The organism is Flavobacterium sp. ACN6 (assembly GCF_002304005.1).
In the GTDB taxonomy this organism is placed as follows: Bacteria; Bacteroidota; Bacteroidia; order Flavobacteriales; family Flavobacteriaceae; genus Flavobacterium.
The window spans coordinates 1-57,671 of record NZ_MRCQ01000009.1 but is presented as its reverse complement, the minus strand read 5'-3'; the positions used below and the strand labels follow the sequence as shown (position 1 = coordinate 57,671).

The following is a 57,671-nucleotide window of genomic DNA, read 5'->3' as shown; positions in this document are numbered from 1 at the left end:
GAACTGCAACAGGATTTAGAACTTTCTCACTTGAAACAATTATCTTATTGTCTTTAATTATCGCTTTCGCTGCATGGAAAACTTTGTCTGAACCAGCGATTTCAAATCCTTTAAGTTCATTGTTATTTAGCGTTGATAATCCGCTTCCTGTATTATCGAAAGTAAGGATAATTTGGTTTCCTTTTATCTCCTGCGATTTGTAAGTTGGACCGCTGTGAACTTGCTTTTTTCCGTAAAGATCATTCATTGCAATTGCCGCTAAACGCAGTCCAATATCTTGTTTGTTAGTTGGGTGAATGTCTTTTGCGTTTCCGATATCGGTTGTAACTGCCATTCCTGTATTTGGAAGTTTAAGCGTTTCAGATTGTGCTTCGCGAAGTTCTGCCCATCGGCTTCCTTTTTGACTGTTGCCTCCAAATTCATCAAAAGTTGATAATTGAACAAAATAAAATGGAAAATTACCTTGTTTGAATTTGGTTCTCCAATCGTTAATCATTAACGGGAAAGACTTTTTGTATTCTTTTGCTCTCCAAACATTGGCTTCACCTTGATACCATAAAACACCTTGCATAGCATACGGAACTAACGGATTTACCATTGCGTTGTATAATAAGGATGGATAACTATTTGGTGAAATGGCAATTTTTACCTGAATGACATTGAATTTCCAAAGTCCGTCAAGCGGAAAATTTGAGCCTTTAAAATCAATTTTTAAATCGGTTGGGTCGCCGTAGATACCGCCGCCACCGCTATAATCTGTAATTCGAACAGCGATTACATTGGTTCCTTCTTTTAAAACATTGGCAGGGATTTTATAAACCCTTAGTTTGTCCCAAAGATTATTAGTTCCTACTTCAACTCCGTTTACATAGGTTTTATCTTCGTCATCTACTTTTGCTAAATGTAATATTGCTTCTTTTTTTGCTTGTTCTGCCGTTAAAACAATTGTTTTTCGCATCCAGACAATTCCATCAATGTTTCCAATCTGCTGATTTTCCCAAAGTGAAGGCACTTTTATTTCCGGCCAATTTTTATCCTGAAAATTTGGGTCTTTAAATTGAGTTTCATTTTCCATGGAAACATCAAAACCTTGTACTTTTTTCAGATTGTCTAAAACCGATTTTTTATAAATTTCAAAAACCGAATCAATATCTACAACTGGAACATCGGCAATCATTGCTTTAAATTCTGGACTGTTTTGAAATGCTTCACGGCTTGTCCAGGTTTCTACATTGGTACCGCCCCAAGAAGTATTAATGATTCCAATTGGAATTTTTAATTCTGAATATAGTTTTTTGGCGAAATAATAACCTACTGCCGTAAAATTACCAACGGTTTCTTTGCTTGAAACTTCCCATTTTCCTTGTTTCAAATCGTCTTTTGGAGTACCGCTTAAATCTTGAGCAACACCAAAATGACGAATCATTGGATAATTAGAATCGGCAATTTCTTTTTCGGCATTCATGGTTTTTATAACCTGAAATTCCATATTCGATTGTCCGCTGCAAATCCAGACTTCGCCAACCAAAACATTTTTGATTGTAATTTTATTTTTTCCAATAATGATTAATTCAAATGGGCCTCCGGCTTTTTCAGCACTTAGATTTACCGTCCATTTTCCGTTTTTATCGGCTTGTGTTTTCTTAATTTGTTTGTTGAAATGAATTTCTATACTTTCATTGGCATCGGCAAACCCCCAAATCGGAATTTCTTTGTTGCGCTGAAGTACCATTCCGTCCGAGAATATTAAAGGCATTCTCACATTAGCATTAGATATATAACTAAAAATCAACAAAATAAAAACAACAACTTTTTTCATTTTTTCTAATTTAATTGTTTTTAAACCCTATAAGTGATATAAGTTACTTTAAGTTTTTATTAACGATGTGCTTAAATTTACTTATATCACTTATATGGTTTTTAACCTCATTTTTATTGTAATCCTTCTTTTAAAGCGTTTAAAGCTTGAGTATCAAAAACAGAATTATCGCTTCTTTTGAAAATTCCGAAACCATTATTTCCTATGCTTCCTTCATCCCAATAGAATGGTAATAATCCATTTGCTTTTGCAGTTTTTACAACCGTTTTTAAATAATAGGCTCTTGAATTTAAATGTAAAGTCAAAGCATCTCCTGTTAATGTCGTTCTGCGGATTGCTCCAAATTCTCCCAACAAAACTGGAATTCCTTTATCAACAAATTGGGTTTTCATCAATTTAAAATTCTTTTCTAAATCAGCTTCTTCTCCCCAAGTGGCATTTCGTTCTGTATCGGTTGTAGAGTGGAAACCATTACCCCAATAGTAGAACATTTTGCCCCAAGTTTCATCTTTGGTCAATCCAGCAAAATTCCAAGGTGAATAATAATGTACTTCAACCATCATTCTGCCTGTAACTTTATCTACTGGCAATGTAGTCATTAATTTGTTTGTTTTTTCGATATCTGTTGTCGGGCCTTGAACCACTAAAACACGAGAAGCATTTTTACCTCCAGTTGAACGAACAGCATCAATAAAAGTTTGGTGATATGACGTTAAAACCGCCATTTGCGCTGCATCTTCTACTGCTGGTTCGTTGGCACTTGCAAAAAGTAAATGTTCGTCAAATCCGCGTAAATGCGTTGCAATCTGCTCCCAAAAAGCTTTTTGTTTCGCGTTGTTTTCTACCTTTTTAGCTTCGGTTATATTATTCTCCAGCCAGCCGCCGTCCCAGTGTATATTAACCACAACATACATATCATTGTCTACACAATATTGAACTACTTCTTTAACTCTGTTCAGCCATTCGGTTTTGATTTTTGCCGTTGCAGCATTTTCTAGATTCTGATTCCAAGAACACGGAATACGGATCGCATTAAATCCATTTGCTTTTACAGCGTCAATCAAAGCTTTAGTCACTTTTGGATTTCCCCAAGCTGTTTCGCCTCCAGTCGCTTCAAGCGTATTTCCGATATTCCATCCTAGTTTAATTTTTGATGCTAATTCAACTGCTGAACTTGCCATTCCAGAGGCATCTGCCGCAATTGGATTTGTATTATAACTTGGATATAAACCTGCCGCAACTCCAGCTGCCTGAGAAACTGTAATTTCTGAAGCATTACCTTCAGTAGAAGTTAATTTCAATACTGCATTTCGTACTGCTGTATCTACATTTTCTGAAGCTGTAATTTTGACAATTGTACTTCCAGAAGTTCCAACTGCCTGACTTAATTTGATCCAGCTTGCCTGATTACTTAAAGTCCAGTTTGTAGCGTTGGAAGTAATAGTTATCTCAACCGTAGTTTCTTTGCTTTCTAAATCAATTTTATTTGTGCTCGCACCAAGTGTCTTTATGGACACTGGAGGTGTATCTTCTTTGTCTGAACTGCAGGCTAAAACTCCTAGAAATGCAAAACATAAGGCAAAACTTAATAGGTAATCTTTAATTGTTTTTTTCATTTTATTTGGTTTGGTGGTTAATATCAACGCCAGCTTAAAAGGGCTGGCGTTGATTATAGTTAGATTTTATGAAAAGAAAACAGCTGTTATTTAACTGTTACCTGAATTTCTTTTTTAATATCTCTAGAAGAAGTTCCTAACTTAATAGTATATTTTCCAGGTTCAACTGTCCATTTTTTGGCTGCAACATCGTAGTAAGCCAATTCTTTTACTGGTACTTTAATAGTCACTTTTTCTGAACCACCCGCTTTTACATCAGCTTTTTTGAATCCTTTTAATTCCTGAGCTGCACGTGTAATTTTAGAATCAGATTTAGAAGTATATAATTGTACTACTTCTTTTCCGTCTACTTTTCCAGTATTTTTAACGTCAACTGTAACTTCAATTACATCGTTTTGAGCATACGCTTCTTTATTTGCTTTAGCATTATCAAGCGCAAAAGTTGTGTATGATAATCCGTAACCGAAAGGATATAATGGCGCAACATTTTTAGTATCAAACCAACGGTATCCGATCAAAATTCCTTCAGCATAATTTACCGTTTTGTCTCCAGGGAAACTGTTTGTTGCATGTGCAGGAGAATCTTTTAGTTGTTTAGGCATTGTCCAAGGTAATTTACCTGACGGATTTACTTTTCCTAAAATAACATCTGCCAAAGCATTTCCACCTTCAGAACCGTTGAACCAGCTCCAAACTAACGCAGAAGATTTCTGGCTTACTTCATTAATATCAAATGGAGCTCCTGCAATCATTACTACAATAGTTTTAGGATTTGCTGCAGTAACTTTTCTGATTAATTCTTCTTGTCCAAAAGGCAAGTGTAAATCTCTACGGTCTGAAGCTTCTGTTTCGTAATCACGGTTTGAACCCGCAAAAATAATCGCAACATCTGAATTTTTAGCCGCTTCTACTGCTTCTTGAACTTTAGCGTCATCCAATTTATCAATTGTAACAGGTCCTGTAGAAGTAATATTTCCTAAGTTTCCTTTATTTTTTTCGTCGTAACGCTCTAAATAACCTTCTGCGTAATTGATTTTAATTGAAGAAGGTAATCTGTTTTTAAGACCTTCTAAAGGGGTAACTTCTCTTTTTGTTTTCACTCCAGCTCCAAATCCGCCAAGAGCGTTTTTCTTTGTAGCATTGTTTCCTATAACTGCAATCGATTTTACACCGTCCAATTTTAATGGTAAAGCATTGTTATCATTTTTCAACAATACAATCGCTTCTGCTGCAATTTTGTAAGCGTCTTGGTAATGCGCTTCTGTTGCGATGCTTCCTTTTGCACGCTCGCCTCCGCCCATTGCTTTAACTTGGAACAAAACTCTTAAAATACGTTTTACATGCAAATCAATTTCTTTTTCTGAAACTTCACCAGATTTAACCGCAGCGATTAATTTATCGGCTAAGAAAAATTCGTTGAACGGTTTTGGTGTTCCCATTTCAATATCTAAACCATTTTTCAATGCTTTTGCTGTAGAATGCACTGCGGCCCAGTCTGAAACTACTACACCTTTAAATCCCCATTCGTCGCGAAGGATTTTATTCAGCATATAATCGTTTTCACATAAGTATTCGCCTCTAAATTTATTATAAGCTCCCATAATACTGTACGCTTTTGCTTCTTTTACCGAAGCTTCAAAAGCGGGAAGATAAATTTCACGAAGTGTACGCTCGTCAATTTGTACATCGACAAAATCACGATTGGTTTCCTGATTGTTTGCTGCATAATGTTTTACGCAAGCCATTACATCTTTTTCTTGTAAGCCAACAATCAAAGGCACCGAAAGTTTTTTATTTAAGAACGGATCTTCAGACATGTATTCGTAAGTTCTTCCTCCAAGCGGTGTTCTTACCATATTGATGGCTGGCGAAAGTAACATGTCTTTGTCTCTTGCGCGTAATTCTTCTCCTAAACTAGCCCCAAAAGTATGTGCCATCTCTGCATTCCATGTTGCCGCTAAAGCACCTCCTGCTGGATAATAGGTTGCAAAGTCATTTGTTAAACCTGCCGGAGCCCAATTGTCGCGTGAAATTTCTTCACGAACTCCCAATGGACCGTCGGCCATTTTTAATTCTGGAATTCCTAAACGTTTTACGCCTGCGTTCGCAAACATACTGTTACCGTGCAGCATTCCAATTTTTTCTTCCAATGTCATCTGCGAAATCAATTTGTCGATTTCAGCATCATGATCTGTGCTTATTTCTTTTCCTACGTATTCTTCGGTCTGTGCCGAATCCGAATTTGAAGCTTCAGTCTTCGCATCATTTTTACAAGAAGTAAACAATGCAAAAACAACTGCTGCCGAAAGGAATATCATTTTGTTTTTCATAGATAGTTAGGTGTTTAGATTTAAAGATTCTCAGCCTCACAAATGATCTTTAAATACCGTTAATATTATTTTTTATGTTTGTGTTTTTTTGTTTATTGTTTAATCAGATTAAGAAAAAAAACATCATTTTCATTGATTTTAAATTCTCTGCTGAAAGTTCCTTTTCCGTCAATCGTAATTTTTTCTGTTGCAATTGGTGCGCCGTTGTTTTTTTCTTTTAACGAATTAACCTGCTGACGTGTTAACTGACTTGGTTTATTCATTGCCAAATAATCTGCATAAACGTCGTTTGATTTATATCCTACTTTGTAAATTTCCAGCAGATATTTTCCTTTCTGCATTCCATCAACTTCAACTTTTACTTTTACTTTTTCTTTTGATGGAAGATCCTGAACATAGTATGTTTGGTTCCAAACTTTATCGCCCGGATGCGTATTGGTAAAATCCCATAGCAAAACTTGTACATCGCCTTTGGCATTTTTGGAAGTCCACGAAGCTTTATCTGAATTTTGAAGTTCTGTTTCCCCTAATTTATTCATTAAATAATAAGAGAAATAGGCCGGCTTTTTAATTCCTTGTGTATTTAACAATCCGAAACCTCCGTGAAAAGGTGTAAATCTTGGTCCTGGTTCTTCAAAAATATCAGTAAAAACCCAATATGACATGGAGTTTGCATCATTGCCGACTTGCTTCAATTTCTGCAGTATATAAGCTGCCGAATGATAACTGTCGTGAATTGGATCGGCTGGCGTATAAGATGAACTCCATTCTGTATAATGCAATTCTAAATTAGGTTTAGCCGAATTAGTGATTTGCTTACGCGAATTGCTGACATCTCCGTTGACACTATTTATGTCTGGGCTCAAAACTGTTCCAGAAGTTCCGAATTCGTCTAAATATCCTTGGTTTACACCATAAGTATGAGTCGAAATAAAATCTAAAGGCACATTATTTTTAACACAAAAATCAATTGTTTCGGGAACCCATCCTGCACCTGCTGTTGCTGGTCCGCCGACTTTATATGCAGGATTTACAGCTTTTACACCACGCGCTGCATAATCGTATAATTTAAAATATTCTGCTTGAGTTCCTGTCCAAAAACCTGGTGATAAGTTGGGTTCGTTCCACACTTCAAAATACCATGTTTTTACTTCTTCATCTCCGTAACGTTCCTTAAAATGTGTGGTTAGATTTTTAATTAAATCTTCCCATTTTTTATAATCTTTTGGAGGTGTTACATTTCCTTTCCACCAAAAAATAGTTTCTTTTCCACTTGCTAAAGCATTAGGCATAAAACCTAATTCTACAAACGGTTTCATTTTCAGGCTCACAATATAATCAAACAAAACGTCTACATATTGGTAATTGTATTCCGGATTCCCCTTGTTATCTTCACGATAAACGGCCATATCATCTGACAATAAACCATGAAAACGGATGTATTTAAAATCGCATTCTTTTTTAACCAATGCCAATTGCTGCTGCCAGTCGGCTCTCAAACCTTCGTTTGCTCTTCCGGCACCAATGCATTCTTTAAACATGGTATTTAATTTTCCTGCTTCTTTTTTATAATCAACTTTTATGATTCTGTTTTCAGCGGTTTGTCCAAACAAATTTCCATTGGTTAACAGTAATGAAAGAAATAGTATTATGGAATATTTTTTCATTTGATAATAAGTATTTATTTGATTATTGGAACTTAGACGCACTGCAGTGCGTCTCTACAATATACGTAATCATTGCGTTACGAAACCCGACAGGTTTAAAAACCTGTCGGGTTTAACATCTAACGTCTCACATTTAACTTCTAACTCAAATTACAATTTTTTAAATCTTACTGCTCCACCACCAGCTCCGCCTAATTTTAGGTTTAGAACATCTGAAGCTTTTACTGTTTTCTTAGAAATTGCAACTGCTTCTGGATTGTGCGTTTGATCTGTTCCTTCGGCATCAACATAAATTTGTGCTTCGTAAGTTGCATTTGGATCTAAGAATGATAATGAAATCGCTGCATTTCTTGGTTTTTCATTCGTAAGAGTTCCCAAATACCAGTCTGCGCTGTTTCTGTCTTTTCTTGCCGTTGTGATATATTCGCCAATTTTTCCTTCTAAGATTTTAGTGTCTTCCCAATCGGTCGGCACATCTTTTAAGAATTGTAAAGCTGGTTTTCCTTCGTAATTTTCTGGAAGATCGGCCAACATTTGAATTGGAGAATAAATTGTTACATACAATGCCAATTGCTGTCCCACTGTTCCTTGAATTCTTTTTCCTGGATAACCTTGTTTTACCTCAACATCAAAAATTCCAGGTGTAAAATCCATTGGTCCAGAAAGTAATCTTGTAAATGGAATAATACTTAAATGGTTTGGCGGATTTCCTTCGCTCCATGCGTTATATTCTTGTCCACGCGCTGCTTCTCTTGAAACCATGTTTGGGAAAGTTCTTCTTTCTCCTGTATCTTTGATTGATTCGTGGTATAAAACTGCTAGATCATATTGTGCTGCTTTTTCTAAAATGTATCTGAAATAATTCACTCCAAATTGTCCAAAGTGCATTTGCTTCATATTCAATTTAGAACCCACGTGACCAATTTTTACCGTATGAATTCCTAGTTTCTTGTATAAAGCAAAACCTTCATCAACTTCTTTTAAGTAGTTAATTAAGTTCGAACCTGTTTCGTGGTATCCTATTAATTCAATGTTCTTTTTCTTTCCGTATTCCACTACTTTTTCAAGGTCGAAATTGTCCGCACTTTTCGTGAAGCTGAACATGTGCATACGGTTTTCATACCAGCCCGGCGTCCAACCTTTGTTCCATCCTTCGATCAATAAATGATTGAACCCTTCTTTTGCTGTAAAATCAATATATGCTTCTGCATTTTTGGTTGTAGCTCCTTGTTTGTCACTTTCCCAGAAAGTATATTTTCCGATGTGCATTCCCCACCAAATTCCTAAATATTTATAAGGTTTGAAATAACTTGCTGTATTTTTTAATTTGTTTGGTTCGTTTAGGTTTAGAACCAAATAAGAAGTAATCAATTCTCCTGGATTTTCTCCAATTTGAAGTGTTCTCCAAGATGAAGTAAACGTATCTTTTACGCGAACTTTTACTCCGTCAGGCCACGGCACTAAATCCGATTTTAATTCGGTTCCTTTTGTGTTTACCAAAGTCATACTTGCAAAATCAATTAGATTTGCTTCGTGAAAACTTAATGCCAATCCGCTTTTACTTTCAATTGTTAATGGAGTTAAAACGGTGTCCAAAGTACTTACCGGCGCATCTTTGAAAAGATATTCGTCGCGGTTTTCTCTGTTTGCTGGAATCCACCATGCTTTTCCGTCTTCTTTTAATTTAAAAGTTGTTTTTTCATCCGTGATAAAAATACTGTCTTTTACATTTTGCTTTGGATACACATATCTAAAAGCAACTCCGTCATCGAAAGCACGAAATTGAATTTGTAATTTTCTTTTGTTTCCTGTTTTTTGTTGTAAATCAACTACAAGCTGATTGTAATTGTTTCTGATGTTTTTCTTTTCTCCCCAAACTTGTTCCCAAGTTTCGTCAAAAGTTGAAGTTTTGGCACCTTTAATTTCAAAATTTGAGCTTAAATCTTCATTTCCTTTTAGCAAAAATCCCATATCTGACGGAGAAATCACTTCGGTTTTTCCGTGAGAAACGGCATATTTTGGAGCATTTTTTACGAGCTCAAATTTGATTTTGTTTTTTCCGTTTGGCGATGCCAGTTCGTAAGCGTTTTTGTTTTTCTGACTGTAGCCAATTGCTACTGAAAACAAAACGGCTGGGAGAATTAGATAGTTTTTCATGTTTTTTGAATTATTTTTTTTGCCGCAGATTTAAAGATTAGAGAGGATTTTTATTTTTTTCTCTCGCTGATTGAGCAGATTGAGCTGATTTTAAATATCACAAAAATCTGCCTGATCTGCTAAATCTGCGAGAGTAATAATCTTTTTTAATCCTTTAATCTGTGACTATATTTTTTAAACACATAGAATCATAGCTTATTAGAAACTTAAAAAAAGGCGTTTCACTTATGTCAGTTCACATAGTTTTTCTATGTGTGAGAAACTAGTTTCTTTTTATTTTCTTTGATCAGAAACAAAAAACTATGTTTCTATGTGTTTATTTTTTCTCGCAGATTGAGGAGATTTTTAATTTTTAATTATCAATTTTTAATTACTTAACCCACTCTGTTTTAAAAGTGGTTTTTCCGTTTAACGGATTGGCTGCTACGTCAAAATTGTTTCCGTTTTTGTTCACTTTTATTTCTTGTACGGCATTGCCTTCTGGTAAAAATACTTTGGCTGTCGCCGAAGTAGTTTTGTCGCTTGCATAAACTTTTAATGTCAGTTTGCTCCAATCCATATCTTTTGTAGACTGCGCTAAACCAATGTGTGGAATTGCAGTTCCGTCTTTAACCAAAACGATAATTGGAATTTCACCAGCTTTGATTTTATGCCATCCAGATTGGTAAACTTTTTTAGTTTGATAATCAATCCAAGTTCCTTCAGGAAGGTAAACATCTCTTTCTTCAACTTCTTCAAAAAGCGGTGCCACCAACATACTTGAGCCAAATAAATACTGATTATCTACTAACCAAGCTCCCGGATCGTTTGGATATTCTACAAATAAAGCACGCATCATTGGAAGTCCTTTTTGAGAACTTTCTTTTGCCTGAGCGTAGATGTATGGCATTAATTCGTAACGCATATTATCTGCTTTTCTAAATCCTTCCAAGAAATCTTTGCTGTACAACCAAGGTTCGCGAGGCGGTTCTCCGTGGCTTCTTACGTGCGAAGTCAACATTCCGAATGGTGTCCATCTTCTGTAAATATTCTCTGGAGATTTAGTTGCGAAACCTCCAACATCATGACTCCAGAAACTGAATCCGCTAAGACCTAAAGAAAGTCCACCGCGTAATTCTGCAGACATTGCTCCGTTTGTGGTTTCAGAATCTCCTCCCCAATGTAAAGGATAACGCTGACTTCCTGCCCAAGTACTTCTTGCCCAGATTAAAGTATATCCTTTTTCTTTCTGAGTGATTTCTGCAACTGCTTTATTGTATCGTAATGGGTATAAATTGTGTTCGTAAAAACCTGTTCTTCCAGAATGGTAAATTCCGTCTGGCGGTGCCGCTTCTCCAAAATCTACTTTGAAAACCGCAACTCCTTCATCAAATAATTTTTTCAATTTTCCTTGATACCAAGTTACCGTTTCTGGATTTGAGAAATCTAAAACCGCATCTTCATACGGAAGGTTTCCTTTTCTGTCTCTTACTGCTAAGTTTTTATCCATAATTTCAGGAAACAAAGTGTTTTTTGGCGTGAAATAAGGCAATTGCCATAAACAAACCTGGAAACCATCTTTCTTTAAATCGGACATCATTTTTGTAGCGTCTGGGAAACGAGATTTTGCAAACTCGTAGTTGTTTCTCCAATCTACATCAAACCAACCCGTATCAAAGTGAATAACATCTGTTGGAATTTTATATTTACGCAAATCTTTTGCTACTTCGCGTCCTTCTTTTTCAGAGAAATAGGTAATACGGCTCATCCAGAATCCGAAAGACCAAAGTGGCGGCATTGCAGCTTTTCCAGTTAAATTGGTGTACTGATCTAAAACGTCTTTTGGTTCTCCGATGAAGAAAAACAAATCGGCTTCGTCATCGCCAATATACATTTCGTTTGCACTTGAGAAATATTTTCCGAAGTCAACCGTAATTGGTGTTGAATGATGCATGAAAACTCCGTAACCGCGGCTGCTCATATAAAACGGAATCGGTTTGTACATGGTTTCATTTTGGATTCCGTTGGCGTCATCTGCCCATAAAACTACTTTTTGACCACGTTTGTTTAATTGTGTGAATGATTCTCCGCAACCAAATATTTTTTCGTCTGGCTCTAAACTAAAAGCCGCACCCATACTTCTTGAATAATCGCTGTTTCTGCGAACATAAGAAAACGGAAGTGTTGGTGTATATGTGTTTTTAAAATCAGTATCGTGAAGTGTACTTGTCAACAATTTTCCTTTTTCATCGTAGATTTTTACGTGCCAAGGTTTTGTCAAGATTTCAACTTTTCCGTGTTTACTTGTATAACTGTGACCGCCTTCAATTTTAGAATATTTCCATAATTCAGGATGATTTGGCGCAACACCGTCAATCAGCATTAAAGATTCTTTTTGCGGATGAAACTGTGGTCCAGATGTTGTTTTAATACGAACTGTTCGATCTGAAACAAATTGAATTTCAAATGGTAAAACAGGAGATTCTTCGTATTCTGTTGTTGGAAATTCGTTTGCTTTTTCCACATCAGGTTTCATCATCATATTGTTGAAAGCCTGACGCGTTTTATAATTGTATCTCAAATATTTTATAGTTCCTTTTCCCGTTGCAGGATCAAAAGATGCCAATTCGTCTGCGAAATAAAAAGTATTCAGGTAATTCTGAAAATCTTTACTGATGTCTATTGGTGCATTTAGTACGTCTGCATTTTGGATTTGAGCCGATGCTTTTGGCGTCAAAACAAATCCAATCATAAAAGCTGAAAACAATGTGGTTAGTGATGTGTTTTTCATTAGTTTAGTTTTTGCATTTCGTTCCTGCAAGGTTTTCAAAACCTTGTAGGTTTACTATTTTTTATTCTATACTTTACTATTTATACCTACAAGGTTTTGAAAACCTTGCAGGAACGTAACTTATTATTCTGTTGTAATTACGATTGTGGCTTGTTTTAGTCCATTCGCTTTAGCAGTTAATTCTAATCTTTCGGCTGCATTACCCGATTGAACGATTACTAAACATTTTCCTGCCAAAGCGGTATGTTTAGTTCCTTTATAAGGTTCGTGACTTACGGGATCACCGCTGCAAACACCAACAATTTTTCCGTTTCCTTTTAATGAAAAATTGATTTCGTTATTGGCATTCGGAACCAAAGTGCCTTTACCATCTAAAATATCAACTGTTATAAATGACAAATCATTTTTATCTGCTTTGATTGTGCTTCTGTCAGCAGTCAATTTTAACTGCGAAGGTTTTCCAGCCGTTTTAATTTCTTTTTCTAAAACCACTTTTCCGTCTTTACGAGAAATGGCTTTTAAAGTTCCTGCTTCAAAAGGAATTCTCCACATTACATGAAGATCGTCTCCTTTTTTGCTTCTTTTTCCAACTGATTTTCCGTTTACAAAAAGTTCCACCTCATCGGCTTTATTGTAATATGCCCATACGTCAACAGTTTGTCCCGCTTTCCAATTCCAATGAGGAAAAATGTGCAGCACCGTTTTATCAGTCCATTCACTTTGGTACATATAATACACATCTTTTGGGAAACCTGCTAAATCTGCAATTCCAAAATAAGAACTAATTGACGGCCATTCATACGGAGTTGGTTCGCCGATATAATCGAAACCTGTCCAGATGTACATTCCAGAAAGGAAATCGTGTTTTTTAATTACTTTCCATGTTGCTTCGTGAGTAGAGCCCCAAGGTGTCTGAACCTGATCGTAAGCAGAAACTGTGTTACCTGGATTTCCTTCTGTAAATTTAAGGTCCCATCTTACCGGCCATTTTTTGATAGTATCTGAAACGGCGTCATAATATCCTCTTGTCTGCAAACCAGAAGTCGTTTCTGTTGCAATGAAAGGTGTATTTGGAAAGTTTTTTAGGTGATGTTCGTACGTTTGATGTGCATAATTGTACCCAATCAAGTCTAAAACACCTGATCCAGCAAGCGGATTAATCGAAACATTGTTTTTCTCAAACTGTAACGTCACTTCATCAATATTCATATTCACAGGCGGATTCATCGCAGCGGTCAACGGACGTGTTTTATCGTACTGACGTGTAATTGCTGCTAATTCTTTGGCAATTACAACACCCGTTTCGTTCCATTGTTCTGGAATTTCATTTCCAATGCTCCAAACAAAAATACTTGGATGATTTCGGTCACGCAGCAATTGATCAATTAGATCTTTTTTGTGCCATTTGTCCCAATCGTTTCCGTAATCGTATTTGGTTTTGGTTTGTTTCCACATGTCGAAAGCTTCATCCATAACAATGAAACCCATTTTATCGCAAAGATCTAAAAGTTCTGGAGCAGGCGGATTATGAGAAGTTCTGATTCCGTTTACACCCATTTCTTTCATGATTTCCAATTGACGTTCGATAGCACGCGTATTGATTGCAGCCCCCAGCGGACCTAAATCATGATGTAAACAAACTCCTTTTATTTTTACCTGTTTTCCATTCAAAATAAAACCTTTATTCAAATCAAATTTAAAATCTCTGATTCCGAAATTGGTCTTGTATTGATCAACGATTTTATCGTCAAGCGAAATTTCAGTAACTGCGGTATACAATTCTGGTTTTTCAACCGACCATAAAACAGGATTTTCCACTTCTGCAGATTGTTTTAAGGTTTGATTGGCATTGGCACCGATTGTTATATCTTGAGTAACCGATGTTACTTTGGTATCTTCTTTAAAAATAGTAGTGGTTACGGTCGCTTTTTTTGCTGCTGTGTTTTGATTTTGAATGGTAGTTTCAAATTCTACTGAAGCTTTTTGAGCCGTAACTTTTGGTGTTGTCACATAAGTTCCCCATTGTGCAACATGCAGTTTATCTGTGGTTTCGATCCAGACATTTCTAAAAATTCCTGAACCTGAATACCAGCGTGAATTGGGTTGTTTTGAATTGTCAACCTTAACAATTATTTCGTTGTTTTTATCTCCATAATTTAAATAAGGAGAAATTTCATACTGAAAACCAATATATCCGTTTGGACGTTTTCCTAAAAAATGTCCGTTTACCCAGACTTCGCTGTCTTTGTAAACACCGTCAAAAGTGATAGATGTTACTTTTGTGCTGTCTTCTGCAGCGACTTTGAATGTTTTTTTGTACCAGCCTAAACCTCCGTTTAAAGCGCCGCCTCCATAACCTGCAGGACTTTTTTCATCAAAATTGCCTTCGATGCTCCAATCATGAGGAACGTCTAGTTTTCGCCATTTTGTAGTACTTCCGATGGTATCTTTATCCACAATACTATCGTTAAGGTGAAAACTCCAATCTGTATTAAAAGAAACTTTTCTGTTTATAAATGCATCGCCTTTTTTAGCGCAGGAATTGAATAAAAGTACTCCAGCCGCGACTGCCAATAAACTTATGCTTTTTATGTTTTTTCTAATATGCATAGGTGCTTTTTGTGTTTTTGGAAATGGAAGATAGAAATAAAAAATGATTTCGAATATTTCTTCTTAAAATAATTTAAGTCTCAGTCTTAAAGCACATTATAAAATGTATTTAAAACTGAGACTTCAAAACTAACTAACTTATGATTTTGGAACTAAATGATAAATTAAATAATCACCATCTGCTCTAATTCCGATAAAGCATAAACTTGTATCAGTAAGTTCAACAATTTTTACATTCGTGAAACTGAAAGAAGGACTAAAATAACTTGGTTCGTTTGGATGCAGCATTTCTGTACCTCCGTTAAACGAAATTCTATCATTTGTTTCTCCAGTTGTAAGACTAAAATTGAATGTTCCTACTTTGGTTGTTTTTTGTGTATTTCCTAAAGCTGGGTTGGTTTGTGTTACCGAAACATTGTAACCTCCATCTAAATTAAATGTAATTTCTCCCCAATCTTTGTTTTCAAGACCAGCCCAAGAAATATCTGAAAGGTTTGGCCACCATCCTGGACCACTCACCTCTCTGTTTACATAACTTGGTGTATTTCCGATAAATTCTAATGGAGCTGTCATGTATAAAACCCAAGTTTTTCCAGCTTGTCCATTAGTCAGTTTTTCCCATCTTGGATCGCTGAAGAAAGCATCATCATTTTCTGGAACTTCTACCGTTACCGGCGCTGCTTCAACAGAACCTCCTCTAACAAACGCTGTGTAAAAAATAGTGTACTTCCCTGCAAAAGGAAAATTTACTTTATCATCACTTTTGTTAGAATGTCCAAGTTCATTCCCATTTCCATCAACATATCTCCAGTATGGAATTACCGTTGGATCGTCATTCTTTAAAACTACTTCATTCTTTTTTGCAGTGTTTTGAGTTATCGAGAACTCAAGTGTTTCTGGTGTCAGCGTTACTGCCGGCAGACTTTCACGATCTTCAACAGGCTCGCAAGAGAATAAAAACGAACTGATTGTTACAGCCGCTAATACTATATATAATATACGTTTCATAATCAATTTGTTTAAATGTTAGTTCCAACCTGGATTTTGTTGAATAGTACCGTTTGAAAGTACAATCTGTGATTGTGGTAAAGGCAGCCATCCCAGCGTTTCTGGTCTAAAAGTAACCGCAAACTGAGAATCTCCAGTATTGTTATCAATCGCCGCTTTCATTACAGGCATACCTTGTCTGATTAAGTCAAAATAACGTAAACCTTCTAATGCTAATTCAAGACGACGCTCTTCCATAATATTGGCCTGAGTTGCAGGAACTCTATTTGTCGTAGTTTTAAAAGCACGATCACGAACTCTGTCTAAATCTGTTTGTGCTAATGCAGCATTTGTTCCTAAATTCAATTCAGCAGCCATTAATAAAACATCTGCAAAACGAATAACCGCATAATCTTGATAGTTATCAATTTGGAAGTTTCCTCCATTTGCCTCTACAACTGCAACTCCTGCAGCGTTAGTAATTGGGCAGTATTTTTTCCAAGAATATCCAGTATATTGACGTTGCTCTCTAGCTTGCGGGTCAAAGTTTAATCCTTCACCAACATAATCAATAAACGAAGCTCCTTTTCTTGTATCAGCATTATCGTATGCAGCAACCAATTTAGGATTTACAGTTGCTCCTCCCCATCCTGTTGCGTATTTACCAATTGAGCCTCCACGCGGCGCAATGTTTACTTGGAAACGGTTTCCTTCATGAAGATCCCAATTTCCTTTTCCTGATCCGTTGAAACGAACAGCCCAAACCATTTCTGTATTATCTTCTCCTGCAAAATTTTCAAAAGAAGCTGCTAACCAAAGATTTGCGAAATCAGCCACTAAACCGTGTCCGCTATTATTTACAGCATCATTGATATAAGTTACAGCTTGCGCTTTTGTAATTACTCCGGCTAGATCTGTTTTGTTGTAAGCTCCAGTGTAAAATAAGAATGTTCTAGCTAAATAAGCTTCTGCAGCCCATTTTGTAATACGTCCGTAGTTTGCATTTCCTGCTTGTGAGTAATTCTCTGGACCTAAGTTATCAGCAGCAAATTTTAAATCGTTTGCAATTAAAGCATAAGTAACTTCTGGAGTTTGTCTTGGTAATTCAAATTCACTTGTTGTTACCGTATGATCCAACGGAATAATATCACCAAACATTTTTGCTGCCTGGAAATGAAAATGTGCTCTCAAGAAACGAGCTTCCGCTTCGTAACGTGTTTTTAAAGCTGTCTCAGATCCCCAGTTTACTTTGTCTAAGTTTTCTAATAGAACATTTGCTCTGTAAATTCCAAGATAAGAGTTTGACCAAGTCAGGCTATTCATATCTTTATCTGTAGTATATTGAAAGCGGTCCCACTGCAAATCTACAGTTGGATCTGCAATACCAAATCCACCAAAACAGTTATCAGATGCCTGCTCGCTTACGATCAATTGTGTACCATAAGCTTCTCTTTGCAATACGTCATAAACGGCAACCAAACCTTCAAAAGCATCAGATGGAGTTTTATAAAAATTCTCCGTTACTTTATCTGTATATGGTTCGTTTTCCAAAAAATCCTCCGAACAAGAACCTAAAACCAGAAGGCTTGAAAGGGCAAATAATTTTATATATGTTTTCATCGTTTTCAAAATTTAAAAGTTAACATTTAGACCCATCATGTAGGTTCTTGGCTGTGGATAATACCCAACATCGATTCCTTTAGCCCAAGATTGATTTACGTTTCCGAAACCAATTTCCGGATCCATTCCTTTGTACTTCGTGAATGTGTAAATGTTATTTCCTGCAACGTATACTCTGAATTTAGAGAAGAATTTTAACTTGTCTGTTAACTTTGTCAAATCACATCCAATTGTAGCATTTTTAATTCTGAAGAAATCAGAATCCTGAATATACAAATCAGAGAATTTAGTGAAGTTACCATTATCATCTGTTCCGTAAGTTACTCTTGGAACTGTGTTTGAAGTTCCTTCGCTTGTCCATCTGTTTAAAACATCTGTCGTGTTGTTTGTGTAAGCACGAGTGTAATCGTGAATTCCAAAAACGTTTTGTCCTCCAGCAGTACCGTAAGTATTAATAGAGAAATCAAAAGCTTTGTATGATAATTCTAAATTAACACCGTAAGTAATATCTGGATTTGGATCACCAATTTGAGTTTTATCATTTGCATCAATTTGTCCGTCACCGTTTAAATCCACAAAACGAACATCTCCAGGAACTGCACTAGGCTGTACTCCCGCTGCAACTTCTGCAGCATTTTGAAAAATTCCAGCTGTTTTTAAACCGTAGAAATAACCCATTGGTTTACCTACCTCAACACGGTTCATTTCGTCTAAACCTTGGAATAAAACATTAGATTCTCCGTGAATGATTCCTTCATTATTTGCAATTCTCAACACTTCGTTTTGGTTGCGTGAAAGGTTGGCGTTGATACCAAAATTCCAATCTTTTCCGAAACGTGTGCGGTAAGCCAATCCAATTTCAAAACCTTTGTTGCTCACGTCTCCACCATTAATGTAAGGTGCAGTTGCTCCAGCATAAGCAGGAATAGAAGCCAAAACTAACCAATCTTTAGTTTTCTTATCGTAATAATCGAAAGTTAAAGTAAAGTTGTTAAACAAAGTAGCATCAAAACCTAAGTCTAACTGCTCTGAAGTCTCCCACTTTAAATTACGGTTTGCTAATTGGTCAGGGCTTGAACCTACTAATAAAGTTTCGTCACCTGTTCCAAAATGATATGTTTTATCTGTTGAGTTTACAACTGACATGTAAGCAAATCTTCTTGCAAATTGATCGTTACCATTTTGTCCCCAGCTTGCTCTTAATTTGAAAGTATTTAATACTTTGTTTTCTTTAAAGAAAGCTTCTTTGTCTAAATTCCAACCTGCAGAGAATGAAGGGAAAATAGCATATTTGTTGTCTGGACCAAATTCTGAAGATCCGTCACGACGAACTGTCGCTGAGAATAAGTATTTATTATCGTAATCGTACAATAAACGTCCGAAGTAAGATTGAATCGCGTAATCTCTGCGATTTCCTTTTACCACATTTGAAGTTGGGTCTTTTGCATTGTCTAAATAAGCGTGAGCAAAATCATCAAAAATCAAGTTTCTACCTTGTCCTTCCATGTAATCAGAAGTATTCTTTTTAGCAGAAGTACCCGCTAACAAATCAAAATTATGAGCTGACCCAATATTGAATTTATATTGAAGTGTATTTTCAAAAATCCATCCCAAAGATTTTGTAGCACTTTGAGTTACACTTGAAACCGTATTATTATCATTTGAAGAAAGAGAGTAAACTGGTCTGAAAGAACGGTAATTACTGTCTGTCATATCAACACCATAACTAGTTCTGAAAGTAAAGTTTTTGGCAAATTTTAATTCTGCAAAAATATTACCTACATAACGGTTTGTTTTAGTCTGGTTGAAGTTATTGTAGTATAAAGATCCAACAGGATTTGTTACGTCGTTTGAAATAATTGAACGTGCAAAACCGCCATTTTCATCGTAAGGAGCATCGATTGGCGCAGCATTTAAGAAAGCTCTAATTGCATTGCTGTAAATACCATCATCTGCAACACCGCTTGATTTGATGTTTGATAAAGTGAAGTTTTCACCAATTTTTAAAAATCCTTTAATTACTTCTGAAGTAGAGTTTACTGTAAAGGTAATACGATCGTATTGAGACTGACTTGTAGATCCTCCGATCATACCGTCTTGCCCGTAGTAAGATAAACCAGTAGCAATTGTAGATTTTTCGTCACCACCTGTAATTAAAAGCGAGTGATTTTGTTTGATTGCACCTTCGTTAAATAAACTTTTCTGCCAATCGGTATCTGGAAATCCAGCAATTTGAGCCTTTGTGTATAATGGAGCATATCCAGAATTTACACGAGCTTCGTTCATAATTGTTGTATATTCCTGTGTATTCAATAAATCCAGTTTTTTAGCAATCTGCTGAAAACCTGTATATGAGCTGAAAGACACATTCATTTTACCGTCTTTTCCTTTTTTAGTTGTAACCAAGATAACTCCATTTGCTGCTCTTGCTCCGTAGATAGAAGCTGCAGAAGCATCTTTTAAAACGTCAACCCTTTCAATAACAGATGGATCAAGATATCCAATTCCGTTATCAACCACAACACCATCAACTACATAAAGAGGATCACTGTTTCCTGCTGTACCTGCACCACGAATATTTACCACCATATTCGCACCAGGCTGACCAGAAGAAGAAGTTACAGAAACTCCCGAAGCCTGACCTTGTAAAGCATTTACAACATCAAGACTCGCAACTTGCTGAATGTCTTTTCCTGATACCAAAGAAGTTGCAGCTGTATTAACTTTCTTCTTTTGAGTACCGTAACCAATTACTACAATTTCTTTAAGTTCTGCAGTTTCTGGCTGTAAAACCACGTTGACTAATTTTTGAGCGCCAACCGTAATATTTTGTGTTTTAAATCCCACGAAAGTGATCACTAAAACATCGCCTGTTTTGGCTTCCACTTTATATTTTCCATCAAAATCGGTAACAGTACTCGATTTTGTTCCCTGTACAAGTACAGTTGCTCCGGGAACTCCAAATCCGTCTTCGGAAGAGGTGATTGTTCCACTTACAGTTTTGGATTCTTGTGCAAATCCAAACTGCATCATAAATACGCTAAGCAGCACCGCCATAAAATATGGAAGCTTTGTTGTTTTAATACAATTTTTGCTTTTCATAATAAGAATTGATTAAGTTTAAGTTATAGTTAGTAATTTTTACCCTAAGAGAAATCTGGAAAACTTCCCAAGCAGGTCATGCAAAAAATGAGGGCCTGAATCTCATTTCCAACATTTAGTACTTGCAGACTATAAGCAGCTATTTTTTAAACATCAAAATCGATTTAAAATCAATTTCTAGAAAAAACATTTGTGGTAAGTTTAAGTTAAGTCGTAGCTTTGCCTTTTTTACTTATAGTCAATTTGAATTTATCTTATGGTAAATTTGACTACAAGTGTAAAACAAATTTTCTATATTAACAAAATATTAGGGTTATTTTTTTTCAATTCTGATAAATAGTAATTCATTTTTATCAATGATGTAAAAAGAGAATTGAAATTGAAATAAAAAATATAGAAAAAACAACGATTTATAAAATTGACAATCAGACATTTAAAAATCGATATGTTTTAAGGCATATTTTAGCACATTTTTAATTCACTGATTATCAAAATCTTGTTTCGTTAAAAAAAATATAAAGCTTTTAAGAAGGCTCGTAATCATTTTATTTATTTAATTTGTCAAAATTTATCTAGAATATGGTTGAAAATGTAGATGACAGAACTGCTTCAAAAAACGAACAGAGTGCCATGAATGCGATCACGATTGACTGTGTCATTTTTGGTTTTGACAAAGGCAGTCTGGAAGTACTTTTGGTGCAGCACGGTGAGGGTATCAGCAAAGGAAAGTGGGGTCTTCCAGGGGGATGGATTTATAAAAAAGAAAGTACAGACAATGCCGCGCATCGCTTATTGAACGAACTTACGGGTCTTGACAATATTTATCTTGAACAGCTGAAAGCATTTGGAGATCCAGATCGTTTTCCGCTGCGACGTGTAATTACTATCGGCTATTATGCATTAGTAAAAAGAGAAGATTATAATATTAAGGCCGGTTTTACAGCTTCGGATGCGAAATGGTACAAAATAAATAATATCCCAGATTTGATTTATGACCATAATGAAATTCTGAATTACAGCTTAAAACATCTTCGAAATAAAGTCCGCCAAACACCAATTGGATTTAATCTGCTTCCAGAAAAATTCACTTTATTACAATTGATGCAGTTATATGAAGAAATTTTAGGTGTTGGAATGGACAAACCAAACTTTAGAAGAAAAATTCTCCATATGAAACTTCTAGCCGCTTTAGATGAAAAACAGCAGGATGTATCGCATAGAGCAGCTCAATTGTATAAGTTTGATCCTGAAATCTATAAAAAATTGACTGAAAAGGGATTTAATTTCGAATTCTGATTTTCATATAAAAATTAATAAAAAACGCTTTTGCACTTCGAAACAACATAATAAATTGACAGAAACAACTACTAATTATCACAAACCAGCCGTAGACGGAATCACAATTGACTGCGTTTTCTTCGGATTTAATAAAGAGAGTCTCGAAGTTCTCTTAGTGCAGCATGCCCAAGGCGAAAGTAAAGGCAAATGGGGACTTCTTGGCGGATGGCTTCAAATAGACGAAAGTGCCGATGATGCCGCCCAGCGCATTTTACAAGAACTTACGGGTCTTGAAAACATTTATTTGGAGCAGTTAAAAGCTTTTACAAACCCGAATCGTGTTCTTGAAAGACGTGTGGTTACTATTGGTTATTACACTTTGGTCAACAGAGAGGACTATAATATTAAAGCCAGTTTACGAGTTATCGAAGCAAAATGGTATAAAATAAATGAGATTCCGGATTTGATTTTTGACCATAACGAAATTCTGGATTTCAGTTTATTGCAATTGCGAAACAGAGTTCGTCAGGCACCAATTGGTTTCAATTTATTACCAGAAAAGTTCACCCTTTTACAGCTAATGCATTTGTACGAAGAAATTTTAGGAATCGAATTGGACAAATCCAATTTCAGACGAAAAATTCTCCACATGAAACTGCTGACAGCACTGGATGAAAAGCAAAAAGACGTTTCGCACAGAGCGGCTAAACTTTATAAATTTGATGCAGAAATGTATAAGAAATTAACAGAAAAAGGAGTCAATTTTGAATTTTAAACCTGTTTTTAATTCACAACCATCAACTATCGTAGATCAACATTCCAGAATCCAAAACTTTGCGCTATCTTTGCGCCTTAATAACATGCTTTAAAGCAATTGCTTTGGCGTTATTTTACACCCAAAAAATACTTAAACTCGTTTAGAGAACTGATATATAAAAATGAAGAAGATACGTAACTTTTGCATTATTGCACACATTGACCACGGTAAAAGTACATTGGCGGACAGATTATTAGGCGCAACACAAACCGTTACAGCTCGTGAAGAAAAAGCGCAATTGCTTGACAACATGGACCTGGAACGTGAGCGTGGTATTACTATTAAAAGTCATGCCATTCAGATGGAATACACTTATAAAGGTGAAGAGTACATCCTGAATTTAATTGATACTCCAGGCCACGTAGATTTTTCATATGAAGTTTCTAGATCTATTGCTGCCTGCGAAGGAGCTTTATTGATTGTAGATGCTGCACAAAGTATTCAGGCACAAACGATTTCAAACTTATATTTAGCACTTGAAAACGACTTAGAAATCATTCCGGTTTTAAATAAAGTCGATTTACCAAGTGCGAACCCAGAAGAAGTTAGTGATGATATTATCGATTTATTAGGTTGTAAATTAGAAGATATTATTCATGCCTCTGGAAAAACAGGTTTTGGTGTTGAGAACATTCTTGCCGCTATTATCGAAAAAATTCCTGCTCCAAAAGGAAACCCAGACGAACCTTTACAAGCTTTGATTTTTGACTCGGTTTACAATCCGTTTCGTGGAATCGAAGTAATATTTAGAGTTGTAAATGGTGAAATCAAAAAAGGTCAGAAAATTAAATTCATGGCTACGGGCAATGAATATTTTGCTGACGAAATTGGAACTTTAAAATTAAACCAAGTTCCGAAAAACGTAATTTCCAGCGGAGATGTTGGTTATTTGATTTCTGGAATTAAAGAAGCGAAAGAAGTAAAAGTTGGAGATACTCTAACCGATGCCAAAACGCCGACAACGAATATGATTACTGGTTTTGAGGATGTAAAACCAATGGTATTTGCTGGAATTTATCCAGTTGATACGGAAGATTATGAAGATTTGCGTTCTTCTATGGAAAAATTGCAATTGAATGATGCATCTTTAGTTTTTACGCCAGAAAGTTCTGCAGCGTTAGGATTTGGTTTCCGATGCGGATTCTTAGGAATGCTGCACATGGAAATTATTCAGGAACGTTTAGAGCGTGAGTTCGACATGACTGTAATTACTACGGTTCCTAACGTTTCGTATTTGGCTTACACCAAAAAAGACCCTGAAACTGCATTTGTGGTAAACAATCCTTCTGATTTACCTGAACCTTCTCGTTTAGATAGAGTTGAAGAACCATTTATTAAAGCTACTATTATTACAAAAGCTGATTTCGTAGGAAACGTAATGAGTTTATGTATCGAAAAACGTGGACAAATTACCAATCAAACGTATTTGACAACAGAACGTGTTGAATTGAATTTTGATATGCCTTTAGCAGAAATTGTATTTGACTTTTACGATCGTTTAAAAACGGTTTCTAAAGGTTATGCTTCTTTTGATTACTCTCCAATTGGAATGCGTACTTCTAAATTAGTAAAACTGGATGTCCTTTTAAATGCACAAACAGTTGATGCACTTTCAGCCTTAATTCACGAAGATAACGCCTACAATATCGGTAAAAAAATGACCGAGAAATTACGCGAATTGATTCCGAGACAGCAATTTGACATTCCTATTCAGGCTGCAATTGGAGCAAAAATTATCGCTCGTGAAACGATTAAAGCTCTTCGTAAAGACGTTACCGCAAAATGTTACGGTGGAGATATTTCGCGTAAGCGTAAATTGCTGGAAAAACAGAAAAAAGGTAAAAAACGTATGCGTCAGGTAGGAAACGTTGAGATTCCGCAAGAAGCTTTTATGGCTGTTTTGAAATTGAATGATTAAGTTTTTTAGAAAATAGAATAAAGAACCCAAAATATAGATTAAAACCCGATAACTTTCGTTATCGGGTTTTTTATTTTTTTAAGAATTAGTTCTCAATAAACACTTGGCTTTATACCCTAAAACTTAAATTTAACATCATAATTAAACAAGTAAATACTTATAAAATTGTATGTTTTTTAACTCAATTGATTCATTGTTGATGCATTCGATTTAGATTCTAAAATTTCTAGATTTTTAAATATAACTTTAATCTTACAACTTAAAATTATTATTATGAAAACTAAATTTTTTATTCTTTTATCGATGTTAACTTTCTCATTTGCTAACGCACAACAAGAAGAAGTTGATTCGGAAATGAACTCAGCAAAAGGCGTAACTTTTCAAAGCGGTGATATGTTTCTTGAAGGTTCGATCAAAATTAGCACAGGTGGTGATGCGGACTATTACGGCTTCAGCCCAAAGTTTGGCTATTTACTAAATGATAAATTTGCAGTAGGAGCTAAACTAAATTATGCAAGCAATAAAGTAGAAACTACACAAGTAGAAACTAATGTTTTTGGAGTTGGTGCTTTTGCTCGTTACTATTTCTTAGAATTAGACAAAAAACGTTTAAAAACTTATGCTGAAGCTGGTTTAGGATTTGGAAGAAACAAAACTGATATTCCAAATGTTGGAAGTGATACTGATAACAGTTTAACTGCTGATATTACTGTGGGATTAAACTATTTTGTTACTAAAAACATTGCTGTAACTTTTGTATTAGCAAATATGCTGTCTTACAACAGTGTTTCTCCAGAAGACGGACCATCATCTGATACTTTCCAATTAAATATTAATTTATTTGAAAATATCTTCGATCAACCGCAATTTGGTCTTTTGTACAGATTCTAAATCGTCCTGCTATTTACTTATAAAAAAGCTGTCTCAATTTGGGACAGCTTTTTTATTCCCAAATAATTTTATTTGTTTGGCTTTTTCTTATGATAAAAGCGTTCCGCATATTCCTAATCCAATAATCAGATATAGGGCTCCTATAATAAAACAAACCTTTGCTCCATTGGGGCTATTTTTCTTAATTGCAAAACCAATGATAGCCATTAAAATTGGCGGACCAACCATAATTGCAACAAAAAATGCGACTAAACCATCTAAATTACCTACTTCTAACGCTGTCATATTCTTTATGTGTTAGTTCTTAATTCTTCTAATCTTTTTACTTTATCATCTCTGTAAAACAAATTCATGGTTTCAAAAGGAATAATTTTATTATCCTTATTGACAATATGTACGCATGATTTTTTTATTGCCCTTACATCAAAATTATAGGCATCAATAAACTGCATAATAATAATTCTAAACAGATTATCGTAACCTAATTCAGGCGCATCAATATTAGGGAGACAGCATAATATCGATTTCAAGTTTTCTTGCGCTGCTTCTACAGAATTTCCGGTGCTAAACAAATCTATCATTTTACCTCGAAGCACTTCATCCTGCTCATAAATAATAGTGTTTTTACTATTATCCAATAAATCATTTGGATTAATATATCGCGTTAACGGAAAAACTTCATCTCCTAACTTCAACGCATAACCCATCACTAAAGCGTCAGGATTACAAGGAACAGGAAGTAAATCATCTGAATTGAAAACGGTAGTTTGCTCCAGAATTTTTCTTCTTACTTCTGTTAAAGTCATGCGATCGGTTTCTAAGTTAAAGTTCTCTAATCTACCCGCTATTTGAGTCGGCTGAAATGTAACGCCTCGAACGCACTTTTGCTTTAGTGCAAACTCAATAATTTTACCTATTTCATTATCGTTTAATCCTTTTTGAAGCGTAACAACCAAAGTGGTTGACAAATTAACTTCATTTAGATTTTCTAAAGCCTGTTTTCGTATTTCGCTTAAATCGGCTCCACGCAATTCTTGTAATACACTATCTTCAAAAGAATCAAACTGAAGATAGATTTCAAAATCTGGAGAATAGCTTTTTAACCTCTGAACGAATTCTTTGTCTTTTGCAATTTTAATTCCGTTTGTGTTTAGCATTAAATGCTTTATTGGAACTGATTTTGCGTAATCCAAAATTTCAAAAAATTCAGGATGTATGGTTGGTTCTCCACCGCTAATCTGCACGACATCAGGTTCTTTTTCGTTTTTAACAACCGTATCGAGCATTGCTTTTATTTCTTCAAGAGTTCGGTGTCTGCCATAACTAGGCGATGAACCAGCATAACAAGTTGGACATGTCAGATTACATCGATCTGTAACCTCAACAACTGTAAGGCAAGAATGCTGTTCATGATCTGGACATAAACCACAATCGTACGGACAGCCATAGTGCGTTTTTGTATTAAAAGTATACGGCATCTCAGATGGTTTATTGTAGTTTCGGATATTCTTATAATACTCAATATCGTCAGCAATCAAAACCTTAGAACTCCCGTGTTCTGGACATCTTTTAAGGATGTAGACATTCTCGTCTTCAAAAACAATTTTAGCATCAATTCTCTTTAAGCATTCTGGACAAAGGCTTAATGTAAAGTCATAATAAGTATATTTTCTAACTGGCATTTTTTACAAATAAATTTAAAATTGTTTTGTTATAATAGAGCAGACAAATCAAACATAAAATCTGAATCGAACTTATTCCAAAAATCAGGAAATAATTGGGTTTCAGAAATTCTACAAAAAAGCGAAATGCAAAATAGGCGATCATAAAATACTGAAATATAAGTCCGTTTTTTTTATTTCTATTTTTTAATTTCTTCAGAACAAAAAATAAAATGATCAGAAAAATTAATTCGTACAAGGCAATTGGATGCCTCATAATATTGTCGCCAAGATTCATACCCGTAAAAAAGGTCGTTTCTTTTCCATATGTAAACTCATTGGTTCCAGATAAAAAACAACCAGTTCTTCCTATAAAAATTCCCAGAATAATCGGAAAGGTAAATAAATCTCCCGATGATTCTTTTTCTCCTATCACCTTCTTAGCAATTTCAACGCTCAAAAGCCCTCCAAACAATCCCCCCATAATGGTCTTCGCATTGAAGAGGTCTAAAATCGATGTTTCATCAAGATGAAAAACAGGATTTTCCAAAAAACCCATAATTCTAGAACCTAAAAAAGCTCCAATTGCAGCTCCCAATATGATTGATAATCTGTTGGAAGAAACAATAGTATCGTTCGTTCTTTTTCTCAAAAAAACATAATATCGATATCCTAAAAAAAATGCCAGATATTCTAAAACTAAATGGATATTGATTTCATAACCAAAAATAACTGACTCAAAAGGAAGTTTCATTCTATATTCTAAAATTTAATACTATAATTCTGTAAAGATGCAAAAAAATGTTTAAATTAATTCGTCTTATAATGTAAAAGCTTTTCTAGTTTAGAACAGCTTTTTTATTTCTCTTTACTTTTTACATTTGTATCTTTGAATTAGCAAAAAAACTTAGTGCCTCAGTAACTCAGAAACTTAGAATCTTAAAAAAAATGCTCGACGAAACTCCCAAACGATTTGACCGAATTGTTGCGATTCTTATACAATTACAATCTAAAAAGATTGTAAAAGCACAAGAATTGGCAGATCGTTTCGACTGCAGTTTACGAACTATTTACAGGGATATTAGAACGCTCGAAGCATCTGGCGTTCCTATATACAGTGAAGCTGGTGTAGGCTATGCTTTAATGGATGGTTATCGACTTCCTCCTGTTATGTTTACCCGCGAAGAAGTGAGCAGCTTTATTGCGGCCGAAAAACTGATGCAGAAATTTACCGATCCTTCTTTAGGAACGCATTACACATCTGCGATGTACAAACTCAAATCGGTTTTAAGAAGTACAGACAAAGACTGGCTTTCGAACATTGAATCGAGAGTGGTTATGCAGACGGCAGAGCCAATGTTTAATGATAATTCTCCAAACACTTTAGCTGTTTTGTTTGAAAGTATTGCCGAAAAGAAGCAGATTCTTTTGACCTATAAAACTTATGATAAAGATGAAACAACGCAGCGAAATCTAGAACCTGTTGGAGTTTTTCATGACAATAATAATTGGTATTTTCTAGGTTACTGTCATTTGCGAAAAGATTATCGTCAGTTTAGAACGGATCGTATTCACCAAATTAAAAAAACAGAACTTGATTTTACAATCGAACATGATGCATTAGAAACGTATTTAAATAAAACAGAAACCTGCACGACAACTAAAGTCCGTATTTTGATTGAAAAGAAAATAGCACGCTATTTGGCAACCGAAAGAAAATATCATGGTTTTGTTTCAGAAAAAGAAATTGGCGATCAAATAGAAATGACTTTTATGTGTCGAGATATAGAAAGCGGTTTCCCGAGATGGTTTCTTATGTTTGGAGATTATGCCAAAATTCTAGAACCAGAAATACTAAAGGAAAAAGTGCTGAATCTTCTCGATATTAATAAAAAAAGACTTTTATAAAAAAACTCCCAAAGAGAATTAGATTCGATCTTTGGGAGTTTTTTTATTTATTTTTCTAAGATTTATCTTTCCCAGAAAAATGGAGGTTCGATATTTAAAGCTCTTAAATACACATAAGCCTGTCCGCGATGATGTACTTCGTTATCAATAAAATATAAAATATTCTGAATTACAGGAAATTCATATTGCCCAAAAAGATTGAATGTTTCGCTGAAATCTTCAACCGATAACTGCTCCCAGTATTTATTAATTTCTTCTGTAGCTTCATCCCATTTTTCAAGATACTGCGCTTTAAAAATCAATTTTTCTCCTCCTTCCGAAAATGCTTCAGTTTGTTTCGTTACAATTCCCTTAAGTCCTGGAACTGCAATCGCTAAAAGTTCATCAACCAATTTTGCGAAAGGACGCATCCCTCCTATTGAAAATTCGAAGAAATCTTTTTCAGGAAAAATTTCAATTAAACGACGAGTCAGGGTTCTGTGCCCTTGCCAGTGTTTTAACAAATCTTCTGAAGTAATAACTTGTGCTTCTAATGTTTTCATGGTTTTAAAGTTTAAATATTTTTAATACTTCAAAAGTAAGTTGGGCTGGTGACAACAGTTTGTCAGCAGGAAAAAATAATTTTATAATATTTTATTATTCATTCTTTAACCGTAACTAAATTCTACATTCTCTCCACCCATTTATCTATATATTTTACATTTTAACAAAATTAAATTTATAATTCATTTTTATTCAAAAAGCGAAATAAAATCATAAAATACTGACAATCAAAACGCTAAAAAGAAATAATTTCGTAACTTTAAGATTACAGCAAATAATGAATTATGAAATTTCTTCTATTTCTACTTTTATTATTTTATTCGGCAATATCTTCAGCACAAGGAATTATAGTCGACACAACATCTTTGGACATACCTGAACTGATACGTTCGGAGTTGATGCAGAATGGCTGTTCTAACGAAAGTAATTTCAAATTCTCGTCACATCAGGGTATCGGTAAATTCACAAACACCAATCCAAACTTTCCGATTTCTAGCGGCATCATTATACGAAATGGAATCGCCAAATATACTGAAGGATCATACAGCGGCAACAACGAAAGCAGTCAATTGAATAATGCTGCTGATAGTGATCTGCAGGTTATCAGTGATAATAACGGACAAGTTGTACCCGTTACAGACGTCAGTTTTATTCAATTTGATTTTACACCATTATCAAGCAATTTTAGCTTTGATTTTCTTTTTGCTTCGAATGAATATGGTGAATTTCAATGTGGATTCAGTGATGTTTTTGCTTTCATATTGACAGATTTAACAACGGGAATTTCAACAAATCTTGCTGTACTCCCAGGAACAAATACGCCTGTTTCGGTTAAGAACATTAGAGATCAACAATATAATTCGTCTTGTTTATCAGCCAATGCTACTTTATTTGATCGTTATAATGTTGCGAATCCATCGCAGTCGCCTATCAATATGAGAGGAGAAACCAAAGTTTTAACTGCTGCTTCAACGGTAATTCCAAACAGAACTTATCGTATAAAACTGGCTATTGGCGATTATAACGACAGCAATTATGATTCGGCAGTTTTCATAAAAGGAGGCAGTTTTATGACCACTATGGATTTAGGCCCCGACAGAACCATTTGCCAAGGCGAAAAAATCACCCTTAAATCTGATCTTGTTGGTAATTTCAGTTATGTATGGACGTTAAATGGAGCGGTCATTCCAAATGAAACCACTAATTCTTTGACAGTCGATAAAGCGGGAACTTACGGAGTTACAGCAACACTTTCCGGCTGTGTGGTTAAAGACGAAGTTGTAATTCAAGAACTGGTTATTACATCTCCCAAAAACTTAACTGCCTGTTACAGCACAACTGGCATTTATCAATATGATTTAACTCAAAATAATGTAACTGCATTAGGGATCGATCCAACTAAATATGCTGTTTATTATTTTGATTCCTTAGCTTCAGCCAATGCAAATGGCCCCATGATACCCGAAAATCAATTAACATCTTATACAAGTTCCGGAAACCAAACCATATATATAAAAGTGGTGCCTGTTTATGATAAAACCTTTTTTTGTGACAATTTAATTTCATTTAATTTATTGATAACTAATCCCATCAATGTTGTAAAACCACCAGACTTAACTGCTTGTAATATTTCTAACAATGTATCCGTTGATTTAACTGTTCAGGAAACCATTATACTAAATGGATTAAATTCGTCAGAATATAAAATCAGATACTACAACAGCGAAATAGATGCCAACAGTGCCAGAAATAATATTTCTGATCCGAAGGCATTTATTACCTCTTTTTCACAATCGCCTCAAACAATTTGGGTAAGGGTTGAAAATGTCTCGAGTTCGTCTTGTTATACTACAGTTAATTTCAATGTCATAATAAATTCACTGCCGCCAGTAGATATTATTCCGAATGTTATTGCCTGCAATAGCTATACATTGCCTCCAATTACAAATGGCGAATACCATACAGGACCAAATGGAACAGGAACTAAACTAAATGCTGGAGATGTTATCACTAAAGGCGGTGTTTATTATATTTTCAAAGCACCAACAACAAACAACTGTACTAACGAGACCAGCTTTAATGTAATCCTGATTTACGAAATTGGTTTTAAAAAAGAGACCTGCGGTCAATATATCATTCCAACCGTGCCCGTAGGCGGTTTCTTTACCCAGTCTGGAGGGCAAGGAAATTCAATTCCCGCTGGAACAGTATTTACAACCAGTGAGACTATTTATTATTATGCCGTGATAAATGGAGCGGTGTGTCGTGACATAGCCGTACCCTTTACAGTTTATCCTTTACCAGCGGTAGATAAACCTGCCAATGTAGTAACCTGCGATTCGTACACATTACCAACTTTGGCAAACGGAAATTATTTTACATTATCTGGAGGTCTAGGGCGAGCCCTGAATGCGGGAGACAGGATAACTTCGAGTCAGACCGTATATATTTTTGCCAATGACGGAAGATGTACCAATGAAAATTCTTTTAAAATTGACATTGTAAATTCTCCAATTTTTGTTCCGATTTCAAGATGCGGCAGTTTTACTTTGCCTCCCATTGCTATTGGCGGCTACTATGAAAGTCCAGGTGGTCAGGGAAAAAATATTCCAGCAGGAACTGTTATCACCAATTCGCAAACCATATATTATTATGCAGCAACTACAACTGCACCCAATTGTACCGAAAATCTAAAATATGAAATTACTATAAAGCCGCTGCCATTGGTAGATACGCCCGCGAATAGACTGGAATGTGCACGATATGTTTTAACTCCATTAACAAATGGTAACTATTTTACAAGAACCAACGGTGGAGGAACACGACTAAAAGCAGGCGACATCATTACCTCGACACAAACTATTTATGTCTTTTCTGTAGGGCCGGAATGTACAAATGAGCATAGTTTTACTGTCGAAATCAGACCTCTTCCTCTGGTTGACAGTTTTACAGATGTAGTAACCTGCAACGATTTCAAACTTCCAAAACTTAAAAATGGAAAATATTACACCGCTGCAGGAGGCCCAAAAGGTTCAGGAACTCAGCTTCCCGAAGGAACAATTATCAATACAACACAAACCATTTATATTTATAATGAATGGGCCGATTTTACTTCCTGCAGCAATGAAACCTTTTTTAAAGTTAATTACAACGGAATAGATGTTGGAAACTTTAGTAATATAAATGTCTGCGACAGTTATACTTTGCCACCGTTAAAATTGGGTAATTATTTTGCACAACCAGGAGGAAAAGGTCCCGTTATTGCAGCTGGAACCATATTAAAAACCTCGCAGACCATTTATGTTTATGCTGTTGTGGGCACACGTCTAACCTGCGGTAGTGAAAAGAGTTTTTCAGTTACCATTTCCCCAACTCCTGTATTAGCAAGCACTCCTGATGTTGCTATTTGCGAAAGTTATACTTTGCCTCCTTTAGCCGTCGGTAATTATTTTAGTGAAGCCAACGCAGCCGGAACTCAATATGCAGCAGGGCAGAAAATAAGTGCCAGCCAGAAAATGTATATCTACGCAGCCGCGGCTACAAATTCAAGCTGTTTTGCTCAGGATGATTTTTACATTACTATTTATCCTTTAAAAAATTTCGCTATACCAAACGGAGTCATTTGTGTCGATTATCAAACAGGAAACCTACAGCATTCAGCACAATTGAATTCAGGCATTAATTCACCAGATTATACTGTCGAGTGGTATTTTAACGAAAGTAAAGTGGGCACAGGGCCAATTTATACCGCTATTAAGGAAGGAATTTATACTGTTGTGCCCGTGAAAAACGTACCAGATATTGGTAACGACTGCGGTTATAATCCAGCTACTGTAACTGTCGAAAAATCGAGTCCGGCAATTGCAACCGTAACTGTGTCTGATGAATTCGAAGATAATATTGATATTATTGTAAACCTGTCTAATGGTTTCGGAACCTATGAATATCAGCTGGATGATGGCGATTTTCAAACCAGCAATATATTCAAGAATGTTGACTCTGGAGAACATGCTATTACAATAAGAGATATAAAAGCCAATTGTGATAATTTTATTTTATTTGCCAAAGTGCTGAAGTACCCAAAATTTTTCACTCCAAACAACGATGGTTACAATGACACTTGGAATATCCCCGATCTGGCTTATCAACCTGATGCTGTCATCACTATTTACGATCGTTATGGCAAATTACTAAAAATGATTAAGCCTTCTGGTGCTGGCTGGGATGGTAATTTCGATGGAAGTCCGCTTCCTTCTTCCGACTACTGGTTTCGGGTTACTTATACCCAAAACGGCATAATTCAGGAATTCAGATCTCATTTTAGCATGAAACGATAATTATTTGTAAATACTGTGCAAAGACGCACTGCAATGTGTCTCTAAAAAATAAACGTCTAAAAAAAATTAAAATCTTAGCATCTCAGAATCTTAGCATCTTTAAAAAAAACCTTTGTACCTTTGCACCTTAAAAACCTTTGCACCTTAAAAAAATGATTGAAGATAAAAATCAACAAAGAACTAGTTTAGCGCAATTGGGCGAATTTGGCTTAATTGAACATTTAACCAAAAATTTTGATGTTACTCAAGAATCAACATTAAAAAGTATTGGTGATGATGCTGCTGTTCTTGATTTTAAAGATAAAAAAGTAGTAGTTTCTACTGATTTATTAATAGAAGGAGTTCATTTTGATTTGGCTTATATGCCTTTAAAGCATTTAGGATATAAATCTGTTGTGGTAAATATATCTGATATTTGCGCCATGAATGCAAGACCGACACAAATTACAGTTTCGGTAGCGGTTTCAAATCGTTTTCCTCTTGAAGCTTTAGAAGAATTGTTTGATGGAATTACGCATGCTGCAAAAGAATATAAAGTTGACGTAATTGGCGGTGACACAACCTCATCTCAAAAAGGTTTAATTATCAGCATAACTGCAATTGGAGAAGCAGACGAAGATGAATTGGTTTACCGAAATGGAGCCAAACAAACCGACTTATTAGTTGTAACGGGTGATCTTGGTGCGGCTTATATGGGACTGCAGGTTTTGGAGCGCGAAAAACAAGTTTTCCAAGTTAATCCAAATAATCAGCCCGATTTAGATCTGTATACTTATTTAGTAGAACGCCAGTTAAAACCTGAGGCAAGAAAAGATGTTCGAACTTTACTTCATGCTTTAGATATTAAACCAACTGCAATGATTGATATTTCAGACGGACTTTCATCTGAGATTATTCATATCTGTAAGCAGTCAAAAGTAGGTTGTAATTTATACGAAGATAAACTTCCATTGGATCCGCAATTTATTTCGACTTGCGAAGAATTTAATATCGACAGTACAACTGTTGCCATAAATGGAGGCGAGGATTATGAACTTTTATTTACAATTGACATTAATGATTTTGACAAAATAAAAGGAAACCCAAATTTCTCCGTTATCGGTCACATGGCCGAAGAAAATGAAGGAATTCATCTTGTAACTCGTGCCAACACAAAAATTGCTTTAAAAGCACGTGGATGGGATGCTTTGACAGAATAAATTTTTTTTGAAAATTCTAAATAAAAAAATTCCAAATTCTAATAGCGATTAACGTATTGGAATTTGGAATTTTCATTTTTGGGATTTCATTTTTTAAAAAAGCCCTTTACTTTTGGCTTCTTTAAGCAAATCTTCGTCAGAACCGCTTCTAATTTTTAGCAGTTCTTTCAGGTGTTTCTTTCTTTTTTCAATTGCATTTAAGGAAATTGGAATATTTTGAAGCATCTCACTGCCCGCTATCCCTTTTGATAAATGAACTAATATCTGTTTATCATATTGATCTATTTCAATTGCATTGTGCGTAGATTGGTTCAGCATCTTAACTACAGAATGACTGTAATATTTTTCGCTTTTCATTACTTTATCAAAAGCCAGAAGCAGTTCTTCAAAAGTCAGGTCATTTTTAATGATCAAACCATTTGGCTGAATCGTTCTGATTATTGTTTTTATTTTTAGAAGTTCTGTATACATAGTAAGCAGAACGATCTTGCAAGAAGGCATTTTTACTGAAAGTAATTTCGCCAGATCTTCACCCGAAAAAATCTCTTTTTCTTCGTACGGAGGCATACTGATATCTAAAAAAGCAATATCAAATACAGGTGTGTTGTCATTTTCAATTATATCATAAGCAGATCTGCAATCATGAGCTTGTGAAATAAAAAATTCATATTGTTTTGGCTTATAACGAATTATCGCATTTTTATACCCTTCAATAATAAATGGATGATCATCTACTATCAGAATATTCTTTTTAACTAATTGCGGAACTGGAGCTGTTAAATCAAAGTTCATTATTTTGCAGGTTATTATTGGGATCTATTGGGATTTTTATAATGAGGATTGTCCCCTCATCTTTGGCAGATTTTATAGTAACTGTACCCTTACATTCTGCTGCTCTATATTCAATATTATGCAAACCAATTCCGTTTTTGGTTCTGCTGGTATTAAATCCTATTCCGTCATCTTCGATAGTCAGGATCAAAATATCATCTTCATTTTTAAACTCCACTTTAATAATATCTGCTTGTGCATATTTATTACAGTTTTGAAGTCCTTCTTGAATAATCCGATATAAATTGATCTTGACAATATTACTAATTAATTCCCATTTAACATCAGGATCAAAAGAAGTAATTAATTTTGAACTATATGTATTTCTTTGGTCTTCAAATAGTTTTCCAAGAATAACAATAAAATTATTAATCAATTCCGATTTTTCTCTATTTAAATCGTGAGAAATTTCACGAATATCCTGTTCAATACTTTTAAGCTCGGCTAAATACTTTTTCCTTTTAGAAGCTGCTTCGGCTTCATCAACCTTATCCAGACTGTCCAAACTAATTCTAATACCAAACATTCGTCCCAAAACTCCATCATGCAAGTCTTGCGCAACTTTTTTCTTTTCCTTGATCCTTGTTAGTTCAATTTCATTTTGCTGTGAAATCATCATATTGTAGATGTCTTCATTTGCAATCTGCTGCTGTTGTTTAAAAAGAAGCTCACGATTTTTTGCCTGCTGGGTTTTATAAACATAAAAAAACAATCCGAGCAATGTACAAATACTAAAAACATAAACCAAAGTTTTATTTTTTTCCTGAAGATTGGAATTTTGATCTTTTATTTCGTTGGTTTCGTACTCGATTCGAGAGAATTTTTCTCCCATTTTACGTTCTGCTTTGAGCATTTTATCATTCAATTGAATGTACTCTTTTGAATATTTTGATGCGTTTTCAGGATCAACAATCGCAATTTGCTTTAAAGCCCCTAGAGTATTATTTAATTTTCCAGAAGAGCGAGAAACTAATAAAGCCTGCTTTGCAAATTGCATCGCTTTAAAAGTGTCTTTCTTAGAAGCATAATATTCAGATAATCGAATTTGATTAGAAATCATCGCTGCCCTTAACCCTAAACTATCTCGAATTTTTAAAGATCTGTAAAAGTCATCTGGAAGACCATCTGTCTTTCCAGATTTAAATTTAGCGTACCCTAAGTTATCCAATAACATTGCATACAAGATGGTCTTTTCTTTAAATAGATTTTTCTCAGCTAATCCTCTTTCAAAGTAAACTATAGCTTTTTTATAATCACCTTTATTTATATAAATGAAACCAATATTATTTAATGACGTCGCTTTTAATTGAAGGTCTGTTGGAATTGATTTATCTTTTAATGTACTAAGTGCTTTGTTTTGATATTCTAAAGCTTTATTAAATTCTTCTTTCTCATTATAAAGAATTCCAAGCAGATTATAGCATTCATAAAGTTTATCATTTACATTATTTTCACTCTTCAATATTTCTAAAGCTTTGAATACCCCGATTTCACTTTCAAAAAAATCACCTTCGTTAAACTGTAAGTTGGCTTTACTTATTAGCGTTTTCGCCAAATTAAGATCATCATTAATTTGTGTATAAATTTTTTGAGCCTTAAAATAATGCCTATAAGCACTATCTGAAATCGCTGCTGAGCTATAATAATCTCCTAAATATGAATAAGCTTTAGCCGAACTTGCTGAATCTTTTCCTGTTATAGAGCTCTCTAAAGCTAATTGTGATATATCGCGATATGATTTAAAATCATTCATATTATAATATCTATTAGCAATCTTAAAGAGATTGACCCTGTAAAGAGAATCATTTTCCTGACCGTTAACAATCGAAAATGCTTTTTTTGCATTTTGTTGTTTAAGATCATAACTCAAATTGATATCATTAGCCAAATCTAAATAGGTAATAAGGCTATCTTTAGAAGAAGATAGATTATCTGAAGTTTTTTTCTTGGTACAGGCAGAAACAAACAACAATACAAACAATACTATTAGGTATTTTCTTTTCAATAGAAGTTGTGAATTTTACCAAAAATACTAAAACTAAAGACATAAAAAAAGGCTGCCAAAATTTGACAGCCTAAATATTTGAATTTTTTCTTCTAATTAATCTACTTTTCTGCTTCCGCCTAAAGATTGATTAACATCAGAAAAATTATTACTTTTAATTTCAATTTTATTTTCTGTTGCATGGAAATCTTGTTTTCTACCACCACCAGCACTAGAACCTCCAGGAGGAACAATACTTAAATTTTCACTAGAAGTATTTGGAGTTGTAGGATTTGCAAAAGAAGTTGCAACCATTACTAAAGATAATAATCCGAATGTCAAAGCTGTTTTTTTCATGACCTGAGGTTTTTAATGTTTGTTTATTTTTTTGGAGAATGATTCGCTGTTTGCTGCGTTTCATGGTGTAAAACTAATACGGAGATCCACAAAAATTTATACAAAAAATTGAGTTTATGGTAGATCATACCCAATTGATAGTCAATGGATAGCAAATCGAGGTAAACATCTGGTTTTTAGATTTCTAAGTAATTTCCTGCAGCAAAATCGGCAATTATCAAATCGACATTTGCTTTATAGGTTTTAGAAAATGGAATCTTTTTGGATGAGTTTTTTATGTAACAGATTGAGTTTCCGCTGTGAATTCTAGAAATATAATTTCGATTAATTACATAACTATTGTGAATCCGAATAAAAGGATAGGTCAAAACACTCTCAAAATGCTTTAACGTTTTAAATGCTGTGATCATTTCACCCGTATTTAAATAAATATCGGTCGAATTATTATCAGCTTGAAAGTAACAAATATCTGCGGCGTTTAAATAGCGATAATCACCGTATGATTTTATACAGATTGTTAATGGTTTTTCGACATTTTGAGGAATTGTCACATTATTTACATTATCAATCACGATAGAAGTTGGTTCTTCTTTAAATGGTACCGTTTTAGACTCTAAATTAGCTTTTTTAAGCTTCAAAACGGTTTTTAGAAGATCAATATGTGCAATTGGTTTTAAAAGATAATCAAAGACGTTATATTGAATTGCGTCAAAAGCTTTATCTTTTTTATTTGTAGTAATAATTATTTTGGGAATCTCCTGAAAAAAGCGGTGCAATTCGCTGATAAAAGTCAGAGACAACTGACTCGATAAATCTTTTGGCTCTATTTCGAGAAAAATTAAGACCGGCTTGTGCTCTAAAACTAAATTTAAACCATCTTGAAAATTTGATGCCGATGCTGTAAAAGATAATTCTGAAAAACCTGCAGCGGTTGTTTTGGTCTTCAAAATACTTTCAGCATCATCATCAATTATAATATACGAATACTTCTTCAATTTTTGGTTTTGTTGCTTTTTCTCACTTTACAATCATAATCAAAAAAATGACTCAATTTGACCGAATGCGAAAAAATTTAGTTTGGCATTTATCCGCATTTAAAAATACGGATTTTAGATTTTTAAATATTTCATTGTTAACACATTACATTAAAATGTTGATACAAAATGATGAAATGCAAAAAACATCGATAAAATACCCGTTTTTAAAAATCAAAAATCCCAAACTCCTTTACGGAATTTGGGATCTATAGTATAAGCTGTAAAGATTACATTTTCATTAACCAGTTTTTCATCGAAACTTCATTTTCGATAATAGCTCTTAGTTCAGTAATTTTTACACGATCTTGTTTCATTGTATCTCTATGACGAATTGTTACTGTTTCGTCTTCAAGTGTTTGATGATCTACTGTAATACAGAATGGCGTTCCTAAAGCATCTTGTCTTCTGTAACGACGTCCTACCGCATCTTTTTCATCATATGCCACATTGAAATCCCATTTCAAATCTTCGATGATTTTTCTTGAAATTTCTGGTAAACCATCTTTTTTAACCAATGGTAATACTGCTGCTTTGGTTGGCGCTAAAACTGCTGGTAATTTTAAAACTGTTCTTGTTGATCCGTCTTCTAATGTTTCTTCTTTTAATGAAGTTGCAAAAACAGCCAGGAACATACGATCTAAACCAACAGACGTTTCTACTACATAAGGAACGTAATTTTGGTTTAATTCAGCATCGAAATATTGTAATTTTCTTCCTGAATATTCTTCGTGTGCTTTTAAATCGAAATCAGTACGAGAGTGAATTCCTTCCAATTCTTTAAATCCGAATGGGAAATTAAATTCGATATCTGCAGCTGCATTTGCATAATGCGCTAATTTTTCGTGATCATGAAAACGGTAGTTTTCCTGCCCTAAACCTAAAGATAAATGCCATTTTAAACGCGTTTCTTTCCAGTGGTGGTACCATTTCATTTCTTCGCCTGGACGCACAAAAAACTGCATTTCCATTTGCTCGAACTCACGCATACGGAAAATGAATTGTCTTGCAACGATTTCATTTCTGAAAGCTTTACCTGTTTGAGCAATTCCAAAAGGAACTTTCATACGACCCGATTTCTGAACATTTAAAAAGTTTACAAAAATACCTTGAGCTGTTTCCGGACGTAAATATAAATCCATTGCAGAGTCTGCAGAAGCTCCAAGTTTTGTTCCAAACATTAAGTTGAACTGTTTAACGTCTGTCCAGTTTTTAGAACCAGTTTCAGGATCAGCGATTTCAAGTTCTTCGATTAATGCTTTTACATCCTGAAGATCTTCGCTCATTCCTTTTGCCAGCCTTGATAAAATTTCTTTATATTTTGAAAGATATTCCATAACGCGGGCATTTGTTGTAACAAATTCTTCCTCATTAAAAGCATCACCAAAACGGGCTCTTGCTTTTTCGATTTCCTTTTGAGCTTTTTGATTGATCTTTTCAGCATAATCTTCAACCAAAACGTCTGCTCTATATCTTTTTTTAGAATCTTTATTATCAATTAATGGATCGTTGAATGCATCAACGTGTCCAGAAGCTTTCCAAGTTGTTGGATGCATTAATATCGCAGCATCAAGGCCGACAATATTCTCATTCATCTGAACCATTGATTTCCACCAATATTCACGGATATTCTTTTTTAATTCGACACCATTCTGTGCATAATCATAAACAGCACTCAGTCCGTCGTAAACTTCGCTTGACGGAAAAATAAATCCGTACTCTTTTGCGTGCGAAACCACATTCTTAAATATATCTTCTTGTTTTGCCATAATGATGCAAAAATATAAAAAGTACCTTTAAAAAAAAGAAAAATAATAAAGTTTGAAGTATTGATTTTGTTATTTTTGTAAATAAAATCTCTCTTTTTGTGATTAATTACCTAATAAATCTGTTTTTCCCGAAAGTCTGTGACGGATGCCGCGCCATTTTATTGCAGAATGAAATTGTTTTCTGTACTTCCTGCCGCCACGAATTACCTCTTACTCAATATCATTTAGATCCAAAAAATCAAGCCGTAAAAAAGTTTTATGGTAAAGTTGACGTGCAATTTGCCTCGGCATTTTTATACTTTAATAAAAAGGGAATTGTACAAGAATTAATTCATAATCTAAAATATAAAGGCCACGAAGAAATTGGAACCGTTTTAGGAAGTTGGTACGCCGAAGATTTAAAAGAGATTCAATTAGAAATTCCTTTTGATTTTGTAATTCCGGTGCCGCTTCATAAAAAGAAATTTAAAGAACGAGGCTATAATCAAGTTACGACTTTTGGAAAAGCAATTGCTTCTGGTTTTGAAATTCCTTTTAATGAAAAAATTTTATTCCGAAAAGTATATTCTAAAACACAATCCAAAAAAAATCTTTTAGGAAGATCAGAAAATATCGAGAATATTTTTGATGTAGAATTCAACGAAGCAGATCACGATAAACATTTCATGATTGTTGATGACGTTCTTACAACTGGCGCAACACTCGAGGCTTGTTCCAGAGCATTACTAAAAATTCCGGGAGCAAAAATCAGCATTGTCTGTATGGCGATGGCGAACTCTTAAAATAAATGTCAACAAAAAAATCCAAATTCCAATTAGTACTGGAATTTGGATTTTAAAACATTTGGCATTTAAACAGATTTAATTCACCAAAATTTTCTTTACTGTTCTTTTTTCTCCATCGGTAACCGTAACTAGATAAACGCCATTGGGCACATTTGGCAATTGAATATCTTGAATAAAATAGCCTGAACCTTGAAAAGTTTTACTGTAAACGTATTTACCTAAAATATCATGAACATACACTTTAACTTCTTTAAGTGAATCTCTGCTAAATTGAATGGTAAAATTTCCTTTGTTTGGATTTGGAAATAATGCAAAATCAATATTTTCAAAATCTGAATCCCCAAGTGTATATACTCTATTACAGATATTTACCGAAGCTGAATTTATTGTGCCAAGTGCTCCAACTGTAGAGTCACGAACTCCAAAAGTCCAATTTCCCTGCGGATTTTCTCCATTAAAAGCACTTAATAAGCTGGCTGGAATTACAATTTGGCTAGTAGTTGTACCGCAATTTAAAACACTTCCGCTGTCATCAAATTGAAGAGCCAAAGTCGAATTTGTAGTGCCACAGCTTTTATTAAATAAAGTTACAACTGTTCCGCTTGGACTTACAATCTGCATTTCGAGATCCGAAAATCTTGCGTGTGTAACATTCACAGAAACATTAACATCTGAAATAGTTCCTACTGCAGATGGCACCGAAACCGTTTTATTTATAAAGACTGACCCATTACCAGTTGAATATCCTCCGTCAAAATTATAAGTAGAACAATCAATTGCAACAGAATATCCAATCGCAAAAGGAGTGGTATTTAAAGCATAATAAATATTGTTTACAGGTTCTATCAAAAGTCTGCAATTCGTAGACGCCTCAATGTTAGAAGGAATCAATACCGTTTCTGAACCATCATTTAGAGTACTTGTAGCCAGTGTCGTTGGAAATGTCAAACCTCCATCGATAGATAATTTTATATTTACATTTGAAGATCCCGGAAGTGTATTTGTATTATTAACGCTCCAAGTAATAGTTTGTGTTGATCCCTTTTCCCATGCAACATCTCCAGTATTTTGCGAAGTTACAGCAAACGGCCCCGCGGCTGCACTTACTGTCACGACCATCGCATCTGTACTAGTTTGCGCTGTTCCCTCTGGAGCATTATCTCTTCCTGTTAATGTAAAATTCATTGTTTTTGCTATAGAAGAAACCGATTCCCAAGTTGTTGTTAATTGATTATTTAACACCGAACTGAAAGCCGGCATATAACGAACTGGTGAAGCTGTAGGCAAAAAAGATCTAAACATTGGACCATTTGGTTTTGTGGCATACGCAACACTATTTGCACCTGAAGTGGTGGTGGCATTATCATATTGTTCCCAAGTGTATGTTATAGAATTCCCTTCAGTATCTGATCCTGTTCCTTTTAAAACAAATGCTGTACTTATTGGAATTGTATAATCTTCTCCTGCACTTATTGCTGGAGGATTATTAGTTATTGCTGTAGTTACTGGACACGTTTTTCCAGCTAGATTATTTTGTATTTGATTAATACTTGCATAAGAAAAATAATCATCAGAATTATTTTGAACATTATAGCCATCCGTTACACCTGCATAAGCCATAATTGTTGAACCACTTCCAGGCTCATAGCTTGTACCTAATCCCTCGAGTGCATGCGAAAAAGTATGAGATCCACCAAGCTGATGTCCCATTTCGTGGGCAACAAAATCTATATCGAAAGTATCACCTTGCGGTCTTTGATCTGCTGGAGAAGTAAAAGCACTTCCTTTTGCAAGAGGAGCGCTAGAAGTTGGGCTCACACAAACACAACCAATACAGTTAGCAAGACCTCCGCCGCCCGAAGCTCCAAACAAATGTCCGATATCATAATTTCCATCGCCAATAACATTGGTCAAAGTCGTTTGAACCTGCTGTCCCCAAGTTGGATTGTTGGTAGCCGCTCCTACCGAAGCTATTGAATAAGGATCCGTCGAAGCATCTGTATAAATAACAGCATCATTATTCGCGACCAAAACTACTTTTACAGAAAGATCACGATCAAAAACTCCATTTACACGAGTCAGAGTCGCATTCATTCCTGCCAATGCTCCTTGTTTTGTTCCTCCAAAAAAAGCAGTATATTCTCCTGTACAAGATAAAGCCAGACGAAGTGTTTTAAACTGCTTGGCATTTGAAGCCGTTTTTGCAGTAGTTGATGCTTTATTTTCAGAAATCACATTAGCAGTTTTGCAGTCTAAACGCATTTTAGAATCTGCATCCTCTGTAGATTTAAATAAAACATATTCCGATTTATCATCAGGATTCTGCTCTATATATTCAGTAGGTTTTGCAGCACGAAAAACCATTGTCTGCATTCCAATTGGAGCCACACTAAAATGTATTTTAGCATTTTTGTCATCTATTCCTCTTCCTTCATATGCTCTAATTTCTGGGTATTTGGATTGCAATTCCGGATCAAAATTAGATGATTCCCAAACCGAAAAACGTTCCAAAACTCCTTCTGTATTCGGAATTGTTATTTCAGTTTTATTGCTTGATGCTAATTTACTTGTTGTTGAGGCAAGTTTAGAACTTAGTAAATCTGCATTTAATTTATAATACAACTTTCCAGATCCTAAAATATTTGCTTTTCGCGAAAGCGATGAAGAGGAACTTACCTTTTGCCACAAACCATCATTCTGAGCATTAACGTTCGTGAAGCAAAAAATGAAAAATATATAAAGTAATTGTTTTTTCATACTATGAAGATATAATATCAAAATTACTTCAATTAATTTAAATTGTACAATATATAAGACAATTAATGTTTTTTAATCGACGAGTCGGCTTATTTTCACAAAAAGAAATCTCTGACAGTTAAAATTCGATTTAGCTAGTATTATATTTAAAACATAAAAGTATAAATTTGCAGCATCTTAAATAATTTGTTTTGAAGCTCTTTCATTCTATAAACGATTTTCAGTCAACCAAGAAAACAATTTTAACTCTTGGGACCTTTGACGGCGTGCATATTGGTCACAAAAAAATTCTGGAACGAATTACACAAAATACTGAAGACGGAAAATACGAAAGTTTAGTACTGACTTTTTTTCCGCATCCGCGAATGGTTCTTCAAGAAAAATCTGAAATAAAACTGCTGAATACTATCACCGAAAAAATAAAACTTCTGGAAGCAAGCGGTGTTGAAAATCTTATCGTTCACCCTTTTGATGAAAGCTTTTCCAGACTGACTGCAGAAGAATTTGTTCACACTATTTTGGTAGATAAATTTCAGATTCAGAAAATAATTATCGGGCATGATCATCGTTTCGGCCGCAATAGAACTGCAAATATTGATGATTTGATTGCTTTTGGTGCAGCATACGGCTTTGAAGTAGAACAAATTTCAGCTGAAGAAATTCAGGATGTTTCGGTAAGTTCAACCAAAATCAGAAAAGCTCTAAACGAAGGCAATATGGCTTTGGCAAACGAATATTTAGGTTACAATTACTTTTTGAGCGGTACAGTTGTAAAAGGCAAACAATTAGGAAGAACTATTGGTTTTCCTACTGCAAATATTCACATTGAAGAAGATTATAAGCTGATCCCAAAAATTGGTGTTTATGTTGTAAAAGCTGTTATAAACGAAGAAATTGTTTACGGCATGATGAATATTGGCTTTAATCCGACTGTGAATGGCGAAAAACAAACTATCGAAGTGCATCTTTTTGATTTCGACAAAGACATTTACGATCAAAATATTGAGGTTTCATTGCTGCGTTACATTCGCGAAGAGCAAAAATTCGGTTCTATTGATGCTTTAAAAGCACAGCTTAAGCAAGATCAGAACGAGGCTTTGGCTTTTATAAATCTTCTTTAAAAAATGGGCATAATGTAGTTTTTCCTGTTTTTAAATCATCGTAGTTATTTTTTTAGTAAATTTGATAGAATACTGTTTTTCAAATATTTACTATTAACTTCTTTAAAAATAACCACTATGAAATTACCTAAAGAAATTACCAACGGCTTTTTGATTTTTCTCGGAATTGGCATTTATTTTTTATTGATGAATGTTTTGGGTTTAGCCGATTTGTTTTACTTAAGAACACTCAACGTATTCTTCATCTTTTACGGTGTTAATAGGACAATGCAGATGAACCTTCATGAGGGAGAAACCAATTTTGTATCTAATGCAGTTTCTGCAATGGCTACTTCTGTAGTCGGCGTATCTATGAGCGTATTCGGTTTATTGGTTTACAGTTATGCGCGAGGCGGAGACGCTTATGTAAGAACTTTATCTGAAACATTTATGTTTGGGGGAAATCCATCAGTACCAACGTATTGCATTTGTTTATTGTTTGAAGGAATTGCTTCATCTGTAATCGTTACTTTAATGATGATGCTGTATTGGAATAACAAATATGCAGCTGATTAATTTATCAGAATAAAAACAAACATTTTAGCACTCTAAAATCATAGAAATTCTTAATTCTGTGATTTTAGGGTGTTTCTTTTTAGAAAAAAAATTGAAAATCCTCATTTTTAACAAGTAAGATAATCTGTTATCATAATTTACTTACTTTTAATGCTCCAAAAAACAATTTATCCATGAGCATTACAAAACACAACTGGACAAAAGACGAAATAATTGCCATCTATACTAAACCTTTGATGGACTTGCTTTATGAAGCAGCAACAATTCACAGACAAGAACACGACCCAAACGTAGTTCAGGTTTCTACTTTACTTTCTATAAAAACCGGCGGATGTCCAGAAGATTGCGGTTATTGTCCCCAAGCTGCGAGATATAATACGGGAGTTGAAGGAAATGATTTAATGACTGTAAGTCAGGTTAAAGCACAAGCTTTGAGAGCAAAATCTAATGGTTCTTCCCGCGTATGTATGGGCGCGGCTTGGAGAAATGTAAAAGACGGAGAAGAATTTGATCAAGTTTTAGAAATGGTCCGTACGATCAATAAACTGGATATGGAGGTTTGCTGTACTTTAGGAATGCTTACCGAAAACCAAGCACAACGTTTGGCTGAAGCTGGTTTATATGCCTACAATCATAATTTAGATACTTCTGAAGAATATTATAAAGATGTAATTTCAACTCGTGGTTTTGAAGATCGTTTACAAACAATAGAAAATGTTCGTAAAACAAACGTTACCGTTTGCAGTGGCGGCATTATCGGAATGGGAGAAAGTATTGAAGACAGAGCGGGAATGCTTGTGGCACTTTCGACCTTAAATCCACAGCCGGAATCTGTTCCGATTAATGCATTGGTGGCAGTTGAAGGAACTCCGATGGAAGAAGAAAAACCAGTTGAGATTTGGGAAATGATCCGAATGGTAGCCACTACCAGAATTGTAATGCCCGAAACACAAGTTCGCTTGTCTGCAGGAAGGGCAGATATGTCACGCGAAGGTCAGGCAATGTGCTTTTTTGCAGGAGCAAACTCTATATTTGCTGGAGACAAATTACTTACAACTCCAAATCCCGATGTTAATGAAGACATGAAAATGTTTGAAATGTTAGGATTGATTCCGCAAAAACCGTTTATAAAAGTTTCACAGCCCAAAACAGTCGAAGCTTCGGATTCTGAATTTAATTCATTAGGAGAAAAACCTAAATGGACAAGACCAGGACACACAATTGAAAAAAACATTGAAGCATCGATCAAATCAAAAATTTAGTTAAAAGAGTTAATAAATTTCAATAAATATTTTTAAATTGCTTATGCACAGAGTATAAGCAATTTTTTTATTTATAAAAATGAAGTTAAAGCAAATAGAAAGGGTCAAAAAAATCTCTAGAGAAGATTTTATTTCCCAATATGTAAAAAAACAAATTCCAGTTGTTGTTGAAGAACTGACCGAGGACTGGCCGGCTTATCAAAAATGGAAATTATCCTATATTAATGATATCGCAGGTAACATCACCGTTCCTTTGTACGATGATCGCCCTGTAAACCATGAAGAAGGATTTAATCAAGCTCATCTGAAAATGAAAATGAGTGATTATATTAACCTTTTGGAATCAAAACCTACCAATTACCGCATTTTTCTTTATAATTTAATGAAAGATGTGCCAACGTTAAAGAATGACTTTTTATGGCCAGATATTGGTTTAAGATTGGTTAAGCAATTACCTATGTTATTTTTTGGGGGAGAAAATGCAAGGGTATTTATGCATTATGACATTGATTATTCTAATATTCTTCATTTTCATTTTCATGGAGAAAAGCAGTGCATGATTTTTGCGCCAGACCAATCAAAATATATGTATAAAGTACCTCATGCTTTGATTTCGAGAGAAGACATTGATTTTGACAATCCTGATTATGAAAAATTTCCTGCTCTTAAAAATGCTGAAGGATATATCACTAATCTAAAACACGGTGAAATGTTGTATATGCCAGAAGGTTATTGGCATTATATGAAATATTTAACTCCAGGATTTTCAATGAGTCTTCGTGCTTTTCCAAAAAACATATTGAATTTATCTAAAGCGGCTTATAATGTTTTTATCATGCGCCATTTTGATATCATGATGCGAAAATTTAAAGGCCAAAAATGGATTGACTATAAAAATGAAAAGGCCATTACAAATACCAATGAAAATTTGAGGCGTTCGGCTTAATTATAAAAAAGCGGTTGAGTTTTATTTCTCAACCGCTTTTTTATCTTAGTTAAAAATAACTTTTCTTGTGATAACCTTTCCGTTATCTAATGTGATTTTTACGAGAAGAACCTGAGGTCCAGAATGCAGATTTGTAATGAGCCATTCTTTATTATCAATTCCTGTTTTATGATACAGCAGTTTTCCACCAATATCATAAACAGCTGTTTCTTGCAGTTTTTCTTCATCTGAGGTCGACTGCAGTTTTATATTTTTATCTTTAACCGAAACAAAAACATATTGCTCCAGACCCGTAAAATCCTCATTTCCTAAAGTACCGGAAGGGTCAGTATAACGCAGCACAAAACGACTTGGAAAAAGACCTATTGTGGTTGTAAAAGTATAACCTCCAGATTTAAGGTTATGGAGCTTTTTAGTTACGTTGTCTTGCAGATAAACAACCTGATCATCCAAATTACCGTCGGTATGATCTATGGCAATTGTAAATTCTCCTTCTAAAGCAGATCTGTAGCCCAAAGGAATTGTGTCTGATGCAACAAAAGGTACTTCACGCCCTTGGATTACCAATTTTTTATTTTGATTAATGCTAAAAAAATCAATGTAAGGATGTGCATCCATACTTACCGCATCGTAATTATTATCCCATAAATTGGTAGCGCCCGTTACATATGCGATTAATAACTGCTTAAATGCCCCTTGCGTATTTGTCATATTTAACCACACTCGATGTTTTTCAATTACATTTGCTTGCGTAGACTTATAAAACTGACTGTTGCGTCCAGGTACTCTCATCGAATTTGTAAAGAGTACACTTTGAGTTGTTCTTGCTTTAGCGAAAAAACCTTGCCCCGCCGCAATATACCCTGAAGGAGGATCTTGATTTCCAGGAGTAGGCGCACCAGTTCCTACCATATTCCCGATTGATGTCGAACCAGATAAATTATAAATTGCATAATCATTATCACTATAGTAAAAACGATTGTCACCTGGAACACTTTGACTTGGCAGTGAATTGTGTGTCCAGAAAAATAGTGTCCCATAAATATTAGCAGTATTATCATATATGAATTGATCTGCATAAATTGCCGAAGGATATGGATTTCCAAAAAATGTAAATTTTTCTGCAACAGCTGCCGGTCCTAAAATATCTCCATTATTAGGAACTCCAACAAATTCTGCGTGAAAGATCTGAGGTATACTTAAATCAAAAGATTGAGGTGATCGAATGCTATAACCTACTCCTTTAATCATTTCTTCTGTTCCGTTATAAACTGTCACCCATTTTGCCACTGGATCATATTTAAAATATTTATCCCATAAAGTACCCGGAGAAAAACTATATAATGTAAGTGCGGGAACTCGAGTTACTGGTGACGACCAATGTGTAAGATCAAAAAATCGTAATGGCTTGCTATCTCTTTTATAAGTAATATTTCCTGTATTAACTGCATTTGATACCTGAACTAAGCTGGCATTATTTTCAAAATTAAAAACACCATTACCAAAGACCTTTACCTCATTAGTAACCGTAATTGTATTTGTTCCTTCAACTATCAAAGAACCTTCATTTTCTATGGTTATTCTATTCGCAAAAAAACTACCATTAGTTCCTGAAATAATTGGGTTAATTGCTACATCAGGTATCTCAACACAATCAGACGCCAGAGGTACTCCTGCAGGGGTCCAATTTGATGCATCTCCCCAACTTGCACTAACACTACCGTTCCACATTTTTGTAACAACTGCATTTACATTAAGTGGTGTCGATAGCGATTCACATCCAGATGAAATGTTTTTTGTTGTTACATTGTAAGCTCCTGAGGCAAGACCTGTAAAAACTCCTGAAGTATTACTAAAATCAGTACCATTTATACTATAAGAATAACCTGTTCCTGATGCTGGTGATGTTACAGTTATGATACCTGTATTATTTTGGCATGTTGGCTGTTGAGTCACAGAAGCTGTTGGCGCAGTTGAAACAGCATTTATAGTTAAAGAAACTGCTTGATTTACAGGACACGCATTTGCTGTTGAAATTGTCATAACACCATTGTACGTTCCTGCTGCTGTATTGGCCGGAACATTCACATTAATTACAGTACCTGAACCCGAGCTAAAAGGAAATGGTGTTGATGCTTGATCTGTTAAAGCAACCCAGTCTATAGCATAATTAACGGGAGATCCTGTTGTAGAATTATAATTTAAAGTCGTAATCTGGGCCGAGGCACTTTGACAAACTGAAGTAAACACTCCTGTTGTATTTATTGTCGGGCTGGTATTAACTACCAAAGAAACCGCCTGAGTTCGTGAACATCCATTTACTGTTGAAATTGTCATCACACCATTGTATGTTCCTGCGGCTGTATTTGCAGGAACGCTTATATTATTAATGCTTCCAGCTCCAGACCCAAACGCAAAAGCAGTTGCTCCCTGATCGGTTAAAGTCTGCCAATCGATAGAATAATTTATTGGTGCATTTGTTGTAGCAGTATACGCCAGAGAAGTGGGCTGCGCTGATGCGCTTTGACATACTGCTGTTACAGTTCCTGTAGTTGTTATTGTTGGAAGAGCATTAACTGTTAAAGAAATATTTTGATTAGCAAAACAGCCATTACCATTTAAAATAGTTAAAACACCCAAGTAATTTCCTGAAGGTGTATTTGCAGGAACATTTATATTATTTATACTCCCCGTTCCTGCCCCAAATGTAAATGCGGTTGTTCCCTGATCGGTCAAAGTCTGCCAATCAATAGAATAACTTATAGGTGAATTTGTCGTAGCAGTATATGCCAGAGAAGTGGGCTGTGCTAATGTATTTTGACAAACTGCTGCCAAAGTTCCAGTTGTTGAAATGGTAGGATTGGGATTTACAGTTACAGTAGTATAATTAGAATCTGCAGTGCTACAAGTTCCGTTCTTTACTACAGCTCTAAATCGAGTTGTTTGAGTTAATGGTCCTGAAACATACGTTGTGGCTGCCGAATTTGTAATGTCTGACCAGGTAGAAAATGGACTTACAGATGATTGCCATTTTACGACTGTCCCAGTTTGTCCTGACAATGTTAAAGTACCACTTCCAGAGCCACTACAAATCGTAGTACCACCTCCAGCGGATCCTCCCACACTTATACCAAAAACTGTAATACTTGCTGTACTTGCTGAACTTGTACTAATTGTAGAACTACAAGTACCTGATGCAATACTTCTTATTGTTATAGTACTTGTGCCTGCTGCTGTAAAACCTACTGCTGTAAAATTTCCCGTTCCTGCTGAAGCAACTGTCATTGGAGCTGTTAAACCAGTAGCAGCCGGACTACTACGGTCATAGGTTACTGTATAATTACCAGCAGGCAATAGAGATGTACTTGATGTTAGTACTACTGAAGAATTACCATCTGTCACGCAAGCATTGCCAGCTGCTGTTGTAGTAATATTATAAGCAGGACATGTATAGGTTAATTTTATTTGTCCGTTTCCTCCATTTCCTCCTTTGTTATTACCCAAACCCAGCAAAACCAAACCGCCTCCGCCTCCACCGCCTGGTATACCACCGTTGGCTCCAGGACCTGCTACAGCACCTCCGTTACCACCAGCTCCACCTCCTGTAACAGCAGCACCACCACCGCCAAGAGATGCATTATTACCATTTGAGGCAATACCCGCACTACTTCCTCCGCCTCCTGAATATAATAATGTAAGAACAAGACTTCCATTAGATCCTTTACCTCCTGAAAAAGTTGTACCTGTACCAATCGCTCCTCCCACACCTGCGGCGCCTCCAGTACCACTTGTACCCCCGCCGCCTCCATTTGCAGATACAGTAGAAAAAGTAGTTGCTGATCCGTTAGGACCACTTGCAGTTGACCCTAAGCCTCCTACACCAACTGAATAATTTATTGTAGTATTTGGACTTACAGTAATTAGAGCTTTACTATATCCGCCGCCTCCGCCGCCTCCTGCTGAATTACTTGTGTCATTTCCTCCACCGGCTCCACCGGCCCCCCAACATTCGGCAGTTACAGATGTAAGACCTGCAGCAACAACAAATGAGCCATTAGATGTAAATGTATTTGTGGTCTGAGACCAGGAATAGATACTGATAAAAATGAAAAACAAAGGTAATTTTAGTCTCATGATAGTAAGATTAAGATTAAGACAATAATTGTTCTATTCAGTTTGGCAGATATAGTATTTAAAATATATTTTTAAAGAAAAAGATTACCGATATAAGGCTTGTAAAAAATGCATTTAGTCGTCTATTATTGCTTTTAGTCGAAAAATAATCATAACAAGGTACGATTTTATTTACATTGAAATTCACATTGTAGTATTAAACATATATTTTTAACACCCAAAACACAAAATATATTAAAAATAAGAAAAAACTGTTAAATAGCTTAAAAAAGCAATTTAAACCTCTTAAATTCAATATTTTACAACAATAACATATAATAAAAAAGCCTTTTGCATTAATTATGCAAAAGGCTTTTTATAAATAGTAAGTTTAAAGCTTAGAAAATTACTTTTTTCGTTGTTGATTTATCATTTTCAAAAATTATTTTAACGAACAAAACTTGATGAGAAGAAACTAAATTTGGGATAGTAATTTTGTTTGTTTCAATTTTATCTTTCTTATACAATTGTTTTCCAGAAGCATCATATATCAAGATTTCTTTTAGATTATTTTCTAAGGAATTCACGCTAATAATGCGATTTTTTACGGACACTAAAACTTCATCTAATTCTCTTTTGTTATCATTAATTCCTAGGGTCTTTTCAGTATAAATTACCGAAAAACGATCATTAAAAGTCCCTATTTCAGAATCAAATTGATAAGGAACTTCATTAAGGTTATGAACTTTATTTAAAGTTTTATCTACTAAAAAAATGGTTCTAGAATCAAAGAATTTATCTCTATGATCTAGCTCTAATAAGAAAATCCCTTTTACAGTGGCTTTAAATCCCAAAACAATTGAATCACTTTCCTTGAATGGCAAGGCCCTTCCCTGAATTACTAATTTTTTACTTTCTACAATACTATAAAAATCCAAACCTTCATCTGACACTAAAATTTCTGCATCATAACTCCAGTCTAAAGAATCCGAAGCACCGTCTGCATAACCTAAAAGTATCTGTCTAAATCCTGTATCTTTATCCTTAAGATTTAACCAAAAGCGATGCTTTTCATTTTGAATATCTATTTTCGAACTTTTGGCAGGTTTAAAGAAAGCGTTGTTTCTTCCCGCTATTCGCATGCTGTTATTAAATTCTATCGTCCCTTCTACACTGCTTTTTAGAATAAATCCCTGTCCAGAAGCAATTGTACCATCTGGTGCCAAATTACTTACCCCAGAAACAATTGCGGGACTTGTGCCAACGCCTCCTAGAAGATTATAAGTTGCAAAACCATCATTGGGATAGCTATTGTTTGATGGTGGTGCATTATGCGTCCAAAAATAGAGTGCTCCTTTTATTTTCGAAGCATTATACTTTAAAAAAGCATCTGCACTTATTGCAGAAGGATATGGATTCCCTGCTAAATAAAACCGATTTGCGTATTCAAAATTAAACTCAACTTTGCCATTATTTGGAATTCCTTTAAAAGTTCCCTCAAATATTATGCGTTCTGTAAGTGAATAACTTTGTGGAGCTCTAACATTATAACCCTGCCCTGGAATCATTGTCATTGTTCCGAAATAATTGACATTCCACTTAGAAATTGGATCGTACCAATAGAATTTATCCCAAAGTGTTTCCGGGGAAAAATCAACTAATTTCTGATTATCAACTGGTGAAGACCAATAAGTGAGATCGTATCGCATTACAGGATTTGTTTTACGTTTCAAATGAATAACCCCAGTATTTACCATATCATCATCTGATTGATATAAACTGGCTCCATCTTCCAAAATCAAAGTTCCAGAACCTGTATATGCAAATTCTATCCCCAAAGTGTTATTGTGTAACAATACAACTGTTTTATCTTGGTCAATAGAACAGCCACAAATTGTTGCAGTCATTAAATTTGGATAGTTTTCTTTAAAATAAACATCTTTTCCTGATGAAGGAAAACCATTTGACCAAGAAATACCATCCCAAGTTGTGGCATCTACACACAGCTTCAATCTGGCAATTCTGTGCTTTGAAATACCTGATACGGAATTAAAGTTTCCTCCGATTAACAATTTATAATCGTTTGTAAAATTCATTGAAAAAAGGGTATTATTCAGAGGTGCTGTAAAAGAATTGTCATATGCACCTGAAGGCATTAATCGAATAAGTCTGAGAGATGTCATATTTTTATAGGTTCCCGAAAAAGTGCCTCCAACTAAGATCCTTTGATCAGGCTGAACCAAAATACTGCGGACATCGCCTTTGCTAAAACCGATTCCAGATTCAAACGAAGTATCGAGACCTCCATTGCTATTTAATCGAAGAATTTTCTTTTGGGAAATTCCATTGAAAGTTAAAAATGAACCACCAACAATAATTTTTTGATCGGCCTGCAGAGCAATTGTGTAAACATTTTTATCAAAACCATTTTGGATATTAAAACTTAAATCAACGCTCCCATCTTGATTTAAACGCACTAAACCTGCAAAAGGCAGATTATTAAATATTTTGAAATGGCCTCCTGCCAGAATCTTTCCATCTGCTTGCAGAACTACTGTTTCAATAATTCCATCTGCACCTGAACCAGTATTGAAACTAGGATCTTTTGATCCGTCTGGAAGTAACCTAATAATTCTACAGGTGCTTACTGATGATCCATTAAACTTTGTAAAATTACCTGCCGCAATTATCTTCTGGTCATGCTGAATAGCCAATGAGTATACTTGTCCATTAAAGCCTTCACCTATTAGAAAGGAATTATCAATTTGTCCATTGGCAAAAATCCTGGCAATTCGATTATTTGGAATGTCGTTGTATCTTGTAAAATTACCTCCCAAAATTACTTTTCCATCTGCTTGTAATGTTGTTGTTTTTACTAAATTATTTGCCCCTGTATTATCAGTGATAAAAGAAGTATCTATCGAACCATCTTCCAAAAGACAAGTGATTTTAGATACAAGCATTTGGTTAAATTTCTTAAAATTGCCTCCGATAATTGTTTTATTATTAGGCAAAGGCAGAATACTCAAAACGGAATTGTCAAACCCAATTCCAGATGATAAATAAGCAATATCATGTTCTCCTTCGCTACTGATTTTCGCTAATCTTCCTTGATTTTGTCCATTAAATACAGAAAAAGAACCTCCTACAAACCAATTCCCTTCTTCGTCATATTCTAAACTAAGAACAGAAGCTGATGATGGTCCCGCTCCGATATCAAAGTTTTGTTTTAATGTACCATCTCTTTTAAGAAAAATGAGTCTGTTAACTTCTGTATTATTATAAATGCCTGTAAAAGATCCTCCTACCATTATATCGCCATTGGAATCTATCTTCAACATTTGGACTCCCTCTTTGCTAAAACCTAAACCTGTTTGAAAACTTTCGTCTATCGTTCCATCTTCATTCAAACGAATTATTCCATTTGCAGCACTATTGTTGTATGTTGTAAAATTACCTCCTAAAATAATTTTACCATCAGACTGTAAGGCAGCTGCATTTACATTATCATCAAAGCCACTTCCTATATCAAAACTTGGATCAAAACTACCGTTTGTATTTAATCGAATAATTTTATTTGCTGGAGTTCCATTAAATGTGGTAAAATTGCCTGTCAAGATTATTTTTTCGCTCGAAGTGACTCTTACGTGCGTAATATTCAATGCAGAACCAGAACCTGTTAAAAATGAAGAATCGAGCGTTCCGTTTGGTAATAAACGTGCTATTCGATTAACTGTAGTGTTAGTATATTTAGTAAAGCTTCCAACGATAATTATTTTTCCATCCGATTGAGATGCGATGTCATAAACTATTCCTGTCGCTGCTCCGACAGTTGTATTAAAACTAGGGTCGTAAGAACCATCAGGATTTAAGCGAATAAGTCTTCCTGCGTTGATTCCATTGTAATTTGTAAAACTGCCTCCTAGTATGATTTTGCCATCGTCCTGTAAATAAGAAGCATAGATTTTACCATTAAAACCTGCTCCAGTATTAAAACTTTCATCTATTGAGCCATCAGGATTTAAACGTGTCAGATAGGATACTGGAAACCCATTTAAGCTTGAATAGTCGCCGCCAACTATTAAACTACCTTCTCTTTGTAAAAGAAGTGTTCTGACGGCACCATTAAATCCGTCGCCGTTCTGCCCATCATCAAGTGTGTTAAAGGTATTATCTACCTTACCTTGCTGTGCAAAAAGATTTAAATTAACAGATACAAAAAGAGTAAAAATTGATAACCAAAATAATTTTTTAATCAAAACAATACAATTAAAGTTAATATATAGAAGTATTAATTAAAATTATAAAGTATTAACAAGCGCCGCAATACCTAGATTTAGGGATATTACAGCATAAAAAAGTCCACTCTTTTTTAAGGAATGGACTTTAAGTTTATTTGGGTTTTACAATTACAAGTTACTATAAATAATTTTCTTAGTAAATGTATATCCGCTTTCTAAAGTGATTTTTACCAATAACGCTTGATCACTAGAATGTAAATTCGAAATAAGCAATTCTGATGAATTTACTTTGTTTTTAGTATATAACAATTGTGCTCCGATATTAAAAATGTTCACTTCTTTTAATGTTTCTTTTGAAGAAGTAATTTTTACAACTCCATTTTTAACAGAAACTATAACATTATTTTCAAGATTTTCAAAATCCCCTGTTCCTAATGTTTTGGAAGTATAACGAATAACAAAACGACTGTTGAAAGATCCCTCAGCTGTTGTAAATTTATAATCTTCCAGACGCAGATTTGTTGTTTTTCCTGTTTCCTTATCTTCCAAATAAACATCCTGATTATCAAAAATTCCATCAGCATGATCAATTGAAATGGTGTAATCGCCCTTAGACGATAACTTATATCCTAAAGGAACTTGGTCACTCTTTTCAAACGGTAATGCACGTCCTTGTATGGTTAGTT

At 34.9% G+C, this 57,671-nt stretch carries 35 protein-coding genes (1 of these 35 running past the window's edge); 12 read left to right on the top strand and 23 right to left on the bottom strand.

Annotation, left to right across the window (positions count from 1 at the left end; translation table 11 throughout):
* From BSF42_RS14700 to BSF42_RS14655, 10 genes are all read right to left on the bottom strand, one after another.
* Positions 1-1,819: the 5' portion of a sialate O-acetylesterase gene (locus BSF42_RS14700; RefSeq protein WP_095953844.1), read on the bottom strand. 128 nt of this gene lie to the left of the window's left edge; the window shows 1,819 of its 1,947 coding nt (coding positions 1-1,819); it begins with the start codon at positions 1,817-1,819; its stop codon lies off the left edge, out of view.
* Between the two features lie 113 nt (positions 1,820-1,932).
* A complete protein-coding gene (locus tag BSF42_RS14695; RefSeq protein WP_141248463.1) occupies positions 1,933-3,435 on the bottom strand; it encodes a cellulase family glycosylhydrolase in 1,503 nt (500 codons plus the stop codon).
* Between the two features lie 86 nt (positions 3,436-3,521).
* Positions 3,522-5,765 (bottom strand): glycoside hydrolase family 3 C-terminal domain-containing protein, encoded by a 2,244-nt coding sequence (locus BSF42_RS14690; RefSeq protein WP_095953843.1) that lies wholly within the window; start codon positions 5,763-5,765, stop codon positions 3,522-3,524.
* A 92-nt stretch (positions 5,766-5,857) separates the two neighbouring features.
* The gene (locus BSF42_RS14685; protein ID WP_095953842.1) at positions 5,858-7,432 is read right to left on the bottom strand and encodes a glycoside hydrolase; all 1,575 of its coding nucleotides are present in this window, start codon (positions 7,430-7,432) and stop codon (positions 5,858-5,860) included.
* 150 nt (positions 7,433-7,582) lie between these two features.
* Complete coding sequence (locus BSF42_RS14680; protein WP_095953841.1) at positions 7,583-9,589, bottom strand: glycoside hydrolase family 97 protein; 2,007 nt, start codon at positions 9,587-9,589, stop codon at positions 7,583-7,585.
* A 370-nt stretch (positions 9,590-9,959) separates the two neighbouring features.
* Positions 9,960-12,359, bottom strand: a complete 2,400-nt coding sequence (locus BSF42_RS14675) for an alpha-xylosidase (RefSeq protein ID WP_095953840.1) — start codon at positions 12,357-12,359, stop codon at positions 9,960-9,962.
* Between the two features lie 123 nt (positions 12,360-12,482).
* Complete coding sequence (locus BSF42_RS14670; RefSeq protein WP_095953839.1) at positions 12,483-14,969, bottom strand: glycoside hydrolase family 2 TIM barrel-domain containing protein; 2,487 nt, start codon at positions 14,967-14,969, stop codon at positions 12,483-12,485.
* 138 nt (positions 14,970-15,107) lie between these two features.
* The gene (locus BSF42_RS14665; protein ID WP_253251074.1) at positions 15,108-15,977 is read right to left on the bottom strand and encodes a hypothetical protein; all 870 of its coding nucleotides are present in this window, start codon (positions 15,975-15,977) and stop codon (positions 15,108-15,110) included.
* A gap of 18 nt (positions 15,978-15,995) precedes the next feature.
* On the bottom strand, positions 15,996-17,576 hold the full coding sequence (locus tag BSF42_RS14660; RefSeq protein ID WP_095953837.1) for a RagB/SusD family nutrient uptake outer membrane protein: 1,581 nt from the start codon (positions 17,574-17,576) through the stop codon (positions 15,996-15,998).
* Positions 17,577-17,588: 12 nt separating this feature from the next.
* On the bottom strand, positions 17,589-20,678 hold the full coding sequence (locus BSF42_RS14655) for a TonB-dependent receptor (protein WP_095953836.1): 3,090 nt from the start codon (positions 20,676-20,678) through the stop codon (positions 17,589-17,591).
* Positions 20,679-21,257: 579 nt separating this feature from the next.
* Between BSF42_RS14655 and BSF42_RS14650 the strand changes: the two genes are divergently transcribed.
* The 4 genes from BSF42_RS14650 to BSF42_RS14635 all read left to right on the top strand — a co-directional run bounded on the left by BSF42_RS14650 (position 21,258) and on the right by BSF42_RS14635 (position 25,582).
* Positions 21,258-21,974 (top strand): NUDIX domain-containing protein, encoded by a 717-nt coding sequence (locus BSF42_RS14650; RefSeq protein WP_095953835.1) that lies wholly within the window; start codon positions 21,258-21,260, stop codon positions 21,972-21,974.
* 55 nt (positions 21,975-22,029) lie between these two features.
* Positions 22,030-22,731 carry an NUDIX domain-containing protein gene (locus BSF42_RS14645; protein WP_095953834.1) on the top strand — a complete coding sequence of 234 codons (702 nt, stop codon included), beginning with the start codon at positions 22,030-22,032 and terminating at the stop codon, positions 22,729-22,731.
* A 163-nt stretch (positions 22,732-22,894) separates the two neighbouring features.
* Positions 22,895-24,691, top strand: coding sequence for a translation elongation factor 4 (gene lepA / locus BSF42_RS14640; RefSeq protein WP_095953833.1), 1,797 nt, complete (start codon positions 22,895-22,897; stop codon positions 24,689-24,691).
* 273 nt (positions 24,692-24,964) lie between these two features.
* On the top strand, positions 24,965-25,582 hold the full coding sequence (locus BSF42_RS14635; RefSeq protein WP_095953832.1) for an outer membrane beta-barrel protein: 618 nt from the start codon (positions 24,965-24,967) through the stop codon (positions 25,580-25,582).
* A gap of 87 nt (positions 25,583-25,669) precedes the next feature.
* Here the strand turns inward: BSF42_RS14635 and BSF42_RS14630 are convergent, their stop codons facing one another.
* The 3 genes from BSF42_RS14630 to BSF42_RS14620 are packed head-to-tail and all read right to left on the bottom strand — an operon-like array spanning position 25,670 to position 27,997.
* On the bottom strand, positions 25,670-25,867 hold the full coding sequence (locus BSF42_RS14630; RefSeq protein WP_095953831.1) for a hypothetical protein: 198 nt from the start codon (positions 25,865-25,867) through the stop codon (positions 25,670-25,672).
* Positions 25,868-25,872: 5 nt separating this feature from the next.
* Positions 25,873-27,264, bottom strand: coding sequence for a radical SAM protein (locus BSF42_RS14625; RefSeq protein WP_095953830.1), 1,392 nt, complete (start codon positions 27,262-27,264; stop codon positions 25,873-25,875).
* Positions 27,254-27,997 (bottom strand): prolipoprotein diacylglyceryl transferase, encoded by a 744-nt coding sequence (locus BSF42_RS14620; RefSeq protein WP_095953829.1) that lies wholly within the window; start codon positions 27,995-27,997, stop codon positions 27,254-27,256. Before BSF42_RS14620 ends, BSF42_RS14625 begins: the two co-directional genes overlap by 11 nt.
* Before the next feature lie 194 nt (positions 27,998-28,191).
* Here BSF42_RS14620 and BSF42_RS14615 point away from each other — a divergent pair, with 194 nt between their 5' ends.
* On the top strand, positions 28,192-29,151 hold the full coding sequence (locus BSF42_RS14615; RefSeq protein WP_095953828.1) for a YafY family protein: 960 nt from the start codon (positions 28,192-28,194) through the stop codon (positions 29,149-29,151).
* A 62-nt stretch (positions 29,152-29,213) separates the two neighbouring features.
* On the opposite strand, the gene BSF42_RS14610 is transcribed toward BSF42_RS14615, so the two are convergent.
* Complete coding sequence (locus BSF42_RS14610; protein WP_095953827.1) at positions 29,214-29,693, bottom strand: DinB family protein; 480 nt, start codon at positions 29,691-29,693, stop codon at positions 29,214-29,216.
* Positions 29,694-29,978: 285 nt separating this feature from the next.
* Between BSF42_RS14610 and BSF42_RS14605 the strand changes: the two genes are divergently transcribed.
* A complete protein-coding gene (locus BSF42_RS14605) occupies positions 29,979-34,031 on the top strand; it encodes a T9SS type B sorting domain-containing protein (RefSeq protein ID WP_095953826.1) in 4,053 nt (1,350 codons plus the stop codon).
* Positions 34,032-34,183: 152 nt separating this feature from the next.
* Positions 34,184-35,230, top strand: a complete 1,047-nt coding sequence (gene thiL, locus BSF42_RS14600) for a thiamine-phosphate kinase (RefSeq protein WP_095953825.1) — start codon at positions 34,184-34,186, stop codon at positions 35,228-35,230.
* A gap of 93 nt (positions 35,231-35,323) precedes the next feature.
* On the opposite strand, the gene BSF42_RS14595 is transcribed toward thiL, so the two are convergent.
* The 5 genes from BSF42_RS14595 to BSF42_RS14570 all read right to left on the bottom strand — a co-directional run bounded on the left by BSF42_RS14595 (position 35,324) and on the right by BSF42_RS14570 (position 41,205).
* The gene (locus BSF42_RS14595; protein WP_095953824.1) at positions 35,324-36,022 is read right to left on the bottom strand and encodes a response regulator; all 699 of its coding nucleotides are present in this window, start codon (positions 36,020-36,022) and stop codon (positions 35,324-35,326) included.
* On the bottom strand, positions 36,012-38,066 hold the full coding sequence (locus BSF42_RS14590) for an ATP-binding protein (protein WP_172426696.1): 2,055 nt from the start codon (positions 38,064-38,066) through the stop codon (positions 36,012-36,014). Before BSF42_RS14590 ends, BSF42_RS14595 begins: the two co-directional genes overlap by 11 nt.
* A 96-nt stretch (positions 38,067-38,162) precedes the next feature.
* Positions 38,163-38,402 (bottom strand): hypothetical protein, encoded by a 240-nt coding sequence (locus tag BSF42_RS14585; protein ID WP_095953822.1) that lies wholly within the window; start codon positions 38,400-38,402, stop codon positions 38,163-38,165.
* 176 nt (positions 38,403-38,578) lie between these two features.
* Positions 38,579-39,397 (bottom strand): LytTR family DNA-binding domain-containing protein, encoded by an 819-nt coding sequence (locus tag BSF42_RS14580; protein WP_095953821.1) that lies wholly within the window; start codon positions 39,395-39,397, stop codon positions 38,579-38,581.
* A 269-nt stretch (positions 39,398-39,666) separates the two neighbouring features.
* Positions 39,667-41,205: a glycine--tRNA ligase gene (locus BSF42_RS14570; RefSeq protein ID WP_095953819.1), complete on the bottom strand. Its 1,539-nt coding sequence runs from the start codon at positions 41,203-41,205 to the stop codon at positions 39,667-39,669.
* A gap of 98 nt (positions 41,206-41,303) precedes the next feature.
* On the opposite strand from BSF42_RS14570, the gene BSF42_RS14565 reads away from it, so the two are divergent.
* A complete protein-coding gene (locus BSF42_RS14565) occupies positions 41,304-41,987 on the top strand; it encodes a ComF family protein (RefSeq protein ID WP_253251073.1) in 684 nt (227 codons plus the stop codon).
* A gap of 78 nt (positions 41,988-42,065) precedes the next feature.
* Here the strand turns inward: BSF42_RS14565 and BSF42_RS14560 are convergent, their stop codons facing one another.
* Positions 42,066-44,747: a reprolysin-like metallopeptidase gene (locus tag BSF42_RS14560; RefSeq protein ID WP_095953817.1), complete on the bottom strand. Its 2,682-nt coding sequence runs from the start codon at positions 44,745-44,747 to the stop codon at positions 42,066-42,068.
* Between the two features lie 191 nt (positions 44,748-44,938).
* Between BSF42_RS14560 and BSF42_RS14555 the strand changes: the two genes are divergently transcribed.
* From BSF42_RS14555 to BSF42_RS14540, 4 genes are all read left to right on the top strand, one after another.
* Entirely contained in the window at positions 44,939-45,868 is a 930-nt protein-coding gene (locus BSF42_RS14555) for a bifunctional riboflavin kinase/FAD synthetase (protein WP_095953816.1), read from the top strand.
* A gap of 117 nt (positions 45,869-45,985) precedes the next feature.
* On the top strand, positions 45,986-46,423 hold the full coding sequence (locus BSF42_RS14550) for a hypothetical protein (RefSeq protein ID WP_095953815.1): 438 nt from the start codon (positions 45,986-45,988) through the stop codon (positions 46,421-46,423).
* 173 nt (positions 46,424-46,596) lie between these two features.
* Complete coding sequence (gene bioB / locus BSF42_RS14545; RefSeq protein ID WP_095953814.1) at positions 46,597-47,685, top strand: biotin synthase BioB; 1,089 nt, start codon at positions 46,597-46,599, stop codon at positions 47,683-47,685.
* Positions 47,686-47,764: 79 nt separating this feature from the next.
* Positions 47,765-48,631: a cupin-like domain-containing protein gene (locus tag BSF42_RS14540; RefSeq protein WP_095953813.1), complete on the top strand. Its 867-nt coding sequence runs from the start codon at positions 47,765-47,767 to the stop codon at positions 48,629-48,631.
* 45 nt (positions 48,632-48,676) lie between these two features.
* Here BSF42_RS14540 and BSF42_RS22805 read toward each other — a convergent pair whose 3' ends face one another.
* The 3 genes from BSF42_RS22805 to BSF42_RS14525 form a co-directional block, all read right to left on the bottom strand.
* Positions 48,677-52,765 carry a T9SS sorting signal type C domain-containing protein gene (locus tag BSF42_RS22805; protein WP_095953812.1) on the bottom strand — a complete coding sequence of 1,363 codons (4,089 nt, stop codon included), beginning with the start codon at positions 52,763-52,765 and terminating at the stop codon, positions 48,677-48,679.
* A 377-nt stretch (positions 52,766-53,142) separates the two neighbouring features.
* Positions 53,143-57,003: a T9SS sorting signal type C domain-containing protein gene (locus BSF42_RS14530; protein ID WP_095953811.1), complete on the bottom strand. Its 3,861-nt coding sequence runs from the start codon at positions 57,001-57,003 to the stop codon at positions 53,143-53,145.
* 150 nt (positions 57,004-57,153) lie between these two features.
* A partial coding sequence (locus tag BSF42_RS14525; RefSeq protein WP_141248462.1) for a T9SS sorting signal type C domain-containing protein occupies positions 57,154-57,671 on the bottom strand: 518 nt, incomplete at its 5' end.

What these genes read in the sequence shown, in the direction of transcription:
- BSF42_RS14665 (WP_253251074.1), bottom strand. Translation starts at nt 15,977, where the DNA reads ATGAAACGTATATTATATATAGTATTAGCGGCTGTAACAATCAGTTCG.
- BSF42_RS14660 (WP_095953837.1), bottom strand. Translation starts at nt 17,576, where the DNA reads ATGAAAACATATATAAAATTATTTGCCCTTTCAAGCCTTCTGGTTTTA.
- BSF42_RS22805 (WP_095953812.1), bottom strand. Translation starts at nt 52,765, where the DNA reads ATGAGACTAAAATTACCTTTGTTTTTCATTTTTATCAGTATCTATTCC.
- thiL (WP_095953825.1), top strand. Translation starts at nt 34,184, where the DNA reads ATGATTGAAGATAAAAATCAACAAAGAACTAGTTTAGCGCAATTGGGC.
- BSF42_RS14615 (WP_095953828.1), top strand. Translation starts at nt 28,192, where the DNA reads ATGCTCGACGAAACTCCCAAACGATTTGACCGAATTGTTGCGATTCTT.
- BSF42_RS14625 (WP_095953830.1), bottom strand. Translation starts at nt 27,264, where the DNA reads ATGCCAGTTAGAAAATATACTTATTATGACTTTACATTAAGCCTTTGT.
- BSF42_RS14605 (WP_095953826.1), top strand. Translation starts at nt 29,979, where the DNA reads ATGAAATTTCTTCTATTTCTACTTTTATTATTTTATTCGGCAATATCT.
- BSF42_RS14610 (WP_095953827.1), bottom strand. Translation starts at nt 29,693, where the DNA reads ATGAAAACATTAGAAGCACAAGTTATTACTTCAGAAGATTTGTTAAAA.
- lepA (WP_095953833.1), top strand. Translation starts at nt 22,895, where the DNA reads ATGAAGAAGATACGTAACTTTTGCATTATTGCACACATTGACCACGGT.
- bioB (WP_095953814.1), top strand. Translation starts at nt 46,597, where the DNA reads ATGAGCATTACAAAACACAACTGGACAAAAGACGAAATAATTGCCATC.
- BSF42_RS14685 (WP_095953842.1), bottom strand. Translation starts at nt 7,432, where the DNA reads ATGAAAAAATATTCCATAATACTATTTCTTTCATTACTGTTAACCAAT.
- BSF42_RS14635 (WP_095953832.1), top strand. Translation starts at nt 24,965, where the DNA reads ATGAAAACTAAATTTTTTATTCTTTTATCGATGTTAACTTTCTCATTT.
- BSF42_RS14695 (WP_141248463.1), bottom strand. Translation starts at nt 3,435, where the DNA reads ATGAAAAAAACAATTAAAGATTACCTATTAAGTTTTGCCTTATGTTTT.
- BSF42_RS14690 (WP_095953843.1), bottom strand. Translation starts at nt 5,765, where the DNA reads ATGAAAAACAAAATGATATTCCTTTCGGCAGCAGTTGTTTTTGCATTG.
- BSF42_RS14570 (WP_095953819.1), bottom strand. Translation starts at nt 41,205, where the DNA reads ATGGCAAAACAAGAAGATATATTTAAGAATGTGGTTTCGCACGCAAAA.
- BSF42_RS14675 (WP_095953840.1), bottom strand. Translation starts at nt 12,359, where the DNA reads ATGAAAAACACATCACTAACCACATTGTTTTCAGCTTTTATGATTGGA.
- BSF42_RS14620 (WP_095953829.1), bottom strand. Translation starts at nt 27,997, where the DNA reads ATGAAACTTCCTTTTGAGTCAGTTATTTTTGGTTATGAAATCAATATC.
- BSF42_RS14585 (WP_095953822.1), bottom strand. Translation starts at nt 38,402, where the DNA reads ATGAAAAAAACAGCTTTGACATTCGGATTATTATCTTTAGTAATGGTT.
- BSF42_RS14670 (WP_095953839.1), bottom strand. Translation starts at nt 14,969, where the DNA reads ATGCATATTAGAAAAAACATAAAAAGCATAAGTTTATTGGCAGTCGCG.
- BSF42_RS14630 (WP_095953831.1), bottom strand. Translation starts at nt 25,867, where the DNA reads ATGACAGCGTTAGAAGTAGGTAATTTAGATGGTTTAGTCGCATTTTTT.
- BSF42_RS14550 (WP_095953815.1), top strand. Translation starts at nt 45,986, where the DNA reads ATGAAATTACCTAAAGAAATTACCAACGGCTTTTTGATTTTTCTCGGA.
- BSF42_RS14680 (WP_095953841.1), bottom strand. Translation starts at nt 9,589, where the DNA reads ATGAAAAACTATCTAATTCTCCCAGCCGTTTTGTTTTCAGTAGCAATT.
- BSF42_RS14650 (WP_095953835.1), top strand. Translation starts at nt 21,258, where the DNA reads ATGGTTGAAAATGTAGATGACAGAACTGCTTCAAAAAACGAACAGAGT.
- BSF42_RS14595 (WP_095953824.1), bottom strand. Translation starts at nt 36,022, where the DNA reads ATGAACTTTGATTTAACAGCTCCAGTTCCGCAATTAGTTAAAAAGAAT.
- BSF42_RS14655 (WP_095953836.1), bottom strand. Translation starts at nt 20,678, where the DNA reads ATGAAAAGCAAAAATTGTATTAAAACAACAAAGCTTCCATATTTTATG.
- BSF42_RS14540 (WP_095953813.1), top strand. Translation starts at nt 47,765, where the DNA reads ATGAAGTTAAAGCAAATAGAAAGGGTCAAAAAAATCTCTAGAGAAGAT.
- BSF42_RS14560 (WP_095953817.1), bottom strand. Translation starts at nt 44,747, where the DNA reads ATGAAAAAACAATTACTTTATATATTTTTCATTTTTTGCTTCACGAAC.